Below are 43,615 nucleotides of genomic sequence, written 5' to 3'. Positions count from 1 at the left end.
CTTTCAACTTCACGCTTAACGTCGTATGACTGATTCCGTCAGCGGTTAGTGTAGCGTTGCCCGTTTCAACCGTGCTCTTCTCTGTTGACAGCCCCCCGGGCTCGAACTGAACGGAGGCCGTCGCTGCTATTGCACTTCCTCCAACACTGGCCCTTATCGTCGCGGTTCCCAACGTCGTCGGTGCTGTCAGCCTCGCCGTGTAAGTGCCATTATGGTTGTCTGTTACAGGGCCAACCGTGCCTAACGTCGAGGTGATTCTGACCAACGCTTCTCTAGCTGTCAAAGCATTGCCCTGCGCGTCTTTCAACTTCACGCTTACCGTCGTATGACTGATTCCGTCAGCGGTTAGTGTAGCGTTGCCCGTTTCAACTGTGCTCTTCTCTGTTGACAACCCCCCGGGCTCGAACTGAACGGAGGCCGTCGCTGCTATTGCACTTCCTCCAACACTGGCGCTGATCGTCGCGGTTCCCACCGTCGTCGGGGCTGTCAGCGTCGCCGTGTAGGTGCCATTATGGTTGTCTGTTACTGCGCCAACCGTGCCTAACGTCGAAGTGATCGCGACCGTCGCTCCTCCGGTGGTCAAAGCATTGCCCTGCGCGTCTTTCAGATTTACGCTTATCGTTGTCTGACTGGTTCCGTCAGCGGTCAGAGTAACGTTGCCCATTTCAACCGTGCTCTTCTCTGTTGACAGCCCCCCTGACACGAACTGCACGGAGGCCGTCGCTGCTATTGCACTTCCTCCAACACTGGCGCTTATCGTCGCGGTGCCCACCATCGTCGGAGCCGTCAGCGTCGCCGTGTAAGTGCCATTATGGTTGTCTGTTACAGGGCCAACCGTGCCTAACGTCGAGGTGATTCTGACCAACGCTTCTCCAGCTGTCAAAGCATTGCCCTGCGCGTCTTTCAACTTCACGCTTAACGTCGTATGACTGATTCCGTCAGCGGTTAGTGTAGCGTTGCCCGTTTCAACCGTGCTCTTCTCTGTTGACAGCCCCCCGGATTCGAACTGAACGGAGGCCGTCGCTGCTATTGCACTTCCTCCAACACTGGCCCTTATCGTCGCGGTTCCCACCGTCGTCGGTGCTGTCAGCCTCGCCGTGTAAGTGCCATTATGGTTGTCTGTTACAGGGCCAACCGTGCCTAACGTCGAAGTGATCGCGACCGTCGCTCCTCCGGTCGTCAAAGCATTGCCCTGCGCGTCTTTCAGATTCACGCTTACCGTCGTCTGACTGGTCCCATCAGCGGTCAAATAATCATCGTCTGTTTCAACCGTACTCTTCGCTGTTGACAGCCCCCCGGGCACGAACTGAACGGAGGCCGTCGCTGCTATTGCATTTCCTCCAACACTGGCGCTTATCGTCGCGGTTCCCACCGTCGTCGGAGCCGTCAGCGTCGCCGTGTAGGTGCCGTTATGGTTGTCCGTTACTGGGCCAACCGTACCAAACGTTGAAGCGATGGCGACCGTCGCTCCCCCAGTTGTCCAAGCATTACCCTGTGCGTCTTTCAGCTTCACACTAACCGTCGTCTGACTTGTCCCATCAGCTACAAGACTGGAATTCGCACTAGAGACCTCGCTCCCTCCCAGGGATAACGAATTATCCGCAATCATGTAAGTTCTGAAAGTATAGTCATAAGTAGAAATTCCTGAATAACCTCTTGTATACGGATTGCTATTGCTGCCATTCCATCCAAAACCAGCATCTCCTCCCGTGGAGACAACCATTCTATACATCGTGTCCTTCTTCAAATACGGCGGGGCCCCAGAGAAATCTAACGATACCCAGCCTAGGCTGACACCCCTCAATTGCGCTGTGGCAAGCGGCGTCGAAAGATCGCCCTCCTTATAAAGGATCAGTTGGATTACTTCAGGGGGGTCTAAAACATAAAATGTGTTGATATCAATCTTTGTGAGATTACCTGTAATTGCAGGGGTAAACGTCTGATAACGTGAATTATCACGATTAACCCAAATATTACCAGAGTAATTTGGCTGATCTTGATCCAAGACAACCGCACCTGCAGCGGCAGCATTTCCACCAGTTAGCCCTCCTAAAGTAACCATGAATATAAGAATCATGGCAATCCAGCGTTTATTTCTTTTCAAGACTTTCATCCTCCGTTCATATCTTCATGCCATTTTTTATATCAACGATTAACTCACGTAAAGAGCGTACCCCCCGCAAATGAGCGCTATCAGGAAAATAATGCCGAAGTACCATTTGGTAAATGTCCAAGTCATCTTTCCGGTATCCCACCATACCGAAATGTAAATTCCAATTCCAACAATGATACTTGCAACAAATGCAATAATTGCAGTTTCCATTTACTACCACCGAAACCTCTCCCAAAATTCTTGATTCATTTAATAAAATAGTGCATGCCTTTCAATTTCTCTATACCTATAAAGGAGTATCTTTATTAAAAACACGAAACGCACGACCGTACTTACTACCCCTTTAGAGGTATGGCGTTTTCCATTATGACGCTATATGATATCGTTAGATTTTCCTTGAGAATAAGTGAACCAGCAAGAAAGGGGAGCAACATGTTAACAATGTCAACAACAGCCCGCTCTGGAGGTAAACGGACGGCATTCGTTATAAACGTGGTCATCCATATTCTTTACATTCTTTTACTGCCTGCATGGTATTTTTTATCCATGTTCTCCGTCATGCTGTTCGATGCACCAGGCTCGGAGCAGCAATGGCCTATCTTGGTGTTCTATTATGCTTTAAATAGCTACCCGTATACCGTTCTAGGTGCGATTGCTTTAGCTTGGATGATCTATAGAAAAGGAATCTACAAATGGACTTATCCGGTTTCTGTCTTTCCAGCCGTAATCGTTATCGTGTGCACTGCACTGATGGCTGGCTTCGGCGAATAGTCGGCATGGACAGCCTACTTTTGCCCCTCCGCTATCTGTTCTAAAATTGATTTAGAATATCGTCCAAAAACCTAATAAACCTGCACAATTGCCAATGATAAAATGAGAAAGGCCTACACCGATCAAAGTACGTTGACGGGCAAACATCCAACCCCACAACCAGCTAGTCATGAACGCAGCCATTCCAAGACCAATCGAAGTATGTAAATGTAAAGCGCCGAATAGAACAGAGGTGATCAGAATGGACCAGAATACTGCCCGCTTTGAAACGATTAGTCGAGCTACCGTGTTCTGAAAGACGCCTCGTGCAATAAATTCCTGCAAGGGTGCTACCACTATATAGCTAACATAGGTCCAATCCCAGTAATGCCAGTTGATTAAGATTTGGTTAGGAAAGGGGTTAAGCTCCAATTGGAGAACTCCATATTTAAGTGCGATGAGTCCAACGACCACAGCGGCCGAGACTAAGATGGATTCAAAAACTGTCTTCCCAAAGTCATTCGCATTTACTCCAAACTCCCTTAACGGCATTCGACTCGAACGTAAAATCCATAGAATAATCAGCAATGTAATGACTTCCAAAAAACGCGTAAGCACAAACGCTAACGTATTCGCGAAGGATAATGACAAAAATGTATCCGATTTAAAGAATCCCAGAATAAATGCATAGACACTCATCAGCAATACAACACAAATAAACAATGAACTAAGCTCCACTCTTGCATGAAGGGCAGTTATTAATTCACCATTTTTTTGTTCTAGCTCGTAATAAGATGCAGAAAGGCGTTTATAATTTTTACTCAAAAACAAACCGCTAAGCGAAGGATACGCTTGCAGCAAATCTTCAAAGTCTTGACGATTCAGACGAATCGCTGATACCTCCATCACTGCTGATACCGTGGCTGCACGTGAAGCTCCAGTTAATAGTGAGAGCTCCCCAATAATATCCCCTTTATGTAATTCCCCGACTTGGCGGCGTCCCCCCTGCTTATCCTCTTGCCACACAGTAGCCATGCCGCTTTCAATGACATATAACGCATCCCCTTGCTCGCCCTCTCGCACAATATCCGCTTGAGGGGCATAACTCACAATACGCAATGCAGCTAAGAAAGCTTCCCATTCCCGGGGGAGCGGATTAGCGGAAGGCATGTCAAAATTGGTGACAAGCAAGCTGCGGCGCTCTACCGTTTCTGAATAAGCTTCTTCGTGTACTATTTTTGATCGAATGCCCATGCTATTACTCATTGGGAGCAATCACTTCCCATTTAGGGCACCCATAATAAGCAATTTGTTTTTGGTTCAACGGATATCGTCCACAGTTAAAATAGCGCCAAAAGAAAGAATCATAGCTTTTGCAACGCCCAGAATTCTTATCCAGCAGCGGGCAATCGATAATCGTACAGCAGCGTTGACACGTATTGCAATCCTGCGTGCCTGTTGTCCAGTTTTCCGTGACTTGAACGACCGTCCGTTCCGGACCTAGCATCGGGGGAGAAATAAAGGGAACAGAGAACATTTCGCGGTATTTCTTGTCCGTTATATTGCGGTATACAATCCTCCAAAAATTCTTGACCATCGGAATATAAAACTTCGTATACCGCCAAAACTTATAATCTCTAAAATAAATCCGCGAAATGACTGGTGCGAACAAAAAGCCCAGTAATCCCCCTGTGCATGCACAAGCGATATTAAAAGCTAGGAAAAGAATTCTAAGAATTGCCCATTTATATGGTTTTAAAATGATGCTCGCCTCCTTCTGTCTTGTGTTCCCTTATAAAATTAGAGCAAATCCTTCAATTTCTCTATACCTATAAAGGAGTATCTTCTTCAAAAAAAGTATTAGATTTTCCTTGAGAAGCTTCGTGGACGACACGGACATTCCGGCGTGAGTGAAAGGCGCAGTGGGAGCAATCCATGATCGTGGATCTAATTGTCAGATTTCGTCCTTAGTTGTCTGTAATTCGCGCAGCTCTTCCATTACAATAGAATGTAAAAGCTAGATGATGGTAGAGGTGTTTGAAGATGGACGTAAACAATCATATGGAGAGTCAAACCGTCAAATCAGAGCTTGAAATGCATGCCACTGATTTGACGCCGGATCATAAAGATGTTATGACGCTTAGGGAATTTATGAATGGACAAATGTGCATGAAGCCGGATGTGTTTCTCAGCCTTGCCAGGGCAATAGCGGCCTCTGTCGGAAAGCTTCATCAGCAGCAGATCGTTCATCTCGATTTACGGCCGGAGCGGATTGGTGTTCATTCAAATGGAAAAGAGGCTTATTTGAGCGATTCAGGCTATGCGGTGTATCGTTCGAATCATGGCTATGTCCGTCCGACCCACGGCATTTTGGAAGCAGGCTTGCCCTATTGCTCACCCGAGCATACAGGCAGGATGCTAAGATCTGTAGATGAGCGTAGCGATCTATACTCTTTAGGCGTTATTTTTTATGAAATGCTGGCTGACCGTCTGCCTTTTCTAGCCGACAATCCGCTCGAATGGGTGTATATGCATCTAGCAACAAGCCCTCTGCCGCTTACAAATCAAAGAACACATTTACCTGACAGTCTAGCTTCTATTATCATGAAGTTATTGGAAAAAAATCCCGATAAACGTTACCAGAATGCCGCTTTTCTAATAGCGGATTTGGATAAAATAGGACGTTCTCACGATACTTTCTTCACGGAGCCGGGGTTTCACGGCAGAGAGTATGAAATTTCCATGCTGACGCAAGCCTTTTATTCCGCTTGCTTCGGGTCAACAGAAATGGTATACATTTCAGGAGAAGCCGGCATCGGAAAAACAAGCTTGATGGATGAAATATTTCGAAAACAACAGCATTCACAAGATTTTTTCTATATCACGGGAAAGTTCGAACAAATATCAAAAGAGAGCCCCTATCATCCCATCATTCAGGCATTTCGCGGATTAATGCGTCATTTGCTAGGGGAACGAAAGTTCCAGTCCGAGCTATGGAAAGGAAAGCTGAGAGAAGCTTTGGGCGCAAATGCCAACGTCATTACAGCGATTATTCCTGAAGCCGAGCTGATATTGGGCGTTATGTCGGCTGCGGAAGAGCTTCCGGCCAATGAGTCGAAAAAACGGTTCATTTATGTTTTTCGCAAATTTGTGCAAGCACTTGCTTCAAAAGAACATCCGATCGTCCTGTTCATCGATGATTTGCAATGGGCAAATTCTTCGTCTCTCCAGTTAATTCATGCACTCTTATGCGATCCGGAATGCCAATATTTGATGTTTGTCTGCGCTTATCGCCATACGGAAACAGACCTTAGCAAGCTGCCGGGGTACGAAGCAGACGGAAGTGTCACAGATCAAGCTTTTGTCCATCATATTCATCTGTCTCCACTGAACCTTACGCAAATGAACCATATCGTTATGGAGACACTAAATAGCCAAGCCGACACAACGTTATCCTTGACAGAATTGCTGTATCATAACTCAGGCGGTAATCCGTTTCATTTTAAACAAATATTGCTCCGCTTGCAGGGAGATAGCATTCTGCTGTACAACCACGAGAAGCGTTGCTGGCAATGGGATTTGGGACAAATTATCGAGCAGGGACCGAGCTATGCCATCAATGATCTGATGGCGCACAGGCTGCACCGTCTTTCAAGTGATGCACAGGAGCTGCTCAAAATTGCATCCTGTGTAGGAAGCACATTTCACCCTCATTTGATAGCTCGCGTTGCGAATCGAGAAATAGAGGATATGATTGCAGAATGGTCCACGATTGAAGCCGAAGGAATGATTTTGCCGTTTGAAACAGATAAATTTCGTTTTGCTCACGATAGTATACAGAAACTGATATACAGTCTAATCGATGATAAAACGAAACAAATTATCCATCTCCAAATAGGCAGAAGCATGAACGGGAAGGATGCCGGATATGGAGACAACTCGTTTGATGCTGTCAATCATCTTAATCAGGGCTCTGTAATAATAACGGACGTACAGGAGATCTTACAGCTCGTAAAATTGAATCTGGAAGTGGGAAACCGTGCCAAGGCGCGTCCGCCTACGATATTGCCTTAGGGTATTTCGGAAAAGGGGTGGAACTGCTGTCAGCGGAAGATTGGGACAATGAGTTCGATCTCATCTTTGAATTGCATGCCCAAAAAGCGGAATGCGAATATTTATGCGGCAATCATATGAAGTCTAATCAGGAAATCGATTTCTTACTCGGTCATGCGCGCAATCCGGTTGAGCGGAGCAGGGTGCAAATGATCAGAATTATGCAGTTTATCAATCAAGGAAAATATTTGGAAAGTACTGCTCTCGGCTTAGAAAGCCTAAGGGAACATCACATTATCATTTCGCCCAATCCGGGAAACATCTTGCTCCTGATTGAAGGGATGCGAATTGAGGCGCTGCTGCGTAATCGATATGGCAGACTCGCTCATTTAGAAGAAATGTCTGATAAAGAGCGGATTACCGCCATGAATTTGATTTTTGCGATTGTTCCCTCTACCTTCTTTACCAATAAAAAGGTCTATTTTCTACTGATGTGCAGAGCCATTCAACTATCACTCAAATATGGAAACACCCCTGTTTCCGCGGCTTTTTATTCGGCATATGGCATGGTTTTGGGTAATTCATTAGGCAAATTCAATAAGGGCTATGCCATCGGCAAGGTAGGAGTGGAGCTTTCCGAGCATTACAATATTCATTCAATTAAAAGTAAAACCTATACGGTTTTCGGCGGGGTACTCTGCCAATTTGCCGGAAATGCCCGCGAGGGGGATGCTTATTTGGCAAAGGCGCTTCGTTTCGGCATGGATTCGGGGGACTATGTGTTTGCCAGTTATGCAATCGGCGCGCATGTTAATTCCTTGTACACAAGAACGTCGTTAAGCGAATTAGCAAGAACGATAGCAGACTATATGGCAGTGCTTGATACAACAAATGATGAGTTTGTAAAACAAAACTTTTACCTGTATCAGCAATTTATTCTCGCTCTTCAGGGTAGGACGGCTGCACCGGACTCGTTTAGCGGCACTGGCTTTGAAGAAGAGGAATTTATAAACCGGATTCACAAGGAGGAAACTTCGGCCACCACCTTATTTCAATATAGCACGTATAAGACTCAGCTTTGCTATTTGCTAGGCAGTTATGAGGAAGCTATCCGTTGGGCTCGGCAAGCGGAGTCTTACGAGGCTTATGCTACCCATTTGCCTCATTTGCCGGAATGCCTATTTTATGAATCACTCGCCGCATTGGCCACCCATACACAGTCGTGGAAGCTGCCGCATATGAAAAAAAAGGTGATTATCAATCTTCGTCGTTTCAGAAAATGGGCAGCATGGAGCCCGAATAATTTTCAATCTAGGAAGTATCTCCTTCAAGCCGAATATGCGCGTGCCTCCGGGAAATTCATCATGGCTGAGGAGTTATATGACAAAACTATCCGTGAGGCGAGAGAGCAAGGCCATATGCAGGTGACAAGCCTTGCAGGTGAGCTCGCAGCCATCCACTATTGGAGGCATGGCAAGAAAAAGACAGCATTATTTTATTTGCAATTGGCTGTTCAGGGTTACAATCAATGGGAAATACCTGTGAAAGTCATGCAATTGGAGGAGCTCATGCTGCACTGGCAGCAGCAAGAGGACGTTGATCAAACGTTTGAAAGCGAACAGACGTCGGTAAGCCGGGGTGATGCGGCGCAATCGGCGGGAACATCTGCCTTTAGGAACGAGTCCAATTCTGTTGACAGCATTGATCTCGCGGCTATCCTCAAAACAACTCAGGCGATCACGAATCAGCTGGACATGGATACGGTGCTTGCGGAAATATTGAATACCATCATGAAATATGCAGGAGCAAGCAAGGGTGCCCTGCTGAACGGCAGCAATGATGCACTTTATATTCAAGTATATGCGGATTCAGAGGGGCAAGATATCCCGTTTCCTATAGAAATGAATGACAGTTCCCTCTTGCCGGAAGGGATCATCAGATATGTCTATCGTACACAGGAGGAGGTCCATTATAGCGGAGGAGAAGAAAGTTGGCTGATTCACAATCCGTATATTGCGAAGTACAGGCCTCAATCTGCCTTGTGTATTCCGGTAACTGTTCATGGCACTATGCTGGGCGTTCTTTACCTTGAAAACAAGCTTGCAAGCGGTGTGTTCACTTACGATCGCATGGCTGTTATTCTGGCTATGGCGTCACATGGCGTGTTGATGTGTGTGCTTCAAAGCTCGACCGAGCAATCTTATTCAGAGCCTGGTATGGAGGAAGAAGCGCAGCCGCTGCCTAGTATGATGGAGGAACCTCTCACTGATCGTGAGTTGGAAGTGCTCGCATTATTAGCGGCAGGATTGTCCAATAAGGAAATTGCCGATCACCTGATTATTGCCATAGGCACAGTGAAGGTTCATGTGAAAAATATTTTCGCCAAGTTAAAGGTCAATCGGCGCACAAAAGCAATAGCACAGGCCAAGGAATTAAAGCTGCTCGGTCAAAGTACGCGACAACGTCCTATTTAAAACCTGATGCAGCATTACAGTTCGTCCATATTTGTCCAACTTCTGAAATTGAATTCTATTATTGTCTTTTGTTTTTCAGCATGTAAAAAGCCTAGATGAATCAAGTAATTAATTCGTCTAGGCCTAATATATTAATTTCAAACTTACAGCTGAATTTATCTCATTCTTAGATCAAATGTATCTCAACTATCGCCTTAACTTACACCTGTTTTTTTAAATTTTTTTCGTTAAACCCGATAGGCACGCATCGCTTTACGCAGCTCACGCCAAGATGGGCGTTTGCCGTACATGAGCACCCCTGTGCGATAAATCTTGGCCGCTACCCATGCCATTGCCAAAATAGATGCCAGCTGAATGGCAATAGACAGCCATATTTCCCATAATGCTGGACTGCTCATTCCGATGCGCAGGAACATGATTAATGGCGAGAGAAATGGTACGAATGACATCGCCACGATAAAGCCGGAATTCGGATTGCTCAGTCCGAACATGGCGATCATGAAAGCCCCGACGATCAGCATTGTGACCGGCATAATCGCCTGGCCTACCTCTTCTGTGCGGCTAACAAGTGAGCCGACGGCTGCGAATACGGTTGCGTAGATGAAGAAGCCAAGCAGGTAAAAGATCAAGAAGTAGACGATCAGCGAAAGCTGCATATCCGACCAATTCAAATGCAACTCTTCTATGAGTTTACTGCTGCCGGATAAATTCAGATTAATGACAGCAACGACAATCGTTAGTGCGATTTGAGTGAGGGCCAGCATGCAAATCCCAATAATTTTACCAAACATTTGTTTGAGCGGTGAAACGGAAGTAATGAGCAGTTCCATGACTCGCGAGCTTTTCTCTGCTGTTATTTCCATCGCAACCATGTTGCCAAATCCAATAACCCCCATGTACAGCATGAAGAGCATGACATACACAAGTGCGTAGGACATCACCATTTGGGATTCTGATTTCCCCGCCGCGGCTCCATCGTTAGTTGATATTTGGACGGTTGCCAGAGATATAGGAGCCTGAATGTTTGCTTTCTGTTCCGCTGCCAAGCCTGCTCCCTTTAACATCACATCCGTTTTAATAAGCTGAAGCGCGGTTTGCAGTTTATTTTTGAGTGAAAATTCCAGCGTTCCTTCTGATTTATAAACAATTTTGGGAAACCCGGACTCAACTGCATCCGTAAATTCTAAATAGCCCTTAATCTTCTTAGCGGCAATTTGTTGCTTGCCCAAGATTTCATTTGCGGCTGCATTGCCTGCATCTTGGAGGGGAACAATGACAATCTCAGGGCTCATCTGCTGCTTATAAAAAGCTTCTAATTTACCGGCTAACTCTGTTTGTTTGCCTCCGAAAACACCGATTGAGGTCGCATCGTGCGAAGACAGCTTATCAATTAAAGCAGGCAAATGAATTAATATGGATAAGATCAGAATGAGTATAACGCTCATCACGCGAAACGACTTGGAGCGAAATCGTGTCAGATAAGTAAATTTAATAACTGTAAATATGCTATTCATGCGCTCTTCCCACCTTCTGGATGAAGATTTCATTCAAGGTTGGTTCCATAATCTGAAATCTCTGTATGGTAGATTGCTGCAGGGCATGATGAAGGATCCGCTGTGCGGCGGCCGCATCATTAATCCGAATCTCATAACCAGTCAAATGCTTTACTACGGAAGTCACACCCGGAACTTCTTCCAATCCGACAATAAGCTGTTCCGTCTCCAACATAATTCTTTCCTTAGGAAAGCTAGCCTTAATTTCTTTCAAGCTGCCCTGAACCAATGTGTTAGAACGATCCAGAATGCAAATATTCTCGCACAACTCCTCCACATGCTCCATACGATGACTGGAAAATAAAATGGTTTTGCCCTCATCGCGCAAGCTTTTTACTGTTGCCTTTAGAAGCTCGACATTGACCGGATCAAGACCGCTAAAGGCTTCATCCAAAATCAAAATGTCCGGATTATGAATGACCGCTGCAATAAATTGGATCTTCTGCTGGTTGCCTTTAGAGAGATCCTCAATCTTTTTATTGTAGTACTCGGGGACATTGAATCGCTCCAGCCATGCCTTTAAATCCGCATCCGCCTGTTTCCGAGCTACGCCTCGCAATTCAGCCAAATAAATAATTTGTTCACTAACCTTTACTTTCGGGTACAATCCGCGCTCCTCCGGTAAATACCCCATCAACCTGCGAAGCTCTTCGCGATAGCCTTTTCCGTTCCACGAGATGCTCCCCTGGTCAGGATAAATGAGACCTAAAGCCATGCGCATCGTGGTGGTTTTTCCAGCTCCATTTGCGCCCAATAAACCATATATTTCACCTTTCTTTACACGAAGCTGAATATTGTTTACGGCGGTCTTCTCTCCATATTGCTTCGAAACATTGTCGATAATCAAAGGATACGTCACCTTTTATCCCACCTTTCCAATCTTTTCCTTCGTCAGATAGCCCAGTATTTCATCCAACTCAACAGCCTGTGTATGCAGGATTTGGACACCTAAACGTTGGAGCTCCTGTTCAGTTTGTTGAGAGTAACGACTCGTTAATTTAAGCGATGTCCCATTACCCTGCCGTTCAATGGCAACGACCCCTGTTAGAGGAGTAAAGTCATGTATATGGGGTTCGATCCATAGTGACTTCCATTCATCCAAGAGAACATCCTTTTCGTAGCATCCAAGTAATTTGCCCTCATGAATGAATGCTACATAATCCGCAAGGCGTTTCACCTCATCCACGATATGCGTGGCCATCAATACCGTCCTATCGCCACTTCCCATATAGGCTATCACTTCGTCCATCATGATACGCCATGCAAAAGGGTCAAGTCCTGAGGTTGGTTCATCCATTAATAGGATCTTTGGATCAAAAGCAATAGCATGAATGAATGACAACTTACGTTTCGTCCCTTTCGAAAGAAGCGCTAGTTGCTGGTTTTCGTCTACTCCAAATCGCTCGTACAGCTCTTTTACTTTGTCATGGCGCCAGCTAGGATACCAATGGGATACAAATTGCGTCAATCCTTTCACGGTCTGCATCCTGAATCGTTCCATTCTTCAACTTCCGGCACGTAGCCCATCGCCTGTTTAATGGCTACTTCGTCAACAGCATATGATTTCCCATGTAAGTGAATATCACCTCTATCAGGCTTATTTAGATTCATTAACAAGCGAAATAATGAGCTTTTCCCTGAGCCATTAGGTCCGACAACAGCAATGATATAACCAGGCTCTATTTCCAGATCCATCGGTCCAAGCTGTAGGGTATCCAGTGACTTGGTAACGCCTCTTATAGAAATAGCTTTAAAACCGTCTGTTTCCATGCTCATTCTGCCTCCCCATTTGTCCTCTCCTGCTCTTCTCTGAGCTCACGTTCTAGCGCTTCTTCAAATAAGCTTCTTAGCTCTTCCGTCGTGCAATGAACACGGCGACCTGTTATGACGGCGGCCCTCAGCGCTGCTGATACAGCCTCATAACGATACTTTTCCATGCGTGAATCACCAACCTCTGCCACATAGGTTCCCATGCCTTGTCTTGTACCAAGAATTCCTTCATTCTCTAAATCCTGATACACTCTGCGGATCGTAATGACGCTGCAAGACAACTCAGCCGCAAACTCACGAATAGAGGGCAGAAGCGTACCTGCCGGGAGTTGACCATTCAGAATAAGCGCTCGAAGCTGATCTTCAATTTGATGATACATAGGTTCTGCAAGATGCGGTGAAACTTGAATGGGAATTGGCAGCTTCCTATCCATGCCAATCACGTCTCGCCAATCTCTTTGTTAACCCATTGGCACTTACGACGATAGCTAGCGCTCCGAGTAATAGAGATATGATGGGTAAATATACATGATAGTTTCTAACGCCATCCATAATCGCTGCCCAAATCGATTGTTTCAGCAGCATCCAGAGCCCGATGGCTCCAACCACATAAATAGGCAACAAAATCAGATTCATCATGAAGTACGATTTCCCTTTAAGGGTTAATTCCCAACTGACGTACAGGCTTGAGACGATTAACGAATATCCGACCCACACCAACATGAATAGAGCACATTCGAGAAGATTCAACGTTAGCTTCCCAGTAATCGCAAGTGCAGTGAAATAAAGAGTAAATACCAACAATGCCATGGCACATGTCATCAGCGTTCCTTGTATAAAACGGCTCCAGATCAGAACCTTATCCGATATTGGCATGGTCTTTAAGTAAGCCAATTTTCTCGTGTAGACATCATTACTTTTACATTTAAGCAGCGCTCTTGATATAGGGAAGCCCCATACAGGCACAATTGCCATCACAAAAAAATTCAAAGCTATTTGTGTAAAAATTAAAACACTGTGTGAGTCTTCTTTGCTAGGAAGAAAGGTACTCATCGAATATAAGGTGAAGGCTATATACATATTAAATAATGTATTGGCCAGCAGCGCCCTTTTATTATTTCGAAGATCAACCTTCGCCAACCAATAAGCCTCTTGCCATAACTTCTTGTTGTTCATCAGCCAGCCTCTTAACTGTGTATATTTATATACACAGTATATACACATCTAATATGGAAAATCAAGGATTAATTACAATTCCCTAAATAAAACAAAAAAAGCAAAACCTTTAAACGGTATCCCGTTTGTCGGTCTTGCTTTTAGAATAACTTAGATTGAAAAAAGCTAAGCAAAGTGAAGAACTCACTCGTTTAGCTCCTGTTTACAGTCCAAAGATTGCATCTATGACAGGCTTTGTTGTACCACCTGGATACATCAGGTATAGCAAAACATATACCAATACACCCGTTGGCGCGGTAAGAAGCCATACAATAGCAGCTACGCGGCCGATTTTCTTATGCTTGAAAAATTTATTCTTATAAGCAAACCACAGAGTGATTAGTCCCAGTACACCGCCTACAGTTGCCAATGTGATATGGAAAAACAAGAATAAATGATAAGGTAATTTCAGACTCTCAGGTCCTCCGAAGGCCGTATTACCCTCAAATAAAGTTCTGGACATATAAATGATGAAGAACGCCAGTGCAAAGATTGCGCCCAGAACCATCAACTTCTGATGGGTTTCCCGATGCCCTTTGACAATATGATACCAGCCGAAAGCAACGAATATCGCGCTTATGACGATAAACATTGTTGAAATTGTTGGCAAAATGTGCATCTTCGTAAATCCTTTCTTTTAGGCGCGATTCAAATTGCCGCGTTGGTTATTCAAGCTCTCTTGAGCTTCTAAGCCATCCAAATAGTCATCTTCTTTACGTTCTCTACGATACCATCTAAAGAAAATATAGGCAAGCGTTGTGCCATAGACGGCTTCTTGGATGATTTTCATAATAACACCACCGAGCTGTTGATCATCGAGAGGTGATAAATGTGCAAATGGCACTGTAATATTTCCATACATATCATAAATGACCGAATCCGCAAAAATAATGAGCGCACAGGCTGGTGTCAACAAAATACCATTCCCGAAAATATAGGCCATTTTCTTCAATTCGTTCAGGCTATTCAACTCTGGAAGTGGACAAAATATAGGGAACCACATCATGAAAGCAGTAAACAGCAATAGGCAATGATAACCGAACAGTAATATATCATTCTTCATCAAGCCATCCATAATAAGAGGCATATGGTAGATGGAGAAGAGCATATTAAACAGAAACAGCGCAATAAGTGGACGTGTAAAAAACGAAAAAATGACACGGAATATAACATTTTTCATGAGAGAGCGAAGCAGCCAAGCCGGTGTTCCCACCCAAATAAAGATCGGAAAAATTAAGTATAGTATCGTTTGCTGCAGCATGTGTATACTGAACAAGTAGTGGTGACCAATATAATTAATCGGACTTCCTTGCCCAATATAAAATAGAACTAAACCTACGTAAAAAGATACCTTCTGCTTGACCGAAACCGGTTCGCGCTCTGCATTACTCCCATTCCCCTCAGCGACGAATCGACTGTACATAAACCCGACAACAACGACCACCAACAGTAAAACAGGATTCCACAAATCAAAAAAACCGCCAATTTGGTTCATAACTGATATCTTTCTCCTTTCAACGCTAGCCAAGGATTAACGACTTCGTCGTCCTTTAATGACGTGCGAGGTTATCAAGGTAGATGCGAAGCAAATGTATAGACATATACTCTCTTATCTACTAAAAAAAGAGGAGGCACTTTGCCTAAACAAAGGTGCCTCTTCCTGTTTTCTTACCACCAAACCCAATAGACAGCCATTAATACCCCAGTTAGAGCAACGAAAGCTCCACCAGCAAGGAAAATCAATGGGAATAAGTGTCCTCTTTCCTTGGCATGCATCCAGAACAGAAGCTGAATGACTGCTTGCACAATAGCCAGTGTAACGATAAAGATTAATATAAAGGAACGATCTAAGTCTCCATACAGTACGACAGCGAATGCCAACATCGTAAGAAGAATCGAGATAATGTAAGACAAATAGTGATTCATTGTAGATTCGTGTTTAACTCTTTTGCTAGGTGCGGATGTATCATGAGAATTGCTGCTCATCTTAGTGACCCACCTTCCCCATCAAGTAAACGACTGTGAAGATAAATACCCAGACTAAGTCAATAAAGTGCCAATACAAAGCGGCTACATAAAACTTAGGTGCTGTAACAACCGTAAGACCTTTTTTGAGTCCTTGCAAAATCAACAGCGTAATCCAACAAACACCGAATGCTACGTGAGCTCCATGGAACCCGACTAAGGTATAAAATGAGGTTGAGAATGCACTTGTTGTAAACTTATGACCTTCATGTACATAATCAATAAACTCAGTAATCTCCATACCTAGGAAGGTAAGACCGAACAATACAGTAACAGCTAACCAAGCTAACAATTGACCAAGCTTTTGTCTATGCATCGCAATAATTGCGAATACACTCGTTAAACTACTAGTCAAGAGGATGAATGTCGACCAACCCACCGTTTTGAGTTTGAAGAGTTCATCAGCCGTAGGACCGTCTGGAACTGAGTTGCGTAAAGCGAGGTAAGTAGCAAACAAACAGCCGAATAATACAACCTCGGCTCCAAGAAAGAGCCAGAAACCGAGGACTTTATTTTTCCCTTCGAGGGTAGCCGTTTCCGGATTAGCAGGCAGTGCGCCCGTATGATGAGTACTCATGCCTTTACCCCCTTCTCGTCTTGAAGCTCTTCCGGTTCAATATGCCAACCATGATCGTCATATACGGAACGCAAGAACATTGCAAAAAGTGTAACTGCCATACCAATACCAGCTACATAATAATTTTTGTACATAAAACCAAAACCGGCAATGAATAAACCAACAGACATTACAAGCGGCAGAATGGAACCGGAAGGCATATGAATGGAGCCAATAGGTTCAGCTGGCGTCATTTCTTTATTACCTGCCATTTTCTCTTTCCAGAATGCATCTAATCCACGAACTAACGGCGTTTGTTTAAAGTTATATTCCGGCGCTGGTGATGGAATCGTCCACTCCAACGTACGACCATCCCAAGGATCGGCAAGAGCAGTCATTGGTTTTCTTGAAGTTGCAATGATGTTGATCAAGAAGATTATTGTACCGATGCCCATAAAGAAAGCACCCACTGTTGAGATTAAGTTACCTACTTCTAAATCATGCCCTGATTGATACGTAAATACACGACGAGGCATTCCCATTAATCCCAAGAAATGCTGCGGGAAGAATGTCAGATGGAAGCCGATGAAGAACAACCAGAAATGCAGTTTGCCTAATTTTTCGTTCAACATGCGACCAAACATTTTTGGCCACCAGTAGTAAAGACCTGCGAACAAACCAAGAACTAGACCGCCAACGATAACATAGTGAAAGTGAGCAACTACGAAATACGTATCATGGTATTGAAAGTCCGCCGCTGGAATCGCAAGCATAACCCCTGTAGTTCCACCCATTACGAAGGTTGGGATAAAAGCTGTTGCGAATATATTCGCAGTTGTAAAACGAATTTGTCCACCCCAAAGCGTAAATAACCAGTTAAAGATTTTCACACCTGTTGGAACAGCGATCGCCATTGTCGCAATAGCAAAGATCGAGTTGGCAACTGGACCTAAACCTGCTGTGAACATATGATGAACCCAAACCATGAAGCCTAAGAAACCGATTAATACAGAAGCAAATACCATGGAGCTATATCCAAAAAGACGCTTTTTTGAGAACGTGGAAACAATTTCAGAAATAATACCGAAAGCCGGAAGAATCAAAATGTAAACTTCGGGGTGCCCGAAAATCCAGAATAGATGCTCCCATAACACGTTGTTACCGCCTCTGGCTGCATCGAAGAATGCGCCGCCAAAGATGCGGTCAAACATCAACTCAACAAGACCAACTGTAATAGCAGGGAAAGCGAGTACAATCAATCCCGACGTGATGAAAGCCGTCCATGTAAACATCGGCATGCGCATGAATGTTAACCCTGGTGCACGCATGTTGATAATCGTAACGAGGAAGTTAATCCCCCCGATGAGTGTACCGATACCAGCAATCTGCAAACCTAGCACATAGAAGTCTGTACCCTGCAAATTGTTTTGCAGCGTCTGACCCAAATTACTATCCGTAATGGTCGATAATGGTGCATATCCCGTCCAACCAGCATCAGGTGCGCCTCCCAAGAACCAGCTTGTGTTCATGAGTACGCCACCTGAAACGAACAGCCAGAAACCAAGTGAGTTTACGAATGGGAATGCAACGTCCCTTGCACCAATTTGCAGAGGCACGATGGCATTCATAAAAGCAAAGATAATCGGCATCGCTGCAAAGAAAATCATTGTCGTTCCGTGCATAGTCGTTAATTGGTTAAAAGAATCCCCGATAAAAATATGTTGATCGGGAAAAGCGAGTTGAATCCGAATGAGAATGGCTTCAAGTCCTCCGATAAGAAAGAAGAAACCGCCCGCTATTAAGTACAGGATACCGATTTTCTTATGATCGACGGTAGTAAGCCAATCCATAAGTCCACTGTATCTTTTTACTGGGTGAGAATGAGCCAACGTAGGAACCTCCTTTATCCTGAGAAGTTTATTTCAAAGTCTGTAAGTACGTAACAATATCTTTGATTTGGGCATCGTCAAGCTTTCCGTTTGCTTCTTTACCGAAAGCCGGCATTTTGTTGCCCGGTTTTTGTTCTTGAGGATTATGTATCCACAAAGCCATTTTCTCAGGAGTGTGTTCCAGAACACCAGCAAGCGTATCGCGATCAGCGAAGCCTTTGAGGTTAGGAGCAACACCAGGACCGTTCGAAGTGATAGCATGACAAGACATACAATTTTCTTTAAATAATTCTTCGCCTTTTTGCGCAGTAGCCGGCACAGTAACAGGCGCTTTCATTTTTTGAACCCAAGCGTTGAAATCTTCTTCGGTTTTGGATTGTACAGTAAAGTTCATTAAGGCATGTGAAGCTCCGCATAGCTCCGCACATCTGCCTTGGAAAGTAGAAATTTCATCGGCTTGTAAATAAAGCGTATTCGTGATCCCTGTGTTGGTATCTACTTTACCTCCGAGGGAAGGTACCCAAAATGCATGAGATACGTCAGCAGAGACGACTTCAAACGAAATGATTTTATCCTTAGGAATGACCAGTTGTTGTGCAGTTGAGATACCTAAATCGGGATATTCAAACTGCCACCAGAATTGATGTGCAGTTACTTTAACATGCACGGCAGCTTTATCCTTAGTGTAGTTGGTTGAGTGCTTAAACGTGTATGACACTGTAGGCACTGCAAGAACCAGAAGCAATAGGATAGGAACAACGGTCCAAATAATTTCAAGCACATGACTGCCTTCAACTTGCTTAGGTATACTATCGTCGCCTTCACGTTTACGAAAGCGTATCAACACATACACATAAATAGCAAATACGACAATTACGACAAATACCATGATAAAGAGACTTAATTTCATTAAATAGAGCTGCTCGGCCGCAACAGGACCTTTTGGTTTCAAAGCAGACAAGGTTGGGTCTCCACACCCGGTTAGCAGGAACGTCATTAACCCGATAAGGGGTATTAGACGCCATAACTTTTTCATTCGACTCATTGTATCAACCCCACTTTTAAAACAATATTTTTACCACGAAGGCCATGCCCATGTCAATTCACTTTATTAACTATAAATTCGTGAAAACTTTTTGTCAATCGCTGGAGGGAAGTTCACAAATTGTTCTTAAAGCGCGCTATAGCGATATAATTCCCTCCATCGTTATTTCCATACTACCTCCTCTTTATGCGTGAAAGCCTTTATTTGAAAGTGCGAATAAAAGCACGAAAACATTCCATCCTAAAGATATTAAAACGTATATGGGAGGTCTGTTTATGAGGCTCAGGAAGTTAGGTTTTCCGATTTATGGAATGATATTCCTCCTGCTGATATTATTCGGTTGTTCAGAAGGCGGAAGACAATATGGCAAGAGTCCCGACCATACGAATTTCGGTTCTCCTGTCGAAAATGCGACGGATACAGAACGCGCTTATCAAACACAGCAGCTATATGGTCCGGTTGCGCACAATAATACCGCATTGACTTACAACCAATTCTTATCCTATCAACTGAATGCGCTCAATGGGGTCAATACAGCTATCGTTATGACCACAGATAAAAACGCCTATGTCGCTTTGATGATGGACAGCACCGCTACAGGTACAAAAGGGACAACGAAAGAAACAAACAATCAAGGAACAGCAAAAGGCTTTTACAACGATCATAACCCTAACAACGATTACTTGCCCTCAAATGATTTGAATAATGGTTTCAACAACTATGAAACTGCTATCCATCATGATATGCTTTCGCACCGATTCAAACAAACGATTGCCGAGAAAGTCCGCTTGCTGCAGCCCCATATCATGGATGTTTATATTTCGGCAAACCGTGATTTTCTGAATAAAATGAACACCTATGCGCAGGAGACTTGGAAAGGCAACTCCTTAATGCCGTTGTTACCGGATTTCAATCAAACCGTAGAACGTGTCTTTGGGACTGCCCAAGTACTGCCCGAGGATTAAAAATAAACTTGTTATTTGCTGCTTGAAAGCCGGCTCCTGTTTTCATTTGCCTGGCATTCCTGTACAATGGGGAAATCGTCTTTAATATGTAGGAAAAAGGGAGCTGGCCAATTACCCATGTCAAATGGATTTGCCTCATTAGGAATCAGAGAACGTCTTGTTCAAGTTTTACAAGCAGAAGGTGTCGTCGAACCGACCCCTATTCAACGGGAAGCCATCCCAGTTTTATTAAAAGGTACGGATGTTATCGCTCAAGCACAAACAGGTACAGGCAAGACCCTTGCCTTCGTGCTTCCTATATTAGAAACCATTGATGTAGAAAGCCCAGACGTGCAAGCGTTGATTTTAACACCCACACGCGAGCTTGCCATTCAAATTAGCAATGAGCTGAAAAATCTGGTTCCCGTTACCGGAGCTAAGGTTCTCGCAGCTTATGGCGGGCAGGATGTAGAAAAGCAGCTTAGAAAACTGCAAGGGAACATACATATAGTAGTAGGAACACCGGGAAGATTGCTTGATCATCTTCGCCGTGGTTCGATCAACTTCTATAAATTGAAAATACTCGTATTAGATGAAGCGGATCAAATGCTGCACATGGGCTTCCTCCACGAAGTGAAAGATATCATTGCACAAACATCTCCTTATCGCCAGACCCTTCTCTTCTCTGCAACGATGCCTGAGCAAGTTGTTAATTTATCCAAAGCTTATATGAAAGAAGCTAAGGAAATTAAAATCCAAAGCAAGCAAGTCACTTTAACCGAAATTGAACAAGTGCTTGTTCAGACTACAGACCGCGATAAGCAAGATGCTCTTATTGCAGCTATTAAGCAATATAAGCCTTACCTGGCTATGATATTCTGTCGCACCAAGGCCAAAGCTATCGCGCTTAATGAAGTTTTGCAAGAAATTGGCTTAATGTCCGACGAATTGCATGGTGATTTATCACAAGCTAAGCGCGAACAAGTCATGAAGCGTTTCAGAGACGGACGAATCGAGTTATTGGTCGCTACGGATATTGCAGCTCGTGGTCTTGACGTCGAAGGGGTTACTCATATTTTCAACTATGATGTTCCTCAAGACGCGGAAAGCTATATTCACCGTATTGGCCGAACTGGGCGCGCTGGTGAAAAAGGTGTAGCCGTTACTTTTGCTACGCAAAGAGATATGCCAACGATTGAGCTCATTGAAAACGGCATCCGTATGTCACTACGGAATGCGGATCAACAACCTCGCCGCGTTCGCTCCGATAACAAGGAGCATTTTGAACGCGAAGGCAGAGGCTCCGCACGTAAAGGCAGTTTCTCTGGCGGAAGAAATGCTTCCTCCGATCAACGTGGACGCGGCGGAAGATCCGGTGCACGAAGTGAGAACGGTCGTGGGGATAGATCCAATGTTCAATATGGCACTTTAAGCTCGGGACCAAAAAGCGAACGTACAGGAGCTCGTAGAGATACGGCAAGAGGCGAGCGCACAGGAACGCGCACAGCCAAAGTCAACACGGAGCGTAATCCAAATACATGGGGACGCGGTGAAAGTAAAGAACGGACAACAGCTAACGGAGCTCCTGCCCGCAGTGATAATATGAGCGCTGCAAAAGCTCGCGTTACCCAGTCATGGGGACGGGGAGAATCAGCAGGACGCGGTGAGGGAAGTCCAGAACGCAGCACCACTAGACGATCTGCCCCTCATGGCGATAAATCCTATTCACCTTATAATAAATATGCCGGTACAGGGCGTGACGATGCCGCAAGTGCATCCCGCACCATTCGCGGCGGAAGCGGACGCGGTGATCGTACAGCTCGCGGCGGCGGGTCCCGTAGCGAAAGCGCTGAACGTGGTCCACGCGGCGGAGCACCGCGTGGAGACCAAGCAGCACCTCGCGGTGCTCAAGCTTGGGGACGCGGCGAAAGCACAGAGCGCGGATCGCGCGCTGGGTCACGTGACGCAGCACCTCGCGGTGACAGACCGAGCGCAACGCGCGGCGGAGCGCCACGCAGTGACAGACCGAGTGCGCCTCGCGGTGGAGCTCCGCGCGGTGACAGGCCAAGTGCGCCTCGCGGTGGAGCTCCGCGCGGTGACAGGCCAAGTGCGCCTCGCGGCGGCGGTCGTGGTGGAAAACGCTAGAAGAAGCGTTTTCACAGCAAGCCTTTACCGAACAACGAGAAAGTTGTAAAATATAAGTACCCTCTTCGTATTGGGTTAGGAATTTACGATTTGCACGCCAACCGTTCGACCAGGATTTTTATTCTGGAAGTAATCCTACTCAGACAAGAATCGTTTCATATTGTGGCACGCACGTAGGATTTACCCCCCCACTATTTACCATAAAGGAGGTACATTCCATGTACGCATTAAAGGACAAGGAAATGATTTTTGTATTCACAGGTCCTCACGGGGCCGGTCGTAAAACAGTTGCCGAAATGTCAGGCTCCACCTTGGGGATGAAACAAGTCATTTCTTACACAACGAGACCTCCGCGAGCGACCGAAGAAGATGGTCAAGATTATCACTTTATCTCTCCTGCACAGTTTGCAGAAGCACAAGCAAGCAATGAATTTATTGAAGTCAGTACGGTAAATGATCACTTGTATGGAATCAAGAGCGCCGACATTGAACAGATGTTTCAATCCAGTGGCAGCATTTATTTGATCCTCAATCGTTTTGGTGCCGAAACGCTCAAAAAGCTGTACGGCGATCATGTCGTCCAAATTTTCATTTATGCCGATGAGGAAAAACTCCAACAACGTATGAAAGAAAGCGGTGACTCGGAAGAGATTATTCGTAAGTATCTTTCCTACTACGAGGATGAACTCGCTTATCGTGATCAATGTGAACATGTTTTTGAAAATGTGGATTTGGCTCACACCGTTTTCGACCTCACCAAAACATTAGATCATTACTTAAACCGTAATCTAGTTGACTTAGATTAATTAGCAAACACAACCCATAACAGGCCTGGACGAAAGCAAACGTCCGGGTCTTTTGACGTAACATCAGACTATGCCTTTTCAGAAAGGAGTTCCTTCGTAGTTATGAAAATCGTATCTATAGAACCAACACCAAGTCCTAATTCGATGAAGCTCAACATGGATGAATCTCTTCCCGCTGGTGTAAGAATGACCTATACCAAAGTGAATAGCGCGGAAGCATCCTCCACGATCTCACAATTGCTCGCTGTGCAAGGGGTTATCAGCATCTTTCATGCGGCTGATTTTATTGCTGTTGATCGAACCTCAAAGGGAGATTGGCAATTCATTCTTGCCAAAGCGCGTGAGATTTTCGGGGAGGCACAGCCTTCCGCTACCGGCGGGTTACCGCCGGAACAAGCTGCCTCTGAAGCTGCATTCGGCGAGGCTCAAGTACTCGTGCAGATGTTTCGCGGCATCCCTCTACAGGTGAGGGTGCGCGCTGGCTCCGAGGAAGCGCGTCTGGCTATGCCGGACCGCTTCACGCAAGCCGCTATCCGCGCAGGTACGGCTTCGCCGAACCTGATCAAGGAGCGGAAGCTCGAAGAGCTCGGCGTTCGCTACGGCGAGCTCAAAGACATCGCGGGCGAAGTCGTCCAGGAGCTGGACGCTTCTTACGACGACGCCCGCGTAGAAGCTCTGGTCTTCCTAGCGATGCAGGAGACCACAGACGAAGAGCCCGCGGAAACGTCCGCAGGCGAAGATACATTAGCCGCAGCAGCCGAGCAGCTGCGCCACAGCGACTGGAAGCTGCGCTATGCCGCGCTTCAGAAAATCCAGCCGTCGCTAACGACACTGCCTCTCCTCGTCCATGCTTTGCAGGACGAGAATACGTCGATTCGGCGACTGGCCACTGTATACCTCGGCGATATCAAAGAGCCCGAGGTATTGCCCTTCCTGTATCGTGCGCTTGAGGACGCTACGCCTTCCGTGCGACGAACAGCGGGGGACACGCTGTCCGACATCGGAGATCCAGCCGCTATGCCAGCCATGGCAAAAGCGCTGCGAGATCGCAACAAGCTGGTTCGCTGGCGCGCCGCTCGTTTCCTCTATGAAGTTGGCGATGCATCCGTGCTGAGGGAGCTAAAAGCAGCAATAGACGACCCCGAATTCGAAGTGCGTATGCAGGTAAAAATAGCAGTGGAACGTATCGAAGGCGGTCATGCCGCTGAAGGCTCCGTCTGGCAGCAAATGACACGCAGAAATGAATAAATGCTTTTATAAATAGAAAAAGCACGAATGCCATCCCCTGCTTCGGATGACATTCGTGCCTTTTTTTATCCTTTATGTCTTAGGCGCCTCCTGCTTCGGACGAATGGCAATCAACGCCAACACCGCGGCCACGACACAACAAGCAGCAATCGAGTAAAACATCGTGCCCGGGGAATGCTTGATCAATAATGAAGCAACAGGCGGGCCTGCAGCGACACCAATAAAACGCATGGAACTGTACAATGAAGTAATCGTTCCGCGCTCTTCTTTTTCAATCCCTTCCGTAATCATGGCGTCCAGACAAGGCAGCGCTGCTCCGATACCGACTCCTGACAGACTCAGCAAAGCAATCAATAGGTACATGTTCTGTATCAATGCGCAAACCAGTATACAGACAGACAATATAGCAATCCCTAAGAATGTGATCCACTTCATCTTCTTTTTGTTCTGACCGATCCTTTTTCCTGTCAAGAAAGAAGCCGTGCATAGCGCAGCTAAGGGGATAGCCAACACACAGCCTTTCAAAATCCCTTTCAGCTGATACTGATCTTCAAGCACATCCGACAAATAAAATAATGTACCAAACACAACGAACATACAGATGCCGCCAATAGCAAAAATGGCGTATAACCATCTTCCCTTTTGACGAAAAATGACGGTTAGCGAGGTTAGAAAGCTTCTGAAGCTTTTGGACTGAGGATCAGCTTTAGCTTCTTTTCCGCTGTTCGTTGCCTTAGGCATCTTCACTAAAAACCAAACCAACACTGCTGAAATCACGCTGAACACAGGAATCGCCAGAAAGGGTAAATACCACAACCATACAGCCAAAGCTGATCCTAAGATAGGACTTAATACTTTACCTAGTGTGTTCGAGGTCTCGATCATACCTAGCCCTGCGCTAACATCATCTTCTTTACGAAATAAATCGCCGACCAAAGGCAATACGATAGGGGCCGCTCCCGCTGCACCCACTCCCTGTAAAAATCGCCCAACTAAAATCATGATATAAGGCTGCTGCATCCACATTGCTGCTAATCCCGACACCAATCCCCCCGCTCCTGCAATGATCAAGCTGGGTATGATGACTACTTTACGCCCGAACTTATCGGACAAGTAACCGGCAATGGGTATTAATACAATAGCGATGGCTGAATAGACGGTGATCATCAGACTAACCTGGAGCGATGAAATACCAAGCTTGTCACGAATCGCCGGAAGCACAGGAATGAGCATCGAATTCCCAAGTGTCATGATAAGCGGTATGGATGCAATAGATAGGAGATCCCACTTCTTACCTTTCTCCATGTATAGAACACCTATCCTTATTCCAATCTATGGCGCTCTCATCTCGGGTTTACCCGTCGATGCCTTAACCTTTCTACTATTCCCTCTACAATTGGATACATACCTCCTTCGTTCTTATTTGGCATACTGCTTAAAATACATGATTCTTTCCATAATCGTTGGATGTGAACCGCGAAACCATTGTATGAGCTTAGGTTGTGTGACAGGACTTAAGTTTTGTTTCGCGATTTGTTGAAAAGCATGAATGGCTGAATCTCCGTCTCCAGTCATTTTCATCGCATAAACATCCGCTCGATGTTCAAGAATGCGCGAGAACGCGTTTTGCGCAGGTGCGGATGCGAAATTCATCAAGGTTAAGATCATTAGCAAGATCGGGAGCGCAGCCAAATCATTGTCTCCACGAATTCCCCAGTGAGCGCCCCATCTGTTAATAAAAAAACGATACATATGGCATGCAAGCCAGAAACCAATCAGACTTAAAAGTAGTCCATAGGCGATTCCCCAGTAAATATGCCGCTCTACATAATGCCCCATCTCGTGAGCCATAACTGTCAAAATCTCTTTTGGCTGAAGCTTATTAAGAATTGTATCCCATAATACGATCCTAGCATTGTCACCAATCCCGTTCACATAAGCATTGATCGTGGTCGTACGTTCGGACATATTGACTTCATAAACCTGATCTGTCGGTATATGAGATTGCGCGGCAAGGTGAAGAATTTGTGCTTTTAGTTCTTGGTCCTGAAGGGGCTGAAAATCATTATAAAGCGGATCAAGCAACACCGGCTGGATAAATGTGATGAACAGAATAATTGGAATAGAAACTGTCCAGAGCCAAAGCCACCAACGTCCCGGACTTCGCTTTAGCATCCACCTGAATAAACCAACCATGAAAAGGGTCCCAAGTCCATTAATCACAAAGTCTTTCCCGTGATCCGTCCAGAACGTCATGGTCGTTTCATTCGATACTCCGTAGCGATGATCCACTACGAATAAGAGGTAATCGAGCGGTAACAACAGCACTCCCAATAACCCTGTAAAAAGGATAATGAACGCGATCATTTGCAGCCAAGAACGTACAAACCATTTTTCAACGAACTTACGGAGCCTTACACCGACCCCAAGCAATAAAATGAGAAGTCCAATTTCCAAGGGAGCATTTATGAAATAAGCAAGTGAACGAATTCGTGACAACGACTCTGACTTGGCAATCTCTTCATTGGTCATGAAGGTATGCGGATCAGCTGCTGTACCTACGAGTGTATAAGGAATGTGAAATAAGTCAGCTTTCCATACATATAAGCTTATGAGTAAGGCATAGGCCCCAAACACAAGGATGAGCAGCATATAAAGTCGTTTCATAGCTTCTCCTCTCCATTCTCTGTTAAGGATTGGAAATCATAAACTGCTCAAGCTTGGACCTTATCGCAGAGGGCAATGGCTCTTGCAGAAGCTTCGTACAAATATCTGGATGCCAACCATTCACTTTTAAATATGTCCATAGCAGCTCTGCCTTATGAGGTCGCATCATAAGCTCATAAGCAACTGCCCATACCTCGGGACTGGCTATAGCTAGTCCCTTCCATATATGCGCTGAGATGGCAGGCAGCCGCGCGATCCCGCTATCGGTTTTGAGCTGAAAGGAACCAATAATTTCAATCGGTTTATCATCTGTTTGGACAAGTAAACGATATTGACTGTTAAACGGTTCATCACCGCTTGGAAGCACCTCAATTCGTTCCTTGTATAAGCTTGCAATCAACGCATCAAGCGGAGCCTCTGTCATGACATCCCAATCATTCATGGCAGAAATAAGACCTAAGCTTAACAATAGACCACTTCCGCCAATAGCGTACGAAATCCCTTTACTATGTATAGCTTCCGTTACTCGGTATATATGTCTCATGATGCGTAGTATCCTTTCTGTTCATATCACTGTTGTTTTTTGTGCCATAAATCGTAGAAAATCGTTCGCTTCGAGCGGTTTGCTCAGAAAATAACCTTGTATCTCATCGCATCCAAATTCAGATAATTTCTCCCATTGCTCGAACGCTTCTACACCTTCAGCGATTACCCGCTTTCCTAAGCTATGCGATACATCAATCATTGTATGAACGATGGCCTCATCATGAGCACTGTGCAGCATATCTTTTACAAATGAACGATCTATTTTAACAGAATGGACGGCAATTCTCTTTAAAAAGGGAAGCGACGAGTAGCCTGTTCTAAAGTCATCAATGGAAAGTTTCACTCCAAGACTTTGAATAGCGTGACAAATACCCACCACCTCTTCGTTTTGGTATATCCCTCTATGCTCTTTGATTTCCAAACAGAGCTGGCCCGGAAGAATACCCGTTCGTCGAATGGTCTCAGAAACTTTTTCAGGAAATTCAGCATTACTCAATTGCCTCGGGGATAAATGAATAGACATCAGAATTCCATCCAAGCCTTCCTGCATCCAACTTTGCAATTGTCGGCAAGCCGTATCTAATACCCAGTAATCGATATCCATCATATTACCGGACTCTTCTGCCATTGGAATAAAATCTTCAGCCGCTAACAGACCAATTCCCGGACGAATCCACCGAATCAAAGCCTCAACGCCGATAATTCGACTTGTCCCAAGTTCTAACTGTGGCTGGTAGTGAAGTGAGAATTCACCTTCTTCCAGTCCCTTTCTCACACTTAAATTCATACAATAGTGTGCCTGCTCCTCACGGCGCAAGGATGGTTTAAAAATAACAAAATGGTTATTCCCTTGTCTCCTTGCCTCATACATCGCCATCTCTGCATACTGCAATAGCTCGTCTGCATGCTCCCCATGCTCAGGGGTTAGACAGATTCCCATACTCACGGTAATGTTGATTGGGTTTCCTTCATAAACGAAGGTTTCTTTGAAAGTATTCATAATTCTGTTGGCTAGGGAATCAATAGAAGCCCTATCTTCCATATCTGGAACGATGAGTGCAAATTCATTCTCTCCTAATCTTGAAATCAACGCCTCTGAGGGCGAAACCGATTTCAAACTCTTAGCTGCATATTGAAGTAACCGATCGCCTAAGACATTGCTTTCTGTTAGACTGATTTGTTTACATTTATCTATATCCAGCACGAAAATGACTGCTTTACCCCCATCGACTTGATGAATATAGGCCTCTACCTGCTTCTGAAAATAAAAACGATTACTTAATCCCGTTAAGGAATCGTGGGAAGCTAAATATTTTACTTTATCTTCGGCTTCTCTCCCTTTCGAAACATCCGTTATCACCATATATTGCAAAATTTCTCCCCGAGACTCCATATACTGGCGCTCGACCTTCACTTCTTTCCTGCTCCCTGTTCGGGTTATCACCGTATGGTCACTAATCAGGAATTGTCCGATAGGTCTGAACATTAGCTCACTTGGCGGATATTCCAGCAGCAGCGCTGTCTGTGGATTCAAGTCCTTAATAATCCCTTGTTGATTGACAATTAGAATAGATAAAGGCGATAATTCATAAAGTATTTGATCGTTATAAGGAATTGTAGGTATAAAATTGTATTTCATCATAGCATAGCGTAAAAATAAGGCAATCCAGAGCGTTGAGAGTATGCCAAGATCCGAAAAATCAAGCTCTTCAAGTAATAAAAAGGACCGATCGTTCATAATAAACGGAAATGACCAAGCATATGAAACGAGGCATCCCAGCATAATCGTGCGAAACTGTTTCCTTTTTATTTGTAATTCAACATGTTTCGTATAACGAAATCCCATGATCGTGACGATCATACAGATAACAATACTATACAAACAGTTTCCGATCATTAGCAGTTGAAAGACATCATTTGAAATCTCGTATACTTGAATTCCATCTGCCTCATACACGGAGAGCCAAGAAGATGGCATGAATACAAGCAAATCGGGGACCAATGATCCATAGCAGATAAGCATGACATGCTTACGGGATAACGCTTTAAATCTCCCCGTTAATCTCAAACAAAAATGCATGACCAAGCATATAAGAATGAACCCAATCAAGTAAGTAAGGCCTAGCGCAATGGATTTTGCAGAGGTTGGCATATTCAAATGACGTGCAAACGTTCCCATGTATAGAATGATCGTTACAAACATAAAGCTAGCTGCGATTTTATTAATTTCTTCCTGTCGATTCTGGTTATACACCTCCAGAGCCATACCAAACAGAAGAAGAATAGGAATAAAATAAAACATCATGGCAAGCCAAATATTAGGCATAGAACTACATCTCACCATCCCTTCCCACATACAAGCAAAAAAAAGGAACCTTGCTTCAAGGCTCCTGATCAACCTAAAAGCGGAAACTGGCTGGCATTCGAATCTCTCGAGTAGCCCCTCTAGCTTTGCGTCCTTGGTTTTCACCAAGTTTGCCTTTATCTCTTTTAACGTACTATTCACTTCTTTTGGACTAGGACTTTATTCCTATTTATTCCTATTTATTTTATAACATGGCTTATAGGTGCCGTCAACTTTTGGCACATTTGTTGATTTTCTCATTTTCCAATGTTGTAATGAAAGAATAGTCAGAAACGGAAGTGTATATGATGAAGTTTATTAGTTACCTTTTAATAATATTCAGCCTTACTGCACTGGTAACCGGCTGTTTCGCTTCTCCTCCTTTGGATGAAATAAGACCTGTTTCCTCAGGAGCAGCCACGATAACAGAGGCACCAACATCCTTACAGATGAAAGCATCAGAAACTGCAACAACAAAGGCGACATCCACCCCCGAGAATGATGTTACTACACTAAAGAAAGAAACGAGTTACCATATAGCCAATACGCCTGAACTCGCTCAATTACCTGAGCTTCCAAACGGCTGTGAAGCCGTTGCCGCTACGATGCTGCTCAATTGGGCAGGACTTTGGGTAACCAAACAGCAAGTGGCAGATGCTCTTCCCAAAGGGGAGATGCCTTATGTCAATGACGACGGTGCATTTATTGGAAGCAATCCGGAAAAAGTTTTTGTAGGCGACCCCTACGATGCAGGGTATGGCATTTATCATGCTCCTATGGCGGAAACGTTAAATCAATTATTGCCCGAACGGATTGTCGACATGTCTGGCTCTACCTTTGAACAATTGCTAAAAACGATTCAATCAGGAACCCCTGTGATGGTTTGGGCTACCGAACAGATGGATGCGCCTTTTTTGGAGTTGGAATGGCAGGATGAGGAGGATCAATTAGTCGAGTGGTATCAACCAGAACATGCGTTGTTGCTGACTGGATGGGATGACGCTTATGCCTATATGAATGACCCTATGACGGGTAAAGAAGAAGCCTACGATATTGCGGAGTTTAGATCCGTGTGGGAGAGCATGGGCTCTCAGGCGATTACGGTGAAATAAAGCTGTACCGGGAAGTAGGAATTACCCAAAGTGAGAGCGGCGGACGCTAGTATAGGAAAAACTGTCAGGCAATTTCCGAGACCGCTGAAAAACTTACGTTTTTTTTATCCTAGTTCAATGCTGTATATAGAAAGACAACTTCTACTCCACTTTTGGGGTAGAAGTTGTCTCTTTTCTTATCCCAGTACCTTCGATGTAACTAACTAAGGGCTTTTTCAGTAGCATCGACCAAGCCCTCGCAGTTTTTGGCGGCTTACGGAAAGGGGTAAGACCTCTGCCTGCCGCTCTCAGCATGTGGAATGCTCTCAGATAACTTGAAAAGTATGACGGAGCGAGAAATCATTCGTCTTGCCTGCACACTCGCTCGTCCGCTGCGCCCCATAGATGTAGCAACTCACTTAAACATCAACCATCGTACCGCTGTCCGAACATTGCAAGTACTCTGCGCAAAGGGCTGGTTTTCTCCAATAGCCGGCGCGGTAGGCACACACGTTGTGCGGTATGAGCTTGGGCGAAGTGCGATGCAGAGACTATAGTTTAAGAAAACCTGCAATTGTACATTTTTAAATAATTCGATTTATCCAGCAGCTTATCATTCATGCGAAAATACACTTTTTCATTCACACTATCTCAAATTAGGACAAAAAAAATCGGAATACCTGTAGATTTGCAAGATTTCCCTACTAAAAAACGATTACAATCGAAAATAACTGCACTCTTACAGTTTAAGAGCAGCGCTGAACTAAAAAGCGCCATTCTACATTGCAGTGACATTTATTTAGCTTCTTGTTACGCGGTATGAACAGCCGTATTTTCTGACTGTGTTTCTTCTTTTTTAATCGGCATGGTGAAACGAAGCGGACCTGCTATGAAAACAGCGCCTAAACCAACGATAGCAAATACGATACACAAGATGAATCCATGATTGATCGCTGTTCCTAAAGAATCGCGGATAAAATTCAGTGTTTCTTTGGGCAGTGTTGAACCTGCGCGAATTAACTGATCCGGATTCGCAAGCTTTGCCACCTGCTCGAGCGGCATATTATTTTGGGCTGCGCCTACTTCAATGATGCTCTTATACTCACTATTTACGATAGTCGCCATGATGGATGCGCCTAGAACCCCGCCAATATTGCGCCAGAACCCTACAATGGAGGAACTGATTCCTATATATTTGCGATCGACGCTAAGGGCAACCGCATTTTGTGCAACCGACATCAGAGGTCCAATAGCTCCTACCCCAAGAATAACCATCAATAAGATCATATACCACTTACTGGCATCATGACTAACTACGCTGAGCAGATAACCTACGACAATTCCCGCGACCATACTATAAGCAATAACTGAGCGGAAACTGACAAAACGCTGGATAGCTCCAAATAATACCGCACCGACCATTAAAGAAAACATCATGGGCGTCAGCAGACCGTTGGAATTGGCGCTTCCCAAAACCGCTGTTGAAAAAATCGGCAGGTAAGCGATCGCAGAGAACATAATCCCGCCTTGGCACAGACAGGCAAGCATCATACCCACAACCATCCTATTTTTGAATAATGGCAATGGAAGTATCGGTTCCTGAGCCTTCCGTTCTACCAGAACAAATAGGAAGCCGATAACGAGAGCAATCGCGAGCAAGCTAATAATTTGCCAAGATGACCAGGCATAATCTTTACCGCCAAATTCCAGGGCAAGCAGAAGTGAAACGGTAGAAATAATTAAAAACAGTGTCCCGATGTAATCAATCTTCGGACGTCGATCCGAACGCGTTTCCTTGAGCGCGAGAAGAAGAACAATGAAGGAGAGTATGCCTAGCGGCAGATTGACATAGAAACACCAACGCCAGCCCCAATTTTCGGCAAGAAATGTTCCTATCTGCGGTCCTGCAACAGAAGACAATCCGAATATCGCCGCGAATACCCCCGAAAGCTTAGCAGCCTGTTTAGGATCAGCCAAAATCGTAAAAATAATGGTAAAGCTGATTGGAAATATCGCTCCGGAGCCGACCCCTTGAATGGCCCGGTAAATAATAAGCTGTGTCATATCTTGCGCCGTGCCGCATAAGGCTGAACCGACCAGAAAAATACCGATCCCGATCAAATAAAACAGCTTTCTGCCGAACATATCGGACAGCTTGCCAAACACAAGCATCGTGCTTGTAGAAGCGAGCATGTAGGCCGTGAAAACCCAGCTGATTTTATCAAATCCATTAATATCGCCGATAATATGACTAATCGCAGCCGATGTAATTGTATTGTCTAATGCTGACATCAATAGCCCTAACGCCATGGCCAAAATGATAAGTCCTGTTTTCTTTTTATCCACGTTTATTCGTCTCCTTTTTCTTCAGCTATATGCTTTAATCTGTTCAATCCGTTCGTCAATGTTTGAATAAGAGTCGCCGTATTCTCAATCCCAATTTGAATACATATTTCTTGGGTGGGGGACATCGTTGGTTGCCATAGTTTATAATTCGCCTCTAAACGTTCCAATTCTTCATTCGCCCTCGCTAGATCAAGCTCGAGACTGCTGATGATGACTTCTCTTTCCACAAACTCGCCAAAATACAACCGAATCATCCGATCAGACTTATATTCATCCGCTAGAACGGGACTGTTCATGTAAGTCTTAAAATGAGTTTTCCCTAAGTCTGTAATGGTAAATATGTTTTTATTCGGCCTTCCTTCTTGCAGAACACTTTCCTTCGTGATTAGCCCTTCCTTCTCCATTTTGCTGAGTGTCGGATAAATTGTGCCATAGCTGGCATTATAGAAGTAAGAAAATATCGTCTCCAGCAAATGCTTAATCTCATATCCGGTTAACCCGCGCTTCATTAACATACCTAGAATGACATCCTGACTAGTCATGCTGCTTCCTCCTCCATTTTTCTTTTCTTGCTTTTAATTTAACAGAATACATATATCGAGTCAATATATAACTGTAAATAATATAACATCATGATATATGAATTTCAAAAGATTAAAAAAGCATGTCCCGCTCCTTCTTTCAGGAACTGAACATGCTTATCAATTTTATAAGGGATCGATCTGAACGGCCGCTTGCTTGCCGCTTAATTGAATACCTGTTTTTTTACGTCCATGCGGGCTTAAATCCTTGATGAGCTCCTCAAGAAGCTCTTTGGCTTTGGTTCCTTCTTTGCCGGAAATTTTCACGACTAGCTGCACGGCATCTCCACCGAGAAGAATGCGCTCTGCCTGCTGACGCTTCGTCGCAAGATCGTGGTCTTCAATGTGCGGCGTCAACCGCAGTTCCTTCACCTTCGGTGCCTGTTCTCGCTTGCGAGCCTGCTGCTTATCCTGCAGCGCTTCTTGCTTCGCTATACCTGCACCCATGAGCTTGCAAGGCGGCGGGCTGCTCATCAGTGACGTGCAAATCAGGTCTACCTTCAGCTGCTTCGCCAGAGCCAGAGCTTCCTTCGTCGACATGACGCCTAGATCTTCACCCTGCAAACCAGTGACATGCACTTCAGATGCTTTAATTTTCTCATTCTTAATCATTGTGATTCCACCTAATCTTTCGCTATAATGAACCCAGTAACCTGACGCAATTAAGGAGATGTCCATTCAATATGAATAATAAAGAATTAGAAGAACAAATGATTCGCAATTATCAGCGCGAAGAGCATATGATGATTCTCGTATTTGCACAGTGGTGTATTAATCAAGGTCTAGATCCAACCGAGCTGTATCTGCGCGCCTACCCGGATCAACCTAACAATGCGGCCTTGCAGCAAGCGCTGGATCTAACCGTACCCAGAGACGAAGCCGGCGAGGTGCCCGATGATACCTTACTTGGCGTTTTGTCCCTGTTTGGCAACGAAGACCTCGCTTTCATCGTCACCCAGGAAATCGACAAACGGCCGAAACACCATGGTTAATTCAGACATCCTGGGAATCGCTGAACTTCACATCAAGCAAGTCTGAAGGCTTCGGCTAACAATTCGAGCGTTCTCAGTCTCGTTTCCAAATGATAGCCACCTGTCACAACCATAACTTCATCTACTTGATAACTCTCTGCCAGACGGAGAAGCTGCATTCTGACTTGATTCGGATCGCCAATGATCATTCGCGAGCGATTATCTCTTAGACGGGTTTGATCCCAATCCGAATACGCATAAAGTTCGGCTTCCTCGGGCGACTTCACACTGGTGAATTCGCCCTTTTCTGTTTGCAAAATGCGCAAATCGATTGAAGACGCAAGCGCCTCCGCTTCTGCCGCAGTTTCAGCGCACAGGACATAAATACAAACCGTTGCCTGCGGCACCACGTTAAGCGCTGACGATCGGAACGAGCTGCGGTAGCTGCGCACCGCATGCTGCCCTCCCGCTCCGTTGATGAAGTGCGCAAAGCAGAACGCTGCGCCTGCTTGAGAAGCATACACCCCACTCTGCCCCGTCGAGCCGAGCAGCCACACCTGGGGCATCGATGGCACCAACGGCGTGGCGCGGATGCCCTCGAAGACGTGCCCGGGTTCCACTGAATCGCTAAGGAACCCAAGCAAATCCGTGACTTGAGCCGGGAACCGCTCAAGTCCCTCGAACAAATCTGCACTGACGCCTCGCAGCGCTTTGGCCGTATGCGGCGTGCCGCCTGGCGAACGCCCGATGCCAAGGTCGATCCGGCCTGGGTAAAGCGCCTCCAGCATGCGGAAATTTTCGGCGACCTTGTACGCGCTGTAATGAGGCAGCAGGACGCCGCCGGAGCCTAGCCGGATACGCTGCGTACGGGCGGCCAGCGTAGAGATCAACACCTCCGGAGAGGAACCGGCAAGACCCGTCGAGTTATGATGCTCAGACACCCAGAATCGGGTGAATCCTAGACGATCTGCTGCTTGAGCTAATTGAATGGTTTGCTGCAATGCTTCACTATGAGTGAACCCGGAGGATACCGGTGACTGATCAAGAATACTTAACTTCAGCACATACATCCCTTCTTTCTGAGTCATCTGCCGATGATTTTGATTATACAACGCTCACTCCCAAAAGAAAAAGGACAAGCCCCAAAAGGCTATGTCCTGATCCGTTAAGATTACGTAAATGACTGCGATTAACTACGATAATGATTATTTCAACTCTGCGATCAGACGATCTACTTCACCGTTAGGCGTATTCAAGGATTCATAGACATTGACGATCACATTGTTTTGAATTTGGTCCGTATTCAAGTTGCTGAAAACTAAGGTTTGCTTGCCGTTCACTAACCGATCTGTTCCCGTGAAAGGAAAGCTTTTGGAACCCAGAATACTCCCCGAAGCATCCACTAGCTCAAATTTCAATTTGGCAAAATTCGCATCGACCAATACCTGTGGATCACGAAGGAGATCCATAAACAATTGTAATCTGTACGTATAATTGATCGCAATCGTCTGCCCAGGCGATGTAACCTGCGCTAAGTAATAATCCTTAATATTGACAGTGTATGGGTAGAGAGAAATTTTATGCCTATCCTCTTGACCTTGTGTATACACTTGGAAAGCGGCAATGGTCGATTTGTAGGCCGATGCAGAATCCACATTTGCTGCTTTTACCGCATTTTGCAATTTCATCGTGAAGGATTCGCTAGTTTCCGTAACCGGCAATACGAACGAATAGCTAACGACTGTGGATGTCCCAGGAGCTACCGCTTTCTGCACATCACTTTGTCTGGAGCCGGTATAGTCATAACCCGTTGAGCTCGACAACGCCGTCTGGAATGCTGGGACAGGTATATCCTTGAGTCCTTTATTGGTCAACTTGAATTTGGCAAAAGCTAGCTTGCTGCCTTGATCCTTATTATCTGCGACGTGAAGCTCTGTCAACGATACATCCAGATCTGGATGTATGACATCATTCCACTTTTCAAAATGAATAGGAATTCCGTACGTATAGCCATTTGCTGCTGCCTTCTCAGTGGATAAGGCAACATTTAGTTTACCGATGTTGAACGTGGATGTCTTCACATTGCCCGCAGTATCCGTTTGGGTGAAGCTCTGCGTTGTCAACACATTGAGGCTATCCAGCACCGTATCCATTTCGGTATGAATCGCAAAATGAATCGTTTTGCTTTCTCCGGGTTCAATCGATACCGAATCGGTTTCTACCAGCTTACCTGCGTAAAGTGTTGTTCCCGCTTTGCCATCAAGGGCGAGAGCAGGCACCGTTTCCGTTTGATCTGTTGGATTGCTGACTAACAACTTCACTGTATATACAGCGCCATCACTGCTGTTGCTTTTGTTTACATCCACGGTTTGATAATGAAGCGGTGACTCCAATGTCGGAATCGTGAAGTCTTCTCCCCACTTCTTGATCTGTGAAGCCTCTTTGAACTCACCCCGATTGCCGTTCCAAACCGTTCCGTTCATGGACGCCGTCAACAGTGTTGTCTCCTGCTTCGGATACACATCATAGTTCACGTCGATGAGTGATAAATCGCTCAGATTGACTTCTGTTTGGCGGTTCACGACTTTCATGTACGTTAATTCCACTTCCGAGTCAGGCTGAACACCATGTGCATTGCTGCTGCTTGCGCGTAACGTGTAGGAAATACCATCAACGGTTCTCACTCTGAGCTCATAGTCAGGAATACGCAGTATTTGACCACTTGTATTACTTAGGCGAATAACGGCCCCTAAGCGAACACCGCTGGATGTCTTTTCATTATAAACACCCTCCACAGTGGCATGAAGACCTTCGCTTAAAGAATAAACAACTGCTGCTGTTGGCGCAGCTGGGCCATCTGTCCCGCTAGCCAACGCCGGAATCCCCGACATCAACAGCGAAGAAGATAGCACCAGCGTCATTGCCACTTGTTTGAATTGGACCATTGTGTTTCCTCCCAAGAGTTTTCTATCTTTTACATCTCAATCATGACATGGTGCTGTGAATCGGCCCCCGCGCTTTCCTGAGCGGCGACTTCCTTTTGTTTCTTTTTCTGTCTCATGAAAAAAACGAGCACAATCGCCACAAAGGCCGGAATGGCTGAAAGCATTAACGTGTCTGCAATGGCTCTGGTCAACGCTTCTTTTTGCACTAAACCATATAAGACACCTACCACACCGCCGGCTGCCGAGCTGGAATCCGTTCCAAGCTCCATATAACGATGGACAACATTTGTTTGCAAGTCGGCATAAGCAGGCGTATTAGTTGAGATCGCCTCATTAAATCTGGTGCCGAACTGTGTCGTTTTGTTATTCATAATACTTGTCAGCATCGCAATACCTAACGATGCCATGACGTTTCGAATGACGTTAGATACCGATGAGGCTCTGCCAATTAAATGATTGGGCAGTGTGTTCATGCCCGCCGAAGACAACGGCATCATACATAGACCAATCCCAATACCACGGATAATGAGCAGACCGCTAATCCAATGTGTCGACGTGTCTTGAGAAAGCACATGCAGCTCCAATGTCGTACAGCCAATAATCGCCAAGCCCGCAATACCTAGCGGCACGACGCCATATTTCGAGACGAGCTTACCCGCTATGGGCATCATGAAAGCCATAGCAATGGATTGCGGCATCATGACAAGTCCTGTTTGCATGGGCGTCAGACCGCTCACATTCTGCATAAATATCGGCATCATATAAATACCGCCCTGCATGGAAATCATGACAAAGCTGGAGGCAGCCAAACTCAGCGTAAATATCGGGTTTTTGAATAAACGGAAGTCCATAATCGGATTTTCTTTACCTAATTCAACCCATATCAATAAAATAAAACTCGAAATCGAAATAAAGAATAAACTCACGATATACAACGACGACCAACCGTCAGATTGCCCATCCGTTAAGGCGAGCAGCAAGGTACTGAATACGATCATGCACAAAATACTGCCGACAAAATCGAATTTAAGCCCCTCTCTTTTGGGCGTCTCCTTCAGAATAATCATGCCAAGCACGACGGCAATAATACCAATAGGAACGTTGATGTAAAAAAGATAACGCCAGCTGAAATTATCGACTAAATATCCGCTCAAGGTAGGACCCATAGCAGGCGCCGCCATCGCGGCAATTCCCCATATACCCATGGCAACCTGAATTTTGCTGCGGGGCATAATTTGGTACAGCATAGCCATCCCAACCGGCATAATGAAGCCCCCGCCAAGCCCTTGAATAATCCGAAATACAATTAAACTTGTATCGCTCCAAGCTAATCCGCAAAGAATCGACCCGATGATGAAAGCGACCACTGTCGTTAAAAAAGTCGTTTTGTATCCGAAACGATCCGATAAAAAACCGCCCATGGGAACGACTACCGCCGAAGCCAGCATATAGCCGGTTACCACCCATTCAATCTCCGTTGAGGTCGATCCAAACACGGCCATCAGCTTCGGGATCGCCACGTTCATCAAGCTGTTGTCTAGAATTGCAAGGAACGTGCCGAGAATAAGCACTAACAGGGCAAGCCATTGGTAGCCCGTTATTTTCTCTTCTTGCTGCTCAACCGCCGGAATTGCCTGTTCAGTAGCTGTTGCTGTTGTAGCCATTGTTACAGCCCCCTCTACTCGGCATGAACCTTAGCGCCGTCAGTTAGCTTATCACCCGGATTCAACACAACTTTATCATTAGGTTTCAAAGCGGCATCCCCCTTGAGGTATACCCAATCTTGATTTTTCTCGTCTGTTTGTATATCAACGGGATGAACCGTGTCACCGCTAAGTTTATAAACAGTCGCTTTGCCGTCTTTTTGCACAATCGCCGCTTTTGGAATCTCCAAACGACTTTCGCTGCTGCTTCCTCCGAAAGCAACACTGGCTACCGCTCCAGCATGAAGAGCGCCATCCGGATTACTTACAGTCAGCTTCACAGGGAACGTATTATTGTTCGTATCCGAAACCGGGCTCACGAACGTAATGGTGCCTTCAAACGTTTTGCCAGGTATGCTAGGTACCGTCACAGTCCCTTTCGCCCCTTGTTTAATGGCATTAACCATACCCTCGGGCACACTGACTTCCACCTTTACTTGATCCATGCTGACAACCGTCAGCAGCGGTGCTCCGGCTTGTGCCATTTCACCGACATTCACGCTCTTTTTCACTATCACACCATCGATAGGTGCAATGACGCCAGCGTTTTTCACCGCATTTTGAGCTAAGTTCAGGGATGCCTGCTTCGCCGAAACATCCGCTTTGAGTTGCTCCAGCGTATTCGCTGTCGCCCCTTCCTTTGCCAAGCTCAGCTTCGCCACTGCCGCTGACAATTGCGCATTCGCTCCCGATTGCTGGGACACGGCGGCATCATAACCCGCTTTGGCTTTCTCGTAATCCAATGTGATTTTATCCAAGTCATCCTTGGTTACGTCGCCTTGATCATAGAAGTTTTTCGCGTGGTTATAGCCTTTGGATACCAGATCATACGTCGCTTTGGCACTGGATACACCTGCCTGCGCTTGGTTCACAGCCGCTTTGGCTTGCTCCACCATCGCACTCGCCGCTTGTAAATCCTGAGACCGTGTGCCTGCTTCCGTATCAGCCAGCTTTGCTTGCGATGCCGTAAGACCTGCTTGCGCTTGATCCACTTGCTGATTCAAATCCTCGGTATCCAGTTGAACCAGCATATCGCCTTTTTTGACTCTGGCGCCTTCTTCCACTTGAACCGCCGTAATTTTACCCCCCATTTTGAGACGACTTGAACCGTTTGATCAGCGGCTAATTTACCACTGGCGCCCGCAGCATTCGTGCTGCCAAGCGTAATGACTTTAACAGAAGGTAATTGTGCGCTTGCCGCGCTTGTTGGCGAGCCGCTGCAGCCGCTGACGAGCAGGATGGAACCTGCCAGAACACTTAGCGATAGGACGACATTAAGATGTTTTTTCATGGGTGTCACCTTACTCCCCTTTGATATGGATTTTGATCTCTGCGTTCATACCCGGTGCCAGATCCAATCCTTGATTGTCATCGATTGAAACTTTCACATTCATGCGTTGTGTAACTTTGGTGAAGTTGCCGCTGGAGCCCGTTGTTGGCAGCAAAGAAAACGTTGAAGCTGTTGCCTGACCTATCTCCATGACTTTGCCTTTGAATTCAGTTCCGCTATAGGTATCTAAACCAAACGTAACCGTTTGCCCGATATGTATCTTCTTCACTTTCGTTTCATCAATATCAGCCGATACAAATAAAGCATTCTTGTTGACGATCATAGCAATCGATTGCCCCGGCGCTACAACCTCGCCGACCTTGGCTGCAGTTTGAATAACGGTACCTCCGATCGGAGAGCGCAAGGAAGCTTGATCCAATAAGCTGTTGGATAAGTTCGTAATATCCTGCTGGCCTACGATTTGATCAGCAACAACCGTATCCCCTACCTTAATCCCTAACGAATTGATTTTACCGGATATACGCGGCATCACCCGATAGATATCACCCGATATACGAGCATTGTCCGTTGCCACATAATTCGCGCCTTCATACCAGTAGTAGCCACCGATACTTGCACCGCTGATCACCATAACAGTAAGAATAATAATTAAGACCAGTTTACGTTTCATTCCAATCCCTCCAGCTTCTTTTCCATATGTGTAATAAGCGTCTCCACAACGGATTTGCAGTTTGCAAACTGTTCTGGCGTGAACGCATGTTCCAACCCCGCATAAAATTCTTGATTAATCTGATCTAGCTTCGTTTTTTTCAATTGCTGGCAAATGGATGTCGTACTGATCCAAACAGCCCGTCTGTCTTGCACATCTCGCTTGCGCTCAACAAGTCCATCGCGTTCTAACCGATCCACAATGCCTGAGACTGTACTGTTGCTCAAATGCACAGCTTGTGCCAAATCGCCCAGCTTCCTTGGCTCCTTAAGAAACAATTCCCTCAGTATAAACAACTGCGGACCTGTAAGTTCTTCTCGTTGAAATTCGCGATACATGTAAGACATTCGTAATTTATTCAGCCGCGTGAAGTCAGCCATGAGATCTCTTACCTCTTCCACAACACTTCCCCCTTAGCAAATTTCATTTCCAATCTATTTCGGATACGAACATTTCGTATGCGAAATATTCTCGCGTCACCTATCATAACACGCCTCTTTAATTATGGAAATATATACATATGTGAAATCTGTGTGAAATAGAAAAAAAGCCGAAAGCTTCTGCTTTCGACGGTTTGAATTCTCTTCGTTGTGACAGCCCTTCACTTGGACCATTCGCGTAGAATCATGGATTTGTTTGCATGCTTTGAATATTAGCTAGTATCCGAACCACTCGACTATGTAATGTAGTTAAGGAGGATGCCAGCATAGGTATGCAGAATTAATTTAGTACCATCTATATAATACTAATCATTGGAGTGGTCTAGATTTATGAATACGTTTAATGATGATTTCCAAACGTTTACAGCCCGAGATGGCTCGCTGCTTCCTTACCGATACTTTGAGGGGCCCTCCGATACGGTGCTGATTTTTTTGCACGGTATAACAGAACCGAGCCTTTATTTACGCGACTTAGGACGATATTTAGCTCAAAACGGCCTTGCAACCGTGTATCTTCCGGATCTGCGCGGTTACGGCAACAACCCTATCCGTCGCGGGGACATTGACTACGTAGGCCAACTAGACGACGACATAGAGGATCTGTTCCGCCACGTACAGTCGTGTCACACAGATGCACGTATCATTTTTGGAGGCCATTCCGCCGGCGCGCGACTGCCCTAAGGCAAACAATTCGTCCGATTCACGAGGATATCCATGCATACTTGTTGATTGCCCCTGCTCTAAGCCCTAGCTCGCCGTTAAATCGCAAAGATGGTAACGGCAACGAATCCAAAGTCAACGTCCCAAAATATGCTCTACTGATGTTGCTTAACGCAATAGGCATTCATTGGTTTAACCATACGGTTGTTTATCGTAGGCTTACACCTACTGAGAAGCTTCACGGGACCGAATCCTGCAATCTTAGCTATCGACTTGCATTGTCCCGCATGGTCAGTAATCAATATACCAAGCACCTGTCACGGCTGACCCAACCGACCTTCGTTCTCATCGGTGAGGACGATGAAGTGTTCAGCGCCGAAGCATACGAACCACTCTACAGTAAGCACTGCGGAGCCGAGGTTCACGTTATTCCCAATCACAACCACAATGGGGTCATTCAGACTATGGAAGCTCTCGGCAAAGTGGCTCAGTGGTTGCGGGGGGTACTGGAGAAACGCTAGGATACTACTATCAACAAACTTTCAAGAACAAGTCAAGGAGCCACCTCGGTAGCTCCTTTTGTGTTTCCTGATATTTCAAAATATCCCTTAATGCTACTCTGCCCTTTCGTACTCCTTGAACCTCTCATGACTAAAGTCACGAGATTCTTGGGTAGTCTCTTCTAACGAAGAGAAGTTTACCAAGCTATCCCTGTCGTTCCGACAGTTCGTGTAA

The 43,615-nt window shown here is 45.4% G+C and carries 42 protein-coding genes and 1 riboswitch; of the genes, 12 read left to right on the top strand and 30 right to left on the bottom strand.

What is annotated here, in order from left to right:
* On the bottom strand, positions 1-2,104 hold a 2,104-nt coding region (locus tag FU659_RS25720; protein WP_222708641.1), incomplete at its 3' end, for an Ig-like domain-containing protein.
* Between the two features lie 48 nt (positions 2,105-2,152).
* On the bottom strand, positions 2,153-2,323 hold the full coding sequence (locus FU659_RS35805; RefSeq protein WP_187274397.1) for a hypothetical protein: 171 nt from the start codon (positions 2,321-2,323) through the stop codon (positions 2,153-2,155).
* 222 nt (positions 2,324-2,545) lie between these two features.
* Between FU659_RS35805 and FU659_RS25715 the strand changes: the two genes are divergently transcribed.
* Positions 2,546-2,884, top strand: coding sequence for a hypothetical protein (locus tag FU659_RS25715; protein ID WP_147950183.1), 339 nt, complete (start codon positions 2,546-2,548; stop codon positions 2,882-2,884).
* A 51-nt stretch (positions 2,885-2,935) separates the two neighbouring features.
* Here the strand turns inward: FU659_RS25715 and FU659_RS25710 are convergent, their stop codons facing one another.
* Both FU659_RS25710 and FU659_RS25705 read right to left on the bottom strand, forming a co-directional pair.
* Positions 2,936-4,129, bottom strand: a complete 1,194-nt coding sequence (locus FU659_RS25710; protein WP_147950182.1) for a cyclic nucleotide-binding domain-containing protein — start codon at positions 4,127-4,129, stop codon at positions 2,936-2,938.
* Positions 4,122-4,535, bottom strand: a complete 414-nt coding sequence (locus FU659_RS25705; RefSeq protein ID WP_147950181.1) for a hypothetical protein — start codon at positions 4,533-4,535, stop codon at positions 4,122-4,124. Before FU659_RS25705 ends, FU659_RS25710 begins: the two co-directional genes overlap by 8 nt.
* Before the next feature lie 371 nt (positions 4,536-4,906).
* Here FU659_RS25705 and FU659_RS25700 point away from each other — a divergent pair, with 371 nt between their 5' ends.
* Positions 4,907-6,937: an ATP-binding protein gene (locus tag FU659_RS25700; RefSeq protein WP_147950180.1), complete on the top strand. Its 2,031-nt coding sequence runs from the start codon at positions 4,907-4,909 to the stop codon at positions 6,935-6,937.
* Between the two features lie 17 nt (positions 6,938-6,954).
* A complete protein-coding gene (locus tag FU659_RS37650) occupies positions 6,955-9,390 on the top strand; it encodes a LuxR C-terminal-related transcriptional regulator (RefSeq protein WP_147950179.1) in 2,436 nt (811 codons plus the stop codon).
* Positions 9,391-9,617: 227 nt separating this feature from the next.
* On the opposite strand, the gene FU659_RS25690 is transcribed toward FU659_RS37650, so the two are convergent.
* The 12 genes from FU659_RS25690 to coxB all read right to left on the bottom strand — a co-directional run bounded on the left by FU659_RS25690 (position 9,618) and on the right by coxB (position 19,443).
* Complete coding sequence (locus FU659_RS25690; RefSeq protein ID WP_147950178.1) at positions 9,618-10,904, bottom strand: ABC transporter permease; 1,287 nt, start codon at positions 10,902-10,904, stop codon at positions 9,618-9,620.
* Complete coding sequence (locus FU659_RS25685) at positions 10,897-11,802, bottom strand: ABC transporter ATP-binding protein (RefSeq protein WP_147950177.1); 906 nt, start codon at positions 11,800-11,802, stop codon at positions 10,897-10,899. Before FU659_RS25685 ends, FU659_RS25690 begins: the two co-directional genes overlap by 8 nt.
* Positions 11,803-11,805: 3 nt before the next feature.
* Positions 11,806-12,420, bottom strand: coding sequence for an AAA family ATPase (locus FU659_RS25680; RefSeq protein ID WP_187274396.1), 615 nt, complete (start codon positions 12,418-12,420; stop codon positions 11,806-11,808).
* The gene (locus FU659_RS25675; RefSeq protein WP_187274395.1) at positions 12,417-12,713 is read right to left on the bottom strand and encodes an ATP-binding cassette domain-containing protein; all 297 of its coding nucleotides are present in this window, start codon (positions 12,711-12,713) and stop codon (positions 12,417-12,419) included. The genes FU659_RS25680 and FU659_RS25675 overlap by 4 nt, the downstream gene beginning before the upstream one ends.
* 2 nt (positions 12,714-12,715) lie before the next feature.
* Positions 12,716-13,147, bottom strand: a complete 432-nt coding sequence (locus FU659_RS25670; RefSeq protein WP_315971356.1) for a GntR family transcriptional regulator — start codon at positions 13,145-13,147, stop codon at positions 12,716-12,718.
* On the bottom strand, positions 13,140-13,889 hold the full coding sequence (locus FU659_RS25665; RefSeq protein ID WP_147950174.1) for a hypothetical protein: 750 nt from the start codon (positions 13,887-13,889) through the stop codon (positions 13,140-13,142). The genes FU659_RS25670 and FU659_RS25665 overlap by 8 nt, the downstream gene beginning before the upstream one ends.
* A gap of 202 nt (positions 13,890-14,091) precedes the next feature.
* Positions 14,092-14,547 (bottom strand): DUF420 domain-containing protein, encoded by a 456-nt coding sequence (locus tag FU659_RS25660; RefSeq protein ID WP_147950173.1) that lies wholly within the window; start codon positions 14,545-14,547, stop codon positions 14,092-14,094.
* An 18-nt stretch (positions 14,548-14,565) separates the two neighbouring features.
* Positions 14,566-15,423: a cytochrome c oxidase assembly protein gene (locus FU659_RS25655; RefSeq protein ID WP_147950172.1), complete on the bottom strand. Its 858-nt coding sequence runs from the start codon at positions 15,421-15,423 to the stop codon at positions 14,566-14,568.
* 173 nt (positions 15,424-15,596) lie between these two features.
* Complete coding sequence (locus tag FU659_RS25650) at positions 15,597-15,914, bottom strand: cytochrome C oxidase subunit IV family protein (RefSeq protein ID WP_147950171.1); 318 nt, start codon at positions 15,912-15,914, stop codon at positions 15,597-15,599.
* A gap of 1 nt (position 15,915) precedes the next feature.
* Positions 15,916-16,530 carry a cytochrome (ubi)quinol oxidase subunit III gene (locus tag FU659_RS25645; RefSeq protein WP_147950170.1) on the bottom strand — a complete coding sequence of 205 codons (615 nt, stop codon included), beginning with the start codon at positions 16,528-16,530 and terminating at the stop codon, positions 15,916-15,918.
* Entirely contained in the window at positions 16,527-18,398 is a 1,872-nt protein-coding gene (ctaD, locus tag FU659_RS25640) for a cytochrome c oxidase subunit I (RefSeq protein WP_147950169.1), read from the bottom strand. Before ctaD ends, FU659_RS25645 begins: the two co-directional genes overlap by 4 nt.
* A 28-nt stretch (positions 18,399-18,426) precedes the next feature.
* A complete protein-coding gene (gene coxB / locus FU659_RS25635; RefSeq protein ID WP_147950168.1) occupies positions 18,427-19,443 on the bottom strand; it encodes a cytochrome c oxidase subunit II in 1,017 nt (338 codons plus the stop codon).
* A 275-nt stretch (positions 19,444-19,718) separates the two neighbouring features.
* Between coxB and FU659_RS25630 the strand changes: the two genes are divergently transcribed.
* From FU659_RS25630 to FU659_RS25615, 4 genes are all read left to right on the top strand, one after another.
* A complete protein-coding gene (locus tag FU659_RS25630; RefSeq protein WP_147950167.1) occupies positions 19,719-20,408 on the top strand; it encodes a hypothetical protein in 690 nt (229 codons plus the stop codon).
* A gap of 117 nt (positions 20,409-20,525) precedes the next feature.
* A complete protein-coding gene (locus tag FU659_RS25625) occupies positions 20,526-22,532 on the top strand; it encodes a DEAD/DEAH box helicase (protein WP_147950166.1) in 2,007 nt (668 codons plus the stop codon).
* A gap of 218 nt (positions 22,533-22,750) precedes the next feature.
* Positions 22,751-23,338: a guanylate kinase gene (locus FU659_RS25620; protein WP_147950165.1), complete on the top strand. Its 588-nt coding sequence runs from the start codon at positions 22,751-22,753 to the stop codon at positions 23,336-23,338.
* Positions 23,339-23,440: 102 nt separating this feature from the next.
* Positions 23,441-24,586 (top strand): conserved virulence factor C family protein, encoded by a 1,146-nt coding sequence (locus FU659_RS25615; protein ID WP_147950164.1) that lies wholly within the window; start codon positions 23,441-23,443, stop codon positions 24,584-24,586.
* Between the two features lie 72 nt (positions 24,587-24,658).
* Here FU659_RS25615 and bcbE read toward each other — a convergent pair whose 3' ends face one another.
* The 4 genes from bcbE to FU659_RS25595 form a co-directional block, all read right to left on the bottom strand.
* A complete protein-coding gene (bcbE, locus tag FU659_RS25610; RefSeq protein WP_147950163.1) occupies positions 24,659-25,891 on the bottom strand; it encodes a bacillibactin exporter BcbE in 1,233 nt (410 codons plus the stop codon).
* 114 nt (positions 25,892-26,005) lie between these two features.
* Positions 26,006-27,253: a M48 family metallopeptidase gene (locus FU659_RS25605; protein WP_147950162.1), complete on the bottom strand. Its 1,248-nt coding sequence runs from the start codon at positions 27,251-27,253 to the stop codon at positions 26,006-26,008.
* A 22-nt stretch (positions 27,254-27,275) separates the two neighbouring features.
* The gene (locus FU659_RS25600) at positions 27,276-27,797 is read right to left on the bottom strand and encodes a hypothetical protein (protein WP_147950161.1); all 522 of its coding nucleotides are present in this window, start codon (positions 27,795-27,797) and stop codon (positions 27,276-27,278) included.
* A gap of 21 nt (positions 27,798-27,818) precedes the next feature.
* The gene (locus tag FU659_RS25595; protein ID WP_187274394.1) at positions 27,819-30,125 is read right to left on the bottom strand and encodes a GGDEF and EAL domain-containing protein; all 2,307 of its coding nucleotides are present in this window, start codon (positions 30,123-30,125) and stop codon (positions 27,819-27,821) included.
* A 78-nt stretch (positions 30,126-30,203) separates the two neighbouring features.
* A riboswitch (cyclic di-GMP riboswitch) is annotated at positions 30,204-30,289 on the bottom strand.
* A gap of 303 nt (positions 30,290-30,592) precedes the next feature.
* Here FU659_RS25595 and FU659_RS25590 point away from each other — a divergent pair.
* The gene (locus tag FU659_RS25590) at positions 30,593-31,255 is read left to right on the top strand and encodes a C39 family peptidase (RefSeq protein ID WP_187274393.1); all 663 of its coding nucleotides are present in this window, start codon (positions 30,593-30,595) and stop codon (positions 31,253-31,255) included.
* A gap of 323 nt (positions 31,256-31,578) precedes the next feature.
* Positions 31,579-31,791 carry a hypothetical protein gene (locus FU659_RS25585; RefSeq protein ID WP_187274392.1) on the top strand — a complete coding sequence of 71 codons (213 nt, stop codon included), beginning with the start codon at positions 31,579-31,581 and terminating at the stop codon, positions 31,789-31,791.
* A gap of 253 nt (positions 31,792-32,044) precedes the next feature.
* Here the strand turns inward: FU659_RS25585 and FU659_RS25580 are convergent, their stop codons facing one another.
* From FU659_RS25580 to infC, 3 genes are all read right to left on the bottom strand, one after another.
* Entirely contained in the window at positions 32,045-33,580 is a 1,536-nt protein-coding gene (locus FU659_RS25580) for an MFS transporter (RefSeq protein WP_261808047.1), read from the bottom strand.
* Positions 33,581-33,582: 2 nt separating this feature from the next.
* Complete coding sequence (locus tag FU659_RS25575; RefSeq protein WP_147950156.1) at positions 33,583-34,122, bottom strand: PadR family transcriptional regulator; 540 nt, start codon at positions 34,120-34,122, stop codon at positions 33,583-33,585.
* Positions 34,123-34,287: 165 nt separating this feature from the next.
* Positions 34,288-34,773: a translation initiation factor IF-3 gene (gene infC, locus FU659_RS25570; RefSeq protein WP_147950155.1), complete on the bottom strand. Its 486-nt coding sequence runs from the start codon at positions 34,771-34,773 to the stop codon at positions 34,288-34,290.
* A gap of 71 nt (positions 34,774-34,844) precedes the next feature.
* Here infC and FU659_RS25565 point away from each other — a divergent pair, with 71 nt between their 5' ends.
* On the top strand, positions 34,845-35,153 hold the full coding sequence (locus FU659_RS25565) for a hypothetical protein (RefSeq protein WP_147950154.1): 309 nt from the start codon (positions 34,845-34,847) through the stop codon (positions 35,151-35,153).
* Between the two features lie 32 nt (positions 35,154-35,185).
* Here the strand turns inward: FU659_RS25565 and FU659_RS25560 are convergent, their stop codons facing one another.
* The 7 genes from FU659_RS25560 to FU659_RS25530 form a co-directional block, all read right to left on the bottom strand.
* The gene (locus FU659_RS25560) at positions 35,186-36,196 is read right to left on the bottom strand and encodes an LLM class flavin-dependent oxidoreductase (RefSeq protein ID WP_147950184.1); all 1,011 of its coding nucleotides are present in this window, start codon (positions 36,194-36,196) and stop codon (positions 35,186-35,188) included.
* A gap of 141 nt (positions 36,197-36,337) precedes the next feature.
* Complete coding sequence (locus tag FU659_RS25555; RefSeq protein ID WP_147950153.1) at positions 36,338-38,077, bottom strand: hypothetical protein; 1,740 nt, start codon at positions 38,075-38,077, stop codon at positions 36,338-36,340.
* A 29-nt stretch (positions 38,078-38,106) separates the two neighbouring features.
* Positions 38,107-39,741, bottom strand: a complete 1,635-nt coding sequence (locus FU659_RS25550; RefSeq protein WP_147950152.1) for a DHA2 family efflux MFS transporter permease subunit — start codon at positions 39,739-39,741, stop codon at positions 38,107-38,109.
* Positions 39,742-39,755: 14 nt separating this feature from the next.
* Complete coding sequence (locus FU659_RS25545) at positions 39,756-40,871, bottom strand: efflux RND transporter periplasmic adaptor subunit (protein ID WP_147950151.1); 1,116 nt, start codon at positions 40,869-40,871, stop codon at positions 39,756-39,758.
* Positions 40,781-41,071, bottom strand: coding sequence for a hypothetical protein (locus FU659_RS25540; protein WP_147950150.1), 291 nt, complete (start codon positions 41,069-41,071; stop codon positions 40,781-40,783). The genes FU659_RS25545 and FU659_RS25540 overlap by 91 nt, the downstream gene beginning before the upstream one ends.
* A gap of 10 nt (positions 41,072-41,081) precedes the next feature.
* Positions 41,082-41,741 carry an HlyD family secretion protein gene (locus FU659_RS25535; protein ID WP_147950149.1) on the bottom strand — a complete coding sequence of 220 codons (660 nt, stop codon included), beginning with the start codon at positions 41,739-41,741 and terminating at the stop codon, positions 41,082-41,084.
* Entirely contained in the window at positions 41,738-42,181 is a 444-nt protein-coding gene (locus FU659_RS25530; protein ID WP_147950148.1) for a MarR family winged helix-turn-helix transcriptional regulator, read from the bottom strand. Before FU659_RS25530 ends, FU659_RS25535 begins: the two co-directional genes overlap by 4 nt.
* A gap of 369 nt (positions 42,182-42,550) precedes the next feature.
* Between FU659_RS25530 and FU659_RS25525 the strand changes: the two genes are divergently transcribed.
* Positions 42,551-42,901: an alpha/beta hydrolase gene (locus FU659_RS25525; RefSeq protein ID WP_147950147.1), complete on the top strand. Its 351-nt coding sequence runs from the start codon at positions 42,551-42,553 to the stop codon at positions 42,899-42,901.
* 44 nt (positions 42,902-42,945) lie between these two features.
* Complete coding sequence (locus tag FU659_RS25520) at positions 42,946-43,401, top strand: alpha/beta fold hydrolase (protein ID WP_147950146.1); 456 nt, start codon at positions 42,946-42,948, stop codon at positions 43,399-43,401.
* Positions 43,402-43,615: the final 214 nt, after the last annotated feature.

The organism is Paenibacillus sp. N3.4, from assembly GCF_008017805.1.
Taxonomy (GTDB): domain Bacteria; phylum Bacillota; class Bacilli; order Paenibacillales; family NBRC-103111; genus Paenibacillus_E.
Note: the sequence above shows the minus strand (reverse complement) of the source record. Positions and strands in the feature narration are given on the sequence as shown.

What these genes read in the sequence shown, in the direction of transcription:
- bcbE (WP_147950163.1), bottom strand. Translation starts at nt 25,891, where the DNA reads ATGGAGAAAGGTAAGAAGTGGGATCTCCTATCTATTGCATCCATACCG.
- FU659_RS25675 (WP_187274395.1), bottom strand. Translation starts at nt 12,713, where the DNA reads ATGGAAACAGACGGTTTTAAAGCTATTTCTATAAGAGGCGTTACCAAG.
- FU659_RS25630 (WP_147950167.1), top strand. Translation starts at nt 19,719, where the DNA reads ATGAGGCTCAGGAAGTTAGGTTTTCCGATTTATGGAATGATATTCCTC.
- FU659_RS25550 (WP_147950152.1), bottom strand. Translation starts at nt 39,741, where the DNA reads ATGGCTACAACAGCAACAGCTACTGAACAGGCAATTCCGGCGGTTGAG.
- FU659_RS25575 (WP_147950156.1), bottom strand. Translation starts at nt 34,122, where the DNA reads ATGACTAGTCAGGATGTCATTCTAGGTATGTTAATGAAGCGCGGGTTA.
- FU659_RS25605 (WP_147950162.1), bottom strand. Translation starts at nt 27,253, where the DNA reads ATGAAACGACTTTATATGCTGCTCATCCTTGTGTTTGGGGCCTATGCC.
- FU659_RS25545 (WP_147950151.1), bottom strand. Translation starts at nt 40,871, where the DNA reads ATGGGGGGTAAAATTACGGCGGTTCAAGTGGAAGAAGGCGCCAGAGTC.
- FU659_RS25540 (WP_147950150.1), bottom strand. Translation starts at nt 41,071, where the DNA reads ATGAAAAAACATCTTAATGTCGTCCTATCGCTAAGTGTTCTGGCAGGT.
- FU659_RS25700 (WP_147950180.1), top strand. Translation starts at nt 4,907, where the DNA reads ATGGACGTAAACAATCATATGGAGAGTCAAACCGTCAAATCAGAGCTT.
- FU659_RS25690 (WP_147950178.1), bottom strand. Translation starts at nt 10,904, where the DNA reads ATGAATAGCATATTTACAGTTATTAAATTTACTTATCTGACACGATTT.
- FU659_RS25655 (WP_147950172.1), bottom strand. Translation starts at nt 15,423, where the DNA reads ATGAACCAAATTGGCGGTTTTTTTGATTTGTGGAATCCTGTTTTACTG.
- FU659_RS35805 (WP_187274397.1), bottom strand. Translation starts at nt 2,323, where the DNA reads ATGGAAACTGCAATTATTGCATTTGTTGCAAGTATCATTGTTGGAATT.
- FU659_RS25615 (WP_147950164.1), top strand. Translation starts at nt 23,441, where the DNA reads ATGAAAATCGTATCTATAGAACCAACACCAAGTCCTAATTCGATGAAG.
- FU659_RS25585 (WP_187274392.1), top strand. Translation starts at nt 31,579, where the DNA reads ATGACGGAGCGAGAAATCATTCGTCTTGCCTGCACACTCGCTCGTCCG.
- coxB (WP_147950168.1), bottom strand. Translation starts at nt 19,443, where the DNA reads ATGAGTCGAATGAAAAAGTTATGGCGTCTAATACCCCTTATCGGGTTA.
- FU659_RS25660 (WP_147950173.1), bottom strand. Translation starts at nt 14,547, where the DNA reads ATGCACATTTTGCCAACAATTTCAACAATGTTTATCGTCATAAGCGCG.
- FU659_RS25590 (WP_187274393.1), top strand. Translation starts at nt 30,593, where the DNA reads ATGAAAGCATCAGAAACTGCAACAACAAAGGCGACATCCACCCCCGAG.
- FU659_RS25665 (WP_147950174.1), bottom strand. Translation starts at nt 13,889, where the DNA reads ATGAACAACAAGAAGTTATGGCAAGAGGCTTATTGGTTGGCGAAGGTT.
- infC (WP_147950155.1), bottom strand. Translation starts at nt 34,773, where the DNA reads ATGATTAAGAATGAGAAAATTAAAGCATCTGAAGTGCATGTCACTGGT.
- FU659_RS25715 (WP_147950183.1), top strand. Translation starts at nt 2,546, where the DNA reads ATGTTAACAATGTCAACAACAGCCCGCTCTGGAGGTAAACGGACGGCA.
- FU659_RS25600 (WP_147950161.1), bottom strand. Translation starts at nt 27,797, where the DNA reads ATGAGACATATATACCGAGTAACGGAAGCTATACATAGTAAAGGGATT.
- FU659_RS25535 (WP_147950149.1), bottom strand. Translation starts at nt 41,741, where the DNA reads ATGAAACGTAAACTGGTCTTAATTATTATTCTTACTGTTATGGTGATC.
- FU659_RS25710 (WP_147950182.1), bottom strand. Translation starts at nt 4,129, where the DNA reads ATGAGTAATAGCATGGGCATTCGATCAAAAATAGTACACGAAGAAGCT.
- FU659_RS25595 (WP_187274394.1), bottom strand. Translation starts at nt 30,125, where the DNA reads ATGCCTAATATTTGGCTTGCCATGATGTTTTATTTTATTCCTATTCTT.
- FU659_RS25645 (WP_147950170.1), bottom strand. Translation starts at nt 16,530, where the DNA reads ATGAGTACTCATCATACGGGCGCACTGCCTGCTAATCCGGAAACGGCT.
- FU659_RS25620 (WP_147950165.1), top strand. Translation starts at nt 22,751, where the DNA reads ATGTACGCATTAAAGGACAAGGAAATGATTTTTGTATTCACAGGTCCT.
- FU659_RS25565 (WP_147950154.1), top strand. Translation starts at nt 34,845, where the DNA reads ATGAATAATAAAGAATTAGAAGAACAAATGATTCGCAATTATCAGCGC.
- FU659_RS25555 (WP_147950153.1), bottom strand. Translation starts at nt 38,077, where the DNA reads ATGGTCCAATTCAAACAAGTGGCAATGACGCTGGTGCTATCTTCTTCG.
- FU659_RS25670 (WP_315971356.1), bottom strand. Translation starts at nt 13,147, where the DNA reads ATGGATAGGAAGCTGCCAATTCCCATTCAAGTTTCACCGCATCTTGCA.
- FU659_RS25525 (WP_147950147.1), top strand. Translation starts at nt 42,551, where the DNA reads ATGAATACGTTTAATGATGATTTCCAAACGTTTACAGCCCGAGATGGC.
- FU659_RS25625 (WP_147950166.1), top strand. Translation starts at nt 20,526, where the DNA reads ATGTCAAATGGATTTGCCTCATTAGGAATCAGAGAACGTCTTGTTCAA.
- FU659_RS25650 (WP_147950171.1), bottom strand. Translation starts at nt 15,914, where the DNA reads ATGAGCAGCAATTCTCATGATACATCCGCACCTAGCAAAAGAGTTAAA.